General features: G+C 64.8%; 54 protein-coding genes (1 of these 54 only partly in view). 36 read left to right on the forward strand and 18 right to left on the reverse strand.

Annotated elements, in window-relative coordinates; genetic code table 11:
- Nucleotides 1-164 precede the first annotated feature (164 nt).
- The 4 genes from RN01_RS19250 (at nt 165) to RN01_RS19265 (ending at nt 5,471) form a co-directional block, all read left to right on the forward strand.
- A complete protein-coding gene (locus tag RN01_RS19250) occupies nt 165-503 on the forward strand; it encodes a DUF2917 domain-containing protein (RefSeq protein WP_017514975.1) in 339 nt (112 codons plus the stop codon).
- Nucleotides 504-751: 248 nt separating this feature from the next.
- A complete protein-coding gene (gene icmF / locus RN01_RS19255) occupies nt 752-4,033 on the forward strand; it encodes a fused isobutyryl-CoA mutase/GTPase IcmF (protein WP_024569294.1) in 3,282 nt (1,093 codons plus the stop codon).
- Between the two features lie 88 nt (nt 4,034-4,121).
- Entirely contained in the window at nt 4,122-4,559 is a 438-nt protein-coding gene (locus RN01_RS19260; protein WP_008641792.1) for an HIT family protein, read from the forward strand.
- 57 nt (nt 4,560-4,616) lie between these two features.
- Nucleotides 4,617-5,471, forward strand: a complete 855-nt coding sequence (locus RN01_RS19265; protein ID WP_008641790.1) for a 3-hydroxybutyryl-CoA dehydrogenase — start codon at nt 4,617-4,619, stop codon at nt 5,469-5,471.
- Nucleotides 5,472-5,578: 107 nt separating this feature from the next.
- Here the strand turns inward: RN01_RS19265 and RN01_RS19270 are convergent, their stop codons facing one another.
- Entirely contained in the window at nt 5,579-6,256 is a 678-nt protein-coding gene (locus RN01_RS19270; RefSeq protein WP_024569295.1) for a Crp/Fnr family transcriptional regulator, read from the reverse strand.
- 256 nt (nt 6,257-6,512) lie between these two features.
- On the opposite strand from RN01_RS19270, the gene RN01_RS19275 reads away from it, so the two are divergent.
- The 7 genes from RN01_RS19275 (at nt 6,513) to RN01_RS19305 (ending at nt 15,035) form a co-directional block, all read left to right on the forward strand.
- Complete coding sequence (locus RN01_RS19275; RefSeq protein ID WP_017514094.1) at nt 6,513-8,477, forward strand: AMP-binding protein; 1,965 nt, start codon at nt 6,513-6,515, stop codon at nt 8,475-8,477.
- 16 nt (nt 8,478-8,493) lie between these two features.
- Entirely contained in the window at nt 8,494-9,435 is a 942-nt protein-coding gene (locus tag RN01_RS19280; RefSeq protein ID WP_011515120.1) for an ABC transporter ATP-binding protein, read from the forward strand.
- A gap of 40 nt (nt 9,436-9,475) precedes the next feature.
- The gene (locus tag RN01_RS19285; protein WP_011515121.1) at nt 9,476-10,390 is read left to right on the forward strand and encodes a branched-chain amino acid ABC transporter permease; all 915 of its coding nucleotides are present in this window, start codon (nt 9,476-9,478) and stop codon (nt 10,388-10,390) included.
- A gap of 12 nt (nt 10,391-10,402) precedes the next feature.
- The gene (locus tag RN01_RS19290) at nt 10,403-11,479 is read left to right on the forward strand and encodes a branched-chain amino acid ABC transporter permease (protein WP_011515122.1); all 1,077 of its coding nucleotides are present in this window, start codon (nt 10,403-10,405) and stop codon (nt 11,477-11,479) included.
- A 63-nt stretch (nt 11,480-11,542) separates the two neighbouring features.
- Nucleotides 11,543-12,880 carry an ABC transporter substrate-binding protein gene (locus RN01_RS19295; RefSeq protein ID WP_024569296.1) on the forward strand — a complete coding sequence of 446 codons (1,338 nt, stop codon included), beginning with the start codon at nt 11,543-11,545 and terminating at the stop codon, nt 12,878-12,880.
- Between the two features lie 62 nt (nt 12,881-12,942).
- Complete coding sequence (locus RN01_RS19300; RefSeq protein ID WP_017513968.1) at nt 12,943-13,758, forward strand: ABC transporter ATP-binding protein; 816 nt, start codon at nt 12,943-12,945, stop codon at nt 13,756-13,758.
- Nucleotides 13,759-13,772: 14 nt separating this feature from the next.
- Nucleotides 13,773-15,035 (forward strand): phenylacetate--CoA ligase family protein, encoded by a 1,263-nt coding sequence (locus RN01_RS19305; protein ID WP_017513969.1) that lies wholly within the window; start codon nt 13,773-13,775, stop codon nt 15,033-15,035.
- Between the two features lie 50 nt (nt 15,036-15,085).
- Here the strand turns inward: RN01_RS19305 and RN01_RS19310 are convergent, their stop codons facing one another.
- The 7 genes from RN01_RS19310 to RN01_RS19340 form a co-directional block, all read right to left on the reverse strand.
- Entirely contained in the window at nt 15,086-15,538 is a 453-nt protein-coding gene (locus RN01_RS19310) for a YbaN family protein (protein WP_017513970.1), read from the reverse strand.
- Nucleotides 15,539-15,578: 40 nt separating this feature from the next.
- Nucleotides 15,579-16,556 carry a nitronate monooxygenase family protein gene (locus tag RN01_RS19315; protein WP_008641770.1) on the reverse strand — a complete coding sequence of 326 codons (978 nt, stop codon included), beginning with the start codon at nt 16,554-16,556 and terminating at the stop codon, nt 15,579-15,581.
- Between the two features lie 406 nt (nt 16,557-16,962).
- Nucleotides 16,963-18,156, reverse strand: a complete 1,194-nt coding sequence (locus tag RN01_RS19320) for a class I SAM-dependent rRNA methyltransferase (protein WP_017513971.1) — start codon at nt 18,154-18,156, stop codon at nt 16,963-16,965.
- A 4-nt stretch (nt 18,157-18,160) separates the two neighbouring features.
- A complete protein-coding gene (locus RN01_RS19325) occupies nt 18,161-18,469 on the reverse strand; it encodes a YbeD family protein (protein WP_008641766.1) in 309 nt (102 codons plus the stop codon).
- A gap of 17 nt (nt 18,470-18,486) precedes the next feature.
- A complete protein-coding gene (locus tag RN01_RS19330) occupies nt 18,487-19,680 on the reverse strand; it encodes a D-alanyl-D-alanine carboxypeptidase family protein (protein ID WP_008641765.1) in 1,194 nt (397 codons plus the stop codon).
- Nucleotides 19,681-19,723: 43 nt separating this feature from the next.
- Nucleotides 19,724-20,368, reverse strand: coding sequence for an alpha/beta hydrolase (locus tag RN01_RS19335; RefSeq protein WP_008641761.1), 645 nt, complete (start codon nt 20,366-20,368; stop codon nt 19,724-19,726).
- 134 nt (nt 20,369-20,502) lie between these two features.
- The gene (locus tag RN01_RS19340; RefSeq protein WP_008641760.1) at nt 20,503-20,823 is read right to left on the reverse strand and encodes a ferredoxin; all 321 of its coding nucleotides are present in this window, start codon (nt 20,821-20,823) and stop codon (nt 20,503-20,505) included.
- Between the two features lie 449 nt (nt 20,824-21,272).
- Here RN01_RS19340 and RN01_RS19345 point away from each other — a divergent pair, with 449 nt between their 5' ends.
- The 4 genes from RN01_RS19345 (at nt 21,273) to cmdF (ending at nt 27,806) form a co-directional block, all read left to right on the forward strand.
- Nucleotides 21,273-22,562: a dicarboxylate/amino acid:cation symporter gene (locus tag RN01_RS19345; protein WP_024569297.1), complete on the forward strand. Its 1,290-nt coding sequence runs from the start codon at nt 21,273-21,275 to the stop codon at nt 22,560-22,562.
- Nucleotides 22,563-22,680: 118 nt separating this feature from the next.
- The gene (locus RN01_RS19350) at nt 22,681-24,687 is read left to right on the forward strand and encodes an ATP-binding protein (RefSeq protein ID WP_017511801.1); all 2,007 of its coding nucleotides are present in this window, start codon (nt 22,681-22,683) and stop codon (nt 24,685-24,687) included.
- A gap of 45 nt (nt 24,688-24,732) precedes the next feature.
- Nucleotides 24,733-26,058, forward strand: coding sequence for a sigma-54 dependent transcriptional regulator (locus RN01_RS19355; protein ID WP_024569298.1), 1,326 nt, complete (start codon nt 24,733-24,735; stop codon nt 26,056-26,058).
- A gap of 146 nt (nt 26,059-26,204) precedes the next feature.
- Entirely contained in the window at nt 26,205-27,806 is a 1,602-nt protein-coding gene (cmdF, locus tag RN01_RS19360; RefSeq protein ID WP_017511803.1) for a tyrosine 2,3-aminomutase, read from the forward strand.
- Between the two features lie 37 nt (nt 27,807-27,843).
- Here the strand turns inward: cmdF and RN01_RS19365 are convergent, their stop codons facing one another.
- The 3 genes from RN01_RS19365 to RN01_RS19375 all read right to left on the reverse strand — a co-directional run bounded on the left by RN01_RS19365 (nt 27,844) and on the right by RN01_RS19375 (nt 31,268).
- Nucleotides 27,844-29,949 (reverse strand): ATP-dependent helicase, encoded by a 2,106-nt coding sequence (locus RN01_RS19365; protein ID WP_017511804.1) that lies wholly within the window; start codon nt 29,947-29,949, stop codon nt 27,844-27,846.
- Nucleotides 29,950-30,102: 153 nt separating this feature from the next.
- Nucleotides 30,103-30,642 (reverse strand): TlpA disulfide reductase family protein, encoded by a 540-nt coding sequence (locus RN01_RS19370; RefSeq protein WP_008652614.1) that lies wholly within the window; start codon nt 30,640-30,642, stop codon nt 30,103-30,105.
- Between the two features lie 128 nt (nt 30,643-30,770).
- Nucleotides 30,771-31,268, reverse strand: a complete 498-nt coding sequence (locus tag RN01_RS19375) for a thioredoxin family protein (RefSeq protein ID WP_017511805.1) — start codon at nt 31,266-31,268, stop codon at nt 30,771-30,773.
- Nucleotides 31,269-31,400: 132 nt separating this feature from the next.
- Between RN01_RS19375 and RN01_RS19380 the strand changes: the two genes are divergently transcribed.
- The 3 genes from RN01_RS19380 (at nt 31,401) to RN01_RS34000 (ending at nt 32,897) form a co-directional block, all read left to right on the forward strand.
- The gene (locus RN01_RS19380; RefSeq protein WP_029306767.1) at nt 31,401-31,988 is read left to right on the forward strand and encodes a hypothetical protein; all 588 of its coding nucleotides are present in this window, start codon (nt 31,401-31,403) and stop codon (nt 31,986-31,988) included.
- A gap of 42 nt (nt 31,989-32,030) precedes the next feature.
- Nucleotides 32,031-32,675, forward strand: a complete 645-nt coding sequence (locus tag RN01_RS19385; RefSeq protein WP_008652617.1) for a LysE family transporter — start codon at nt 32,031-32,033, stop codon at nt 32,673-32,675.
- 81 nt (nt 32,676-32,756) lie between these two features.
- Nucleotides 32,757-32,897: a hypothetical protein gene (locus RN01_RS34000; RefSeq protein ID WP_155877842.1), complete on the forward strand. Its 141-nt coding sequence runs from the start codon at nt 32,757-32,759 to the stop codon at nt 32,895-32,897.
- Nucleotides 32,898-32,948: 51 nt separating this feature from the next.
- On the opposite strand, the gene RN01_RS19390 is transcribed toward RN01_RS34000, so the two are convergent.
- Both RN01_RS19390 and RN01_RS19395 read right to left on the reverse strand, forming a co-directional pair.
- The gene (locus RN01_RS19390; RefSeq protein WP_024569299.1) at nt 32,949-34,487 is read right to left on the reverse strand and encodes a YifB family Mg chelatase-like AAA ATPase; all 1,539 of its coding nucleotides are present in this window, start codon (nt 34,485-34,487) and stop codon (nt 32,949-32,951) included.
- Nucleotides 34,488-34,569: 82 nt separating this feature from the next.
- Nucleotides 34,570-34,827, reverse strand: coding sequence for an accessory factor UbiK family protein (locus RN01_RS19395; RefSeq protein ID WP_008652257.1), 258 nt, complete (start codon nt 34,825-34,827; stop codon nt 34,570-34,572).
- Between the two features lie 552 nt (nt 34,828-35,379).
- Here RN01_RS19395 and RN01_RS19400 point away from each other — a divergent pair.
- The 10 genes from RN01_RS19400 to bfr all read left to right on the forward strand — a co-directional run bounded on the left by RN01_RS19400 (nt 35,380) and on the right by bfr (nt 44,683).
- Nucleotides 35,380-36,180 (forward strand): TorF family putative porin, encoded by an 801-nt coding sequence (locus RN01_RS19400; protein WP_017513634.1) that lies wholly within the window; start codon nt 35,380-35,382, stop codon nt 36,178-36,180.
- 52 nt (nt 36,181-36,232) lie between these two features.
- Nucleotides 36,233-36,571 (forward strand): P-II family nitrogen regulator, encoded by a 339-nt coding sequence (locus RN01_RS19405; RefSeq protein ID WP_008652254.1) that lies wholly within the window; start codon nt 36,233-36,235, stop codon nt 36,569-36,571.
- Nucleotides 36,572-36,602: 31 nt separating this feature from the next.
- Nucleotides 36,603-38,153, forward strand: coding sequence for an ammonium transporter (locus RN01_RS19410; protein ID WP_017513633.1), 1,551 nt, complete (start codon nt 36,603-36,605; stop codon nt 38,151-38,153).
- Nucleotides 38,154-38,615: 462 nt separating this feature from the next.
- Nucleotides 38,616-39,911: a glutamate--cysteine ligase gene (gshA, locus tag RN01_RS19415; protein WP_011515140.1), complete on the forward strand. Its 1,296-nt coding sequence runs from the start codon at nt 38,616-38,618 to the stop codon at nt 39,909-39,911.
- Between the two features lie 24 nt (nt 39,912-39,935).
- Nucleotides 39,936-40,889, forward strand: coding sequence for a glutathione synthase (gshB, locus tag RN01_RS19420; RefSeq protein WP_011515141.1), 954 nt, complete (start codon nt 39,936-39,938; stop codon nt 40,887-40,889).
- A gap of 125 nt (nt 40,890-41,014) precedes the next feature.
- A complete protein-coding gene (locus RN01_RS19425) occupies nt 41,015-41,470 on the forward strand; it encodes a PTS sugar transporter subunit IIA (protein ID WP_008645870.1) in 456 nt (151 codons plus the stop codon).
- The gene (locus RN01_RS19430) at nt 41,439-41,708 is read left to right on the forward strand and encodes an HPr family phosphocarrier protein (RefSeq protein ID WP_008645869.1); all 270 of its coding nucleotides are present in this window, start codon (nt 41,439-41,441) and stop codon (nt 41,706-41,708) included. Before RN01_RS19425 ends, RN01_RS19430 begins: the two co-directional genes overlap by 32 nt.
- A gap of 50 nt (nt 41,709-41,758) precedes the next feature.
- Entirely contained in the window at nt 41,759-43,516 is a 1,758-nt protein-coding gene (gene ptsP, locus RN01_RS19435; RefSeq protein WP_017512704.1) for a phosphoenolpyruvate--protein phosphotransferase, read from the forward strand.
- A gap of 236 nt (nt 43,517-43,752) precedes the next feature.
- Nucleotides 43,753-44,058 carry a bacterioferritin-associated ferredoxin gene (locus RN01_RS19440; RefSeq protein ID WP_011515143.1) on the forward strand — a complete coding sequence of 102 codons (306 nt, stop codon included), beginning with the start codon at nt 43,753-43,755 and terminating at the stop codon, nt 44,056-44,058.
- 145 nt (nt 44,059-44,203) lie between these two features.
- The gene (bfr, locus tag RN01_RS19445; RefSeq protein ID WP_008645854.1) at nt 44,204-44,683 is read left to right on the forward strand and encodes a bacterioferritin; all 480 of its coding nucleotides are present in this window, start codon (nt 44,204-44,206) and stop codon (nt 44,681-44,683) included.
- A 216-nt stretch (nt 44,684-44,899) separates the two neighbouring features.
- On the opposite strand, the gene RN01_RS19450 is transcribed toward bfr, so the two are convergent.
- From RN01_RS19450 to gpmA, 3 genes are all read right to left on the reverse strand, one after another.
- Entirely contained in the window at nt 44,900-45,652 is a 753-nt protein-coding gene (locus tag RN01_RS19450; RefSeq protein WP_017512705.1) for a molybdopterin-synthase adenylyltransferase MoeB, read from the reverse strand.
- A 123-nt stretch (nt 45,653-45,775) separates the two neighbouring features.
- Nucleotides 45,776-47,383, reverse strand: a complete 1,608-nt coding sequence (locus RN01_RS19455; RefSeq protein WP_017512706.1) for a S41 family peptidase — start codon at nt 47,381-47,383, stop codon at nt 45,776-45,778.
- Between the two features lie 197 nt (nt 47,384-47,580).
- Nucleotides 47,581-48,327 (reverse strand): 2,3-diphosphoglycerate-dependent phosphoglycerate mutase, encoded by a 747-nt coding sequence (gene gpmA / locus RN01_RS19460; protein ID WP_017512707.1) that lies wholly within the window; start codon nt 48,325-48,327, stop codon nt 47,581-47,583.
- Nucleotides 48,328-48,471: 144 nt separating this feature from the next.
- Between gpmA and RN01_RS19465 the strand changes: the two genes are divergently transcribed.
- From RN01_RS19465 to RN01_RS19485, 5 genes are all read left to right on the forward strand, one after another.
- Nucleotides 48,472-48,885, forward strand: coding sequence for a rhodanese-like domain-containing protein (locus RN01_RS19465; protein ID WP_011515147.1), 414 nt, complete (start codon nt 48,472-48,474; stop codon nt 48,883-48,885).
- A 79-nt stretch (nt 48,886-48,964) separates the two neighbouring features.
- Nucleotides 48,965-49,222: a glutaredoxin 3 gene (gene grxC / locus RN01_RS19470; RefSeq protein WP_008642652.1), complete on the forward strand. Its 258-nt coding sequence runs from the start codon at nt 48,965-48,967 to the stop codon at nt 49,220-49,222.
- Between the two features lie 177 nt (nt 49,223-49,399).
- Nucleotides 49,400-49,918 carry a protein-export chaperone SecB gene (secB, locus tag RN01_RS19475; RefSeq protein ID WP_008642655.1) on the forward strand — a complete coding sequence of 173 codons (519 nt, stop codon included), beginning with the start codon at nt 49,400-49,402 and terminating at the stop codon, nt 49,916-49,918.
- A gap of 118 nt (nt 49,919-50,036) precedes the next feature.
- Nucleotides 50,037-51,065 carry an NAD(P)H-dependent glycerol-3-phosphate dehydrogenase gene (locus RN01_RS19480; protein WP_017512708.1) on the forward strand — a complete coding sequence of 343 codons (1,029 nt, stop codon included), beginning with the start codon at nt 50,037-50,039 and terminating at the stop codon, nt 51,063-51,065.
- A gap of 6 nt (nt 51,066-51,071) precedes the next feature.
- Nucleotides 51,072-52,055, forward strand: a complete 984-nt coding sequence (locus tag RN01_RS19485) for a tripartite tricarboxylate transporter substrate binding protein (RefSeq protein ID WP_024569524.1) — start codon at nt 51,072-51,074, stop codon at nt 52,053-52,055.
- Nucleotides 52,056-52,068: 13 nt separating this feature from the next.
- Here RN01_RS19485 and trmL read toward each other — a convergent pair whose 3' ends face one another.
- Both trmL and RN01_RS34670 read right to left on the reverse strand, forming a co-directional pair.
- Complete coding sequence (trmL, locus tag RN01_RS19490) at nt 52,069-52,539, reverse strand: tRNA (uridine(34)/cytosine(34)/5-carboxymethylaminomethyluridine(34)-2'-O)-methyltransferase TrmL (RefSeq protein WP_008642659.1); 471 nt, start codon at nt 52,537-52,539, stop codon at nt 52,069-52,071.
- Between the two features lie 52 nt (nt 52,540-52,591).
- Nucleotides 52,592-53,128 carry a ComF family protein gene (locus RN01_RS34670; RefSeq protein WP_223277302.1) on the reverse strand — a complete coding sequence of 179 codons (537 nt, stop codon included), beginning with the start codon at nt 53,126-53,128 and terminating at the stop codon, nt 52,592-52,594.
- A 243-nt stretch (nt 53,129-53,371) separates the two neighbouring features.
- On the opposite strand from RN01_RS34670, the gene RN01_RS19500 reads away from it, so the two are divergent.
- The 3 genes from RN01_RS19500 to coxB all read left to right on the forward strand — a co-directional run.
- Nucleotides 53,372-54,358, forward strand: coding sequence for a methyltransferase domain-containing protein (locus RN01_RS19500; protein WP_017511748.1), 987 nt, complete (start codon nt 53,372-53,374; stop codon nt 54,356-54,358).
- A 263-nt stretch (nt 54,359-54,621) separates the two neighbouring features.
- Nucleotides 54,622-55,137: a DUF2244 domain-containing protein gene (locus RN01_RS19505; protein ID WP_017511747.1), complete on the forward strand. Its 516-nt coding sequence runs from the start codon at nt 54,622-54,624 to the stop codon at nt 55,135-55,137.
- Nucleotides 55,138-55,198: 61 nt separating this feature from the next.
- A protein-coding gene (gene coxB, locus RN01_RS19510; RefSeq protein ID WP_008642668.1) for a cytochrome c oxidase subunit II crosses the window boundary here: on the forward strand, nt 55,199-56,439 show its 5' portion. It continues 28 nt past the right edge of the window; the window shows 1,241 of its 1,269 coding nt (coding positions 1-1,241); it begins with the start codon at nt 55,199-55,201; its stop codon lies off the right edge, out of view.

Consider the following 56,439-nt stretch of genomic DNA (forward strand, 5'->3'; position numbering starts at 1 on the left):
CAAGAATGCAGGCTGTCAACAGCAATCTACGAAATCAAAATTGAAATGTAGATGCTGACCTACAACACCGAATCAACAGCCTTTTCCGAATACCCGAATAATGGAAGCGTGGCGCGGCGTCACCGGAATCCTCACCGTCGCGCCGGCAAGATCAGGAGACACCCATGCGCGAACTCAGGACATTTGAGCTTGAAGAACCCGACCAACCCGTGACGTGGCGTGCCCGGCACGGTCACAGCGTCACGGCGCTGGAAGGCCGGTTGTGGCTGACCATGGAAGGGCATCTGGCCGATATCTGGCTGCAGCCCGGCGACGTCATGACGCTGCCGGAAGGCGCGCGCGTCTGGCTGTCGGGCGACGCACCCGGATCGCGGTTCCTGCTGACCGAATCCCCGGCACCGTGGTCATTGCGGCGCGCGGTCTTCATCACCCGCCAGCTTGCCCGCCGCTGGGCCGAACACAAGACCGCCGCCTTCGGCGACTGCCCGCGGATCAGCGCCTGATTCGCCCCTGATTCGCTGCTACGGCCTTACTGTCTGGACCCGGACGCCCGCCTGACGGGCGTTCGAGGCCACCAGGCCGCTTCACCCAGTCCCTCCTCTGTGCGACGATGCCGCCATGGCGGCCGAGCTTACGCGCGCGCCTTGCCTTACGTTAACGTAAACGTCATATAATCGTCCGGCCCTCGTCAACGTGGTCGTCAGAACCACCGGCGTGCGGCAGCCAGCCACAAAACAGAGCGGTGGAGACAATGACTGATCTTTCTGATGTGAGCAGGACCGCGGCCGCCAAGCCGCTGGCAGTGCCTGGCCGGGGACCGGCTAACAAGGTGCGCTTTGTCACGGCGGCGTCGCTGTTCGACGGCCACGACGCGTCGATCAACATCATGCGGCGCATCCTTCAGTCGCAGGGGTGTGAAGTCATCCACCTCGGCCACAACCGCTCCGTGCAAGAGGTCGTCACGGCCGCGCTGCAGGAAGACGTGCAGGGCATCGCCATCTCCAGCTACCAGGGCGGGCACGTCGAATACTTCAAGTACATGATCGATCTGCTGCGCGAGCACGGCGGCGAGCACATCCAGGTGTTCGGCGGCGGCGGCGGCGTGATCGTGCCGGACGAGATCCGCGAGCTGCAGGCCTACGGCGTGGCCCGCATCTACAGTCCCGAGGACGGCCAGCGCATGGGTCTGGCCGGCATGATCACCGACATGGCGCAGCGTTGCGATATCGACCTGACGCGCTACGCACCCGCTACGCTCGACACCGTGGTCGCTGGCGACCGCCGCGCGCTGGCGCAACTGATTACCGCGCTCGAGAACGGCAAGGCGGACCCGGAACTGGTCAGCGCACTGCATGCCCAGGCGAAGGCCGCGGCCGTGCCGGTGCTGGGCATCACTGGCACGGGCGGCGCGGGCAAGTCATCGCTGACCGATGAACTGATTCGCCGCTTCCGGCTTGATCAGGACGACGCGCTTTCGATCGCCGTGATCTCGATCGACCCGTCGCGCCGCAAATCGGGTGGCGCATTGCTGGGCGACCGCATTCGCATGAATGCGATCAACCACCCGAACATCTTCATGCGGTCGCTGGCCACCCGCGAGGCTGGCTCGGAGATCTCCCAGGCGCTGCCCGACGTCATCGCCGCGTGCAAGGCGGCGCGTTTCGATCTCGTGATCGTGGAGACGTCCGGCATTGGCCAGGGCGACGCAGCCATCGTGCCGCACGTCGACCTGTCGCTCTACGTGATGACGCCGGAATTCGGCGCGGCCAGCCAGCTCGAGAAGATCGACATGCTCGACTTCGCCGACTTCGTGGCCATCAACAAGTTCGACCGCAAGGGTGCGCAGGACGCCTGGCGCGACGTGGCCAAGCAGGTGCAGCGCAACCGCGAGCAATGGCACAGCCGGGCCGAGGACATGCCGGTCTATGGCACGCAGGCATCGCGCTTCAATGACGATGGCGTGACCATGCTCTACCAGGGACTGGTGGGGGCGCTGGGCGCGCGTGGCATGAGCCTGAAGCCGGGCACACTGCCGAATCTGGAAGGCCGTATTTCGACCGGCCAGAATGTGATCGTGCCGCCCGCGCGCAGCCGCTATCTGGCGGAACTGGCCGATACGGTGCGCGCCTACCATCGCCGCGTGGTCGCCCAGAGCAAACTGGCGCGTGAGCGCCAGCAACTGCGCGCGGCGCATGACATGCTGCAGGGCGCTGGCCACGAAAATGCCGCGCTCGAGACGCTGGCCAGCGAACGCGACGTCTCGCTTGGCGCGGTGGAGCGCAAGCTGCTGGCGATGTGGCCGCAAATGCAGCAGGCCTACAGCGGCGACGAGTACGTCGTGAAGATTCGCGACAAGGAAATCCGCACCGGCCTGATCAGCACCACGCTGTCGGGCACCAAGATCCGCAAGGTGGTGCTGCCGCGCTTCGAGGACGAAGGCGAGATCCTGAAGTGGCTGATGCGCGAGAACGTGCCGGGCAGCTTCCCGTACACGGCCGGCGTGTTCGCGTTCAAGCGCGAGGGTGAGGACCCCACGCGCATGTTCGCGGGCGAGGGCGATGCTTTCCGCACCAATCGCCGCTTCAAGCTCGTTTCCGAAGGCATGGACGCCAAGCGGCTGTCCACGGCGTTCGACTCGGTCACGCTCTACGGTGAAGACCCGCACGAGCGGCCGGACATCTACGGCAAGGTGGGCAACTCCGGCGTGTCGATCGCCACGCTTGAGGACATGAAGGTTCTCTACGATGGCTTCGACCTGACCAACCCGTCCACGTCGGTCTCGATGACGATCAACGGCCCGGCGCCCACGATCCTGGCGATGTTCATGAACACTGCCATCGACCAGCAGATCGACCGTTTCCGCGCCGACAACGGACGCGATCCGACGGCCGACGAGGAAGCGAAGATCCGCGCGTGGGTGCTGCAGAACGTGCGTGGCACGGTACAGGCTGACATCCTGAAGGAAGACCAGGGCCAGAATACGTGCATCTTCTCGACCGAGTTCTCGCTCAAGGTGATGGGGGACATCCAGGAGTACTTCGTCCACCATCAGGTGCGCAACTTCTACTCCGTGTCGATCTCGGGTTATCACATCGCCGAAGCCGGCGCGAATCCGATTTCGCAACTGGCCTTCACGCTGGCCAACGGCTTCACGTATGTCGAGGCCTATCTGGCGCGCGGCATGCATATCGACGACTTCGCGCCCAACCTGTCGTTCTTCTTCTCGAACGGCATGGACCCGGAGTACAGCGTGCTGGGCCGCGTGGCACGCCGCATCTGGGCGGTGACGATGCGCGACAAGTACGGCGCCAACGACCGCAGCCAGAAGCTCAAGTACCACATCCAGACATCGGGCCGGTCACTGCACGCGCAGGAGATCGATTTCAACGACATCCGCACCACGCTGCAGGCCCTGATCGCGATCTACGACAACTGCAATTCGCTGCACACCAACGCCTATGACGAAGCCATCACCACCCCGACGGCCGAATCGGTGCGCCGGGCGCTGGCGATCCAGCTGATCATCAATCGCGAATGGGGCGTGGCCAAGTGCGAGAACCCGAATCAGGGCAGTTTCCTGATCGAGGAACTGACCGATCTCGTCGAGGAGGCGGTGCTGCAGGAGTTCGAGCGCATCGCCGAACGCGGCGGGGTGCTGGGCGCGATGGAAACCGGCTACCAGCGCGGCAAGATTCAGGAGGAATCGCTGTACTACGAACAGCTCAAGCACGACGGCACCTTGCCGATCATCGGCGTGAACACGTTCCGCAATCCGAACGGGGACCCGACGCCACAAACGCTGGAACTGGCCCGCTCCAGCGAGGACGAAAAGCAGAGCCAGTTGCACCGCCTGACGGAATTCCATGGGGCGCACCAGGCCGATGCGGAAGCGATGCTGGCAAGGCTGCGCCAGGCCGTGATCGACAACCGGAACGTCTTTGCCGTGCTGATGGACGCGGTGCGCGTGTGCTCGCTGGGGCAGATCACGCACGCGCTGTTCGAGGTCGGTGGGCAGTACCGGCGCAATATGTAATTGCGTCGATGGAAATAATGGGTGGGGCGGTTCACGGCGGCGGACGCTGGGGCTACACTCAGCGTTCCGCTTGAAAAACGAGACACCCATGCAGGCCGAGTACGACAGCAACAACATCTTCGCGCGCATCCTGCGCGGCGAACTCCCGTGCTTCAAGGTTTATGAAGACGCGGACACGATTGCGTTCATGGACATCATGCCGCAATCAGACGGTCACACACTCGTGGTGCCGAAGGAGCAGGCCGTCGACGTGTTCGGCCTGTCCGAGGCCGGCGCCGCCGCGGCGATCCGCGCGACGCAGATCGTCGCGCGTGGCGTGCGCGAGGCCTTCCAGCCTGATGGCGTGGTGATCAGCCAGTTCAATGGCGCAGCGGCCGGCCAGACCGTGCCGCACATCCACTTCCATATCGTGCCGCGCTACGTGGACCAGCCGCTGCGCGGCCATGCCCGCCAGCAACAAGACATGGCCGTGCTCAAGCAGCACGCCGAGCGCGTCATTGCCGCGCTGGCGAAGCTCAAGGGCTGAGCGCGCCCGGAATTACGAATCACCAAACAACTGGAAACTGAAGGAAGGAAGACAGACATGGCAATCAAGACAGTGGGCATCGTTGGTGCCGGCACGATGGGTAATGGCATTGCGCAGGCCTGCGCGGTGGTCGGCATCGACGTGGTGATGATCGACATCAGCGACGCCGCCGTCCAGAAGGGCATCGCCACCGTGGCGGGCAGCCTCGACCGCCTGATCAAGAAGGAAAAGGCCACCGAGGCGGACAAGGCCGCGGCGCTGGCACGTATCCACGGCAGCACGTCGTACGAGGATCTGAAGCGCGCCGACATCGTGATCGAGGCGGCCACCGAAAACTTCGACCTGAAGGTCAAGATCCTGAAGCAGATCGATGGCATCGTCGGCCCCGACGTGATCGTTGCATCGAACACCTCGTCGATCTCGATCACCAAGCTGGCCGCCGTGACGTCGCGCGCGGACCGCTTTATCGGCATGCACTTCTTCAACCCGGTGCCGATGATGGCGCTGGTCGAACTGATTCGTGGCCTGCAGACCAGCGATGCCGCGCACGCCGACGTCGAGGACCTCGCCAAGCGTCTCGGCAAGTACCCGATCACGGTCAAGAACAGCCCGGGCTTCGTGGTCAACCGCATCCTCTGCCCGATGATCAACGAAGCGTTCTGCGTGCTCGGTGAAGGCCTGGCCTCGCCAGAGGAAATCGACGAAGGCATGAAGCTCGGCTGCAATCATCCGATCGGCCCGCTGGCGCTGGCCGACATGATCGGCCTGGACACGATGCTTGCCGTCATGGAAGTGCTCTACACCGAGTTCGCCGATCCGAAGTACCGTCCGGCCATGCTGATGCGCGAAATGGTGGCCGCAGGCTATCTGGGCCGCAAGACGGGCCGTGGCGTGTACGTGTACAGCAAGTAAGTCTCACGCGCGCGTTGCGCGCTGATCCGGCCCCTTCCGCCACGGCGAGGAGGGGCCGAAGATGGCGAAAGGCCTACCGGAAATGGCTGCGCAGCGCTGGCAGATCGTCATTCCCCATACTGCCGCAGTCCCTCCAGATCGAGTGCTTCGATCACGCCATAATCCACACGCACCAACCCCTGTTGTTCCAGCACCTTGAGGGCCTGGTTCGCGCGCTGACGCGAGATGCCTGCGAGCAGTCCGATCTCCTCCTGCGAGATTTCGAGCGTGGTGCCAATGCCGGGATAGAGGCTCTCATTGAACAGCGACGACACGGCGCGCGCCACGCGTGAATCGATGTCGAGCAGCCGTTCATATTCGACCGCCGCGATGAACTGGCCAAGCCGGTCATTGAGCTGCATCAGCAGAAATCGCGTGAACGGCAGGCTGGTATCCAGCAACCACTGAAAAGTCTCGATGGGAATGAAGGCGATACGTGATCGGCGCAGCGCCATGACGTCGTACTTGCGGATCTCGTGCTTGAGCACCGCGCCTTCGCCAAACCATCCGCCCGTGGGCACGCCCGTGAACGTGACCGACTTGCCCGACGGCGAGACAGTTGTGATCTTGACCACGCCCTCCACGACGCCGAGCCAGTGCTCGGCCATCTCGCCCTTGTGACAGACATACTCGCCCTGGGTGTACTCGCGCACCGTAGTCACGCGTTTGACACGCGCGCGCTGTTCGGGGCTCAGGTTGGTGGCCCAGGCGCATCGGTCGATGAAGTCGTTGTTGGTGGCGGTCATCTCAATCGTAGGGATTAACCCGGAATTGTCATCGGCGTGACAACCCCGGGGGATGGCATCGGCTATCTTACGATCACGCGGAACCGGCCTTTGCCAGCACATTCAGATGCGATCGAACGAACAGGCAAGGCAGGCATGATGCAGTGCGGCAGCGCCGCATGTGACGTGCCCAGTATAACGACCGGTCTGGGGGCTTGATACCCGGCGTGGCCCGTAGGGAACCAACCCTGCGTCCGATGGTGGAGAGGAGACAGCGATGCAGGAATCGTCGGCAACGACCTTCCCGCGATGCCTGCTGGCGCACGCCACGCAGCGGCCCGATCATCCGGCCTATCGCGAGAAGGATCTCGGTATCTGGCAGACATATGGCTGGTCGCAGACCGCGAACGAGGTACGGGCACTTGCCTGTGGGCTCGCGGCGCTGGGCTTCCGGCGTGGCATGAACCTGGCCGTGGTCGGTGATAACCGTCCGCGTCTTTACTGGGCCATGACGGCCGCCCAGGCGTTGGGCGGCATTCCGGTGCCGCTGTACCAGGACGCGATCGCCAACGAGATGATCTACGTGCTCGACGATGCGGAGATCGAGTTCGCGATCGTCGAGGACCAGGAACAGGTCGACAAGCTGCTCGAAGTGGAATCGCAGCTCGCTGCGCGTGGCCGCGCGGTACGCCACCTGATCTACGAAGACCCACGCGGACTGCGCGACTACGATCACCCGTCGCTGCTTTCGTACGAACGCGTGCAGGAGATCGGCCGCGAGTTCGACCGCGCGAACCCCGGATTCTTTGACGCGGCAGTGCAGGCCGGCGCGCCGGAAGACACGGCCATCATCCTCTATACATCCGGCACCACTGGCAAACCGAAGGGCGTGTGCCACTCGCATGCGGGCCTGATTGGCTCGGCCCGTAACGGCTGCCAGTTCGATGGCCTTGGTGCCGATGACGACGTGCTGTCGTACCTGCCGATGGCCTGGGTAGGCGACAACCTGTTCTCTTACGCGCAGGCGCTGGTGGCAGGCTTCACCGTGAACTGCCCGGAGTCCCGCGAGACCGTGATGACAGATCTGCGCGAGATCGGCCCGACCTACTACTTCGCGCCGCCGCGCATCTATGAAGGATTGTTGACGCAGGTCATGATCCGCATGGAGGACGCGGGCTGGATCAAGCGCCGCCTCTTTCAATGGGCGATGAACGTGGCGCGCCGTTGCGGCGCGGACATCCTCGACAAGCGGCCGGTAGCGACGCTGGATCGGCTGCGCTACGCGCTGGGTGAAGCGCTGATCTACGGCCCGCTGCGCAACGTGCTTGGCATGAGCCGCATCCGCGTGGGCTACACGGCGGGCGAGGCGATTGGCCCGGACCTGTTCCGCTTCTATCGCTCGATCGGCATCAACCTGAAGCAGTTCTACGGCCAGACCGAAACCTGCGCGTACGTGTGCCTGCAGCCGGACGGCCAGGTCAAGTTCGATACGGTGGGACCGGCCGCTCCAGGCATGGAAATCCGCATCGCCGAGAACGGCGAGGTGCTGGTGCGCGGCGTGGGGTTGCTCAAGAACTACTACAAGCGCGACGACGCCACACGCGAAGCGATCAACGACGAAGGCTACTTCCTGACTGGCGACGCCGGCGTGATCGATGCCGACGGGCACCTCAAGATCATCGACCGGGCCAAGGACGTGGGCAAGCTGGCCGATGGCTCGATGTTCGCGCCCAAGTACATCGAGAACAAGCTCAAGTTCTTCCCGTACATCAAGGAAGCGGTGGCCTTCGGTACCGACCGCGACCGGGTCTGCGCGTTTATCAATATCGACTTCGACGCCGTGGGCAACTGGGCCGAGCGCCGCCATCTGCCCTATGCGGGCTACGTCGACCTGGCTGCCCAGCCCGACGTGATCGCGATGATCGCCGAATGCGTCGAGCAGGTGAACGCCGATCTGGCCGCCGATGCGATGCTGGCCGGGTCGCAGATCGCACGTTTCCTGATCCTGCATAAGGAACTCGATCCAGACGATGACGAACTCACGCGCACGCGCAAGGTGCGGCGCGGCTTCATCGCGGAGAAATACGGCGCGCTGGTCGAGGCGCTCTATGCGGGCAAGCCCGAGCAGTTCATCGAGACGCGCGTGAAGTTCGAGGATGGGCGCGAGGGCAGCGTGTCGGCCACGCTGAAGCTGGTGGATGTGAAGCGCTTCCCGCCCGTTGGCGGCGCGCGCGCGGCGTGAGCACGGAGGGTATGGCATGACGGTCACCCAGACAGCGTGGCAAGGCGGCATGGCCCGCGTGGACGCCACAGGCACGTTGGTGCCGCCGGGCGCGATTGCCCCGGCCGGGCACGTGGAGGGCACGCACGGCGACAGTCCGCGCCCCGGCAGCGCGCGTGAGCCAGAATCGACGTCCCACGTCCGCACGCGCGGCGACGTGATTCTCGATCTGCAGAACATCTCGCTGTCGTTCGGCGGCGTGAAGGCGCTGACCGATATCTCGTTCGACGTCTGCGAGCACGAGATCCGCGCAATCATCGGCCCGAACGGCGCGGGCAAGAGTTCGATGCTGAATGTGATCAACGGCGTCTATCACCCGCAGCAGGGCCGCATCGTGTTTCGTGGGCAGGAGCGTCGCCAGATGCATCCCACGGCCGCGGCGCGGCAGGGCATCGCCCGGACGTTCCAGAACATCGCGCTGTTCAAGGGCATGACCGTGCTGGACAACATCATGACCGGCCGCAACACGCAGTTCCGCACGGGCGTGTTCGCCCACGCGCTCTGGTGGGGGCCGGCTCGCGCCGAGGAGATGCGTCATCGCCGCAAGGTCGAGGAGGTGATCGACTTCCTCGAGATCCAGGCGATCCGCAAGACACCGGTCGGCAGGCTGCCCTACGGCCTGCAGAAGCGCGTGGAACTGGCGCGCGCGCTGGCCGCGGAACCGTCGATGCTGTTGCTCGATGAACCGATGGCGGGCATGAACGTGGAAGAGAAGCAGGACATGTGCCGTTTCATCCTGGACGTGAACCATCAGTTCGGCACCACCATCGTGCTGATCGAGCACGACATGGGCGTGGTGATGGATATCTCCGACCGCGTGGTGGTGCTCGACTACGGCAAGAAGATCGGCGATGGCACGCCCGATGAGGTCAAGTCGAACCCGGACGTGATTCGCGCATATCTCGGCACGGCGCACTGAGCGCCCCGGGGTCATAGAGAGCATTGAGAGGATAGCGGCGATGAGTTTCTTCTTCGAAATCCTGATCGGCGGTTTGCTGTCAGGACTGATGTACTCGCTCGTGGCACTGGGCTTCGTGCTGATCTACAAGGCGTCCGGCGTGTTCAACTTCGCGCAGGGCGCGATGGTCTACTTCGCCGCGCTTGCCGTGGTCGGGTTGATGGACAAGGGGCTGCCGATGTGGGCCGCCGTGATCGGCGCGTTCATCGTCATGATCATCGTCGGCATGAGCACCGAGCGCTTCGTGCTGCGCAAGCTGGTCAACCAACCGCCAATCACGCTGTTCATGGCCACGATCGGGCTGTCGTTCTTCCTGGAGGGGCTGGGGCCGCTGCTTTTCGGCAACGAGGTGCGTCCGATCCAGCTCGGCATCGTCGACGAGCCGATCGAATCGATCCTGACTCGCTTCAACATCGTCGTGTCGAAGTTCGACCTGGCCGCCGCGCTGATCGCGGCAGTGCTGGTGGCGGGGCTGGCACTGTTCTTCCAGTACACCAAGGTCGGCCGCGCGCTGCGCGCGGTGGCGGACGACCATCAGGCCGCGCTTTCGCTCGGGATTCCGCTGCAGAACATCTGGGCCATCGTCTGGGGCGTGGCCGGATTCGTGGCGCTGGTGGCCGGCATGTTGTGGGGCTCGCGCAATGGTGTGCAGTTCGCGCTGACGCTGACCGCGCTCAAGGCGCTGCCGGTGCTGATTCTCGGGGGTTTCACGTCGGTGCCCGGCGCGATCGTGGGCGGGCTGATCATCGGCGCATCGGAGAAGCTGGCCGAGATCTACATCCCGCCGGTGTTCCAGTCGGTGTTCGGCGGCAATTTCGGGGGGATCGAAGGCTGGTTCCCATATGTGTTCGCGTTGCTGTTTCTGCTCGTACGGCCAGAGGGGCTGTTCGGCGAGAAGCACATCGACCGCGTCTGACGGAGAGCCGACATGCTTTATCGCGAATCCGGACAGTTCAAGACCAGCTACGTTGCCGACAGCCAGATTTTCCCGATCCGGCAGGACCGCATCTTCTTTGCCTTGCTGATGGCGGTGGCGTTCGTGGCGATTCCGTTCGTCGGCACCGAATACTGGCTCAGCGCCATCCTGACGCCGTTCCTGATCTTCTCGCTGGCGGCGCTTGGACTCAACATTCTCACCGGCTACGCTGGCCAGCTCTCGCTCGGCACGGCCGCATTCATGGCGGTGGGCGCGTACGCGGCCTACAACTTCCAGCTTCGGATCGAAGGCATTCCGGTGCTGCTGACGTTCATCCTGGCCGGCGCGTCGGCGGCGGTGGTGGGTGTGGCGTTCGGGCTGCCGTCGCTGCGCATCAAGGGCTTCTACCTGGCGGTGGCCACGCTGGCCGCGCAGTTCTTCGTGGTGTGGGCGCTGACCAAGTTTCCCTGGTTGTCGAACAACAGTTCCTCGGGCGTGATCACGGCGCAGCGGCTCGACCTGTTTGGCGTGGCGATCGACACCCCGGTGAAGAAGTATCTGTTTGTGCTGGGCATCGTCACCGTGCTGGCGCTGATCGCCAAGAACCTGGTGCGCTCGGCCACGGGCCGCGCGTGGATGGCGGTGCGCGACATGGATGTGGCGGCCGAGGTGATTGGCATCCCGCTGATGCGCACCAAGCTGTTGGCGTTCGCAGTCAGTTCCTTCTATTGCGGCGTGGCCGGCGCGCTGTATGCGTTCTGCTATCTCGGCTCGGTGGAGCCAGACGGCTTCTCGCTCGATCTGTCGTTCCGCATCCTGTTCATGATCATCATCGGCGGCGTAGGCAGCATCCTGGGCTCGTTCCTGGGCGCCGCATTCATCCTGCTGCTGCCGATCTTTCTCGACAACGTGCTGCCCGCGCTGGCGTCGTCGCTGCACCTGCCGTTCACGAACGCCACGGTGTCGCATATCCAGCTTATGGTGTTCGGCGGGTTGATTATCTTCTTCCTGATCGTCGAGCCGCATGGCCTGGCTCGCCTCTGGCAGATCGCCAAGGAGAAACTGCGCCTGTGGCCGTTCCCGCACTAACCCTGTGACCCGTATTTCATGTCGTTCCCATAACAACGCCCGATCGAGGTGAAGGAGACTGTGATGACAACCGTGTTTCGCAACGTGCAGCGCGCCGCCCTTGTGGTCAGCGTCGCGGCTGCCATGCTGGCACCGGCATTGCCGGCGCTGGCGCAAACCAATGATCAGTTCGTCGCGCTGCCAAGCTACCGTGTTGGCCCGTACGGCGCCAACGGCCAGTCGTTCTATGGCGGCTTCGTTGACTACCTGAACTACGTCAATCTCAAGGAGGGTGGCGTCAACGGCGTCAAGCTGAGCTGGGAAGAGTGCGAGACCGAGTACAACAACGCCAAGGGCGTGGAGTGCTACGAGCGCCTGAAGGCCAAGAGCAGTGCGAGCAAGGGCACCGCCTATCACACGATGTCCACGGGTATCTCGTACGCGCTGGTCGACAAGACCGCCGCCGACAAGGTGCCCCTGGTGATGATGGGCTACGGGCGTACCGATGCCGTGGATGGCTCGGTCTTCCCGTACGCGTTTCCGCTGGTGACGACGTACCAGATGCAGGTATCGGCCATCGTCAAGTTCCTGGCGACGAAGAACGGCGGATCGCTGGCCGGCAAGAAGATCGTCTACCTGTATCACGATTCGGCCTATGGCAAGGAGCCGATCGTCGCGCTCGAGGCCGAAGCCAAGCTCGGCAAGTTCAACCTGGTCGAGATTCCCGTGGCGCACCCGGGCAACGAGCAGGGCGCGCAGTGGCTCAAGATCCGCCAGGAGAATCCTGACTACGTGATCTTCTGGGGCTGGGGCGTGATGAACCAGACCGCGCTGAAGGCCGCGCAGAAGGTCGGTTACTCGCGCGACAAGATGATCGGGTCGTGGTGGGCCGGGTCCGAGGAGGACACGGTGCCGGCCGGCGAGGCCGCCAAGGGCTACATGAGCGCCACCTGGAACGTGGCTGGCAAGAACGTGCCGTTGATCGCTGACATCGAGAAGGTGGTCTACGGCGCCGGCAAGGGCAACATGCAGGATCGCAACAAGGTTGGCTCGGTGCTCTATAACCGCGGCGTGTCGGCGGCTGTGGTGACTGTCGAAGCCATCCGCGGGGCGCAGGCGAAGTTCGGCAAGGGCAAGGTGATGAACGGCGACGAAATGCGCTGGGCCTTCGAGAACCTGAACCTGACCAGTGCGCGGCTGCAGCAGGTTGGCGCCACCGGCCTGCTGCCGGAGATCAAGACGAGCTGCGACAACCACGAGGGCTCCGGCAAGGTGAAGATCCAGCAGTGGGACGGCGCCAAGTGGGTGGTGGTGTCCGACTGGATCGAGGGCAACAAGGGCCTGATCCACCCGCTGTTCAAGGCCACGGCGGCGCAGTACGCGAAGGAAAAGGGCATCACGCCGGCTTGCATGAAGTCGTAGGCGTTGCCTTTTCCCCGCTCCCACTCGCGGGGGCGGGGAGCAAAACGATCTGGGATGCGGACATGACCCTTCTATCCGTCAACAACATCGAAGTCATCTACGACCACGTGATCCTCGTGCTCAAGGGCGTGTCGCTCGAAGTGCCTGAGGGTCGCATCGTGGCATTGCTGGGCGCCAATGGCGCGGGCAAGACCACCACGCTCAAGGCGATCTCGAATCTGCTGCATGCGGAGCGTGGCGATGTCACCAAGGGCTCGATCGAATATCGCGGGCAGCGCGTGGACCAGCTCACGCCAAACGATCTGGTCAAACGCGGCGTGATCCAGGTCATGGAGGGGCGCCACTGCTTCGCGCACCTGACGGTCGAGGAAAACCTGCTGACGGGCGCCTATACCCGTGGGCTGTCGCGCGGCCAGACGCGCGATGAACTCGAGAAGATCTACGCGTACTTTCCGCGCCTGAAGACGCGCCGCAAATCGCAGGCGGGCTATACGTCCGGCGGCGAGCAGCAGATGTGCGCGATCGGGCGGGCCATGATGGCCAAGCCGGCGATGATCCTGCTCGACGAGCCGTCGATGGGTCTGGCGCCGCAGATCGTCGAGGAGATCTTCGAGATCGTGCGTGACCTGAATACCCGCGAGCGCGTCAGCTTCCTGCTGGCCGAGCAGAACACGATGGTGGCGCTGCGCCATGCCGACTACGGTTACATCCTCGAAAACGGCCGCGTGGTGATGGATGGCGATGCGGAATCGCTGCGCACCAACGAGGACGTCAAGGAGTTCTACCTGGGCGTGGCCGCCAACGATGCGGATGGTGCCGCGCGCAAGTCGTTCCGCGATGTGAAGAGCTACCGCCGCCGCAAGCGCTGGCTGGCGTGAACACAAGACAGACCATGGCTGCTGATCCTGTTGAATACTTCGATGCACTCGAGACACGCAACCCGGCCGAACGCGAGGCGGCGCTGTTTGCCGCCCTGGTGCGGCAGATTGCCCATGCGCAGTCGCGCGCGGCTTACTTCGCGGAGATACTCTGCGACATCGACGCGCGCGACATCACGTCGCGAGCCGCGCTGGCGACGCTGCCGGTCACACGCAAGTCCGAAATGACCATGCAGCAGCGTATCGCGCCGCCGTTAGGCGGCCTGAACGCGACCCCGCTGCGCGATCTGCGGCATGTGTTCCAGTCGCCGGGCCCGATCCACGAGCCCGACGGTCATGGACCAGACTGGTGGCGCACGGCGCGCGCCATGTTCGCCGCCGGCTTCCGAGAGGGCGATCTGGTCTACAACACGTTCTCGTACCACTTCACGCCGGCCGGCATGATGATGGAGTCGGGTGCGCACCGGCTTGGGTGCTGCGTGTTTCCGGCCGGCGTCGGGCAGACCGAGTCCCAGGTGCAGGCGATGGCCAGCCTGCAGCCTTCCGCCTACGCGGGCACGCCGTCGTTCCTGAAGCTGCTGATCGAGCGGGGCGAGGAAATGGGCATGGCGTGCTCCAGCATTTCCAAGGCGCTGGTCAGTGGCGAGGCCTGTCCGCCCGCGCTGCGTGCCTGGCTGCAGGACCACGGCATCACCGCGCGGCAGATGTATGGCACCGCCGATCTCGGCCTGATCGCCTATGAGACCGCAGGCGGCGATGGCTGGGTGGTCGACGAGGGCGTGCTGGTCGAGATCGTCGAGCCGGGCGGCACGGAGCCGATGCCGGAAGGCGAAGTCGGCGAGGTCGTGGTGACGGTGCTTGGCAATAGCGACTATCCGTTGATCCGCTTTGGCACGGGTGACCTGTCGGCGATCGTGGCCGATTCATCGCATCGGGCGAGTCCCTGCGGCCGGACCAATATCCGGCTCAAGGGATGGCTCGGGCGTGCCGACCAGGCTACCAAGGTCAAGGGAATGTTCGTGCACCCAGGGCAGGTGGGCGATGTCGTTCGGCGTCATGCGGAGATTCGCGCGGCGCGGCTGGTCGTGACAGGCACGGTTGGGGCCGATGTGATGACGCTGCATTGCGACGTCACGCGCGAAGACGAGGCGCTGGCGGCGGCCATCCGTGAATCCATGCGCGAAGTCCTGCGGCTGCGTGGCGAAGTCCGCTTCGTGCCGGCAGGATCGCTGCCGCAGGATGGCAAGGTGATCGAGGATGCGCGTAGTTACGACTGACTACGACTGACGTGTGCCGACCCGCGCGGCCGCCTGATCCGCACGCCGGATCATTCCGGCTGCGCGTTGCTGCTCCGCGCATGGCCGCCGCGAGGCCGCGTGGGCAGGCGCACCATCCACACGGTGGTCCCCAGCGCGATCGCGATCAGGGTGATCGACGCCACAGGCCGTTCGCGCATCAGCCATGCCGTGATGATCATCGAAGGCCACATCATCGACAACGCCAGGCATTTGGCCCGGAACGGGATGCTGCGGTGGGTCTGCCAATCGTGCACGAGCGGACCGAAGCGGTGATGTGCGAGCAGCCAGCGATGAAAGCGCTCCGAGCCACGCGCAAAGCACGCGGCCGCCAGCAGGACGAATGGTGTGGTGGGGAGGACTGGCAGGAAGATGCCGATGACCCCGAGCGCGAGGCTCAGGGTGCCGCAAGTGACCCAGAACGCGCGAATGGCGCGTTCGCGGTGCGTCAGCGTGGTCTGGCGTTCGGGGTCGTCTGGTTGCAACTGGAGAAATGCGGCTAGCGCGCCAAGGGCGGAAACGCCCTTATGCTACCAGCCCCAGGCGGGCGCGCGCGGCGTCGTACTCGCTCTTCATGCGCGCCACGATCTCTCCGGCGGTGGGGATGTCTTCGATCTGGCCCACGCCCTGACCGGCGCCCCAGATGTCCTTCCATGCCTTGGCCTTCGAGCTGCCGCTGGAGAAGTCCATCTTGCTCTTGTCGGCCACGGGCAGGTTCTCCGGATCGAGCCCCGAATTGACGATGCTCTCGCGGATGTAGTTGCCGTGCACGCCCGTGAACAGGTTCGTGTAAATGATGTCCGACGCGGCCGAACTGGTGATCGACTGCTTGTACTCGAGCGCTGCGTGCGCCTCTTGCGATGCGATGAAGCGTGTGCCCACGTAGGCGAAATCCGCGCCCATGGCCTGCGCGGCCAGCACGGCTTCACCGGTGGCGATGGAGCCGGACAGCGCGATCGGGCCGTCGAAGAACTTGCGCACTTCGCCCACCAGCGCGAACGGCGATAGCGTGCCGGCATGGCCGCCTGCACCGGCCGCCACCAGGATCAGGCCGTCAACGCCGGCCTCGATCGCTTTTTCAGCGTGGCGAATGTTGATGACATCGTGCAGCACGATGCCGCCGTAGCTGTGCACGGCGTCGATCATTTCCTTGGGCGGGGCGCGCAGCGACGTGATGAAGATCGGCACCTTGTGTTCGACGCAGACCTTCACGTCATGCTCGAGGCGCGCGTTGGAGGCGTGCACGATCTGGTTGACCGCGATCGGGCCCACCGGCTTGCCGGGATTCGCCGCCTTGAAGTTGGCCAGTTCCGCCTGGATCTGGGTCAGCCATTCATCGAGCAGTTCGGCGGGGCGCGCGTTTAGCGCGGGGAACGAGCCGACGATGCCGGCCTTGCACTGCGCCAGCACCAGTTCCGGATAGCTGACGATGAACATTGGCGACGCGATAACGGGCAGGGCCAGGTTTTGCAGCACTGGCGGAATAAGCTTGGCGGCAGGCATGAAGTCTCCTCACATCCGTGTTATGGAACGATCGTTCGATTATAGGGAGTTTCGGGTAGCGTGGCGCCGGGCTAGAGGGCGCAGTCTATGCGCTTGCCTTGGGGTCTGGAATGGGAATCCTGCCAATCGTCCCCTGCGCGGTTGGGGCACGAAGACCTCGCCTGCTTGCTGAAAGCCACGACGAGTCGTGAGTTAGCGCAGAGCCAAAAAAAAAAGGCCCCGCTGGGTTAGCGGGGCGATTACCACGAAGACTGATAAGAAGAGACGGTCAGACACCTGCCAATGCCTTACCGTGAGACGAATCTTAGTAGCTGTTTGTGACCGCAAGAAGTCAGGCCGAGGACAATTCCGGAAAACCCTGAGTTTGGCCTTTCCGGACGATTTTCGGCCCATGCCCTGACTCCGGTCAGATCTTCTCGAGCAGCAGACCCTTCAGATATTCGCCTTCCGGGAAGGCCGCCGACATCGGATGGTCCGTGCCGGCCGACAGGCGGCGCAGGATCCGCGCATCCGAGCGCGCATCGGTGGCCGCGCCCGCCACGATCTTCTGGAACAGCTCCATGCTGATCGCACCCGAGCACGAGTACGTGAACAGCAGGCCGCCCGGACGCAGCAACTGCATCCCGACCAGGTTGATTTCCTTGTAAGCGCGGGCAGCACGGTCGATATGCTGTGCCGACGGCGCGAACTTGGGCGGGTCCAGCACGATCAGGTCGAACTGACGGCCCTCGGCGCGGAACTCGCGCAGCGTCTTGAAGACATCCGCGTCGAGCCACGTGGCGCGCGCCGGATCGAAACCGTTCAGCGTCACGTTGCTGGCCGCGATCTTGAGCGCCTCGCCCGACGAATCGATCGACGTCACCGACGTGGCGCCGCCACGCAGCGCCGCCAGCGAGAAGCCGCCGGTGTAGCAGAAGCAGTTCAGCACCTCGCGGCCCTCGGCGAGGTCGCCGACGAGCTTGCGGTTGTCGCGCTGGTCCACGTAGAAGCCGGTCTTGTGGCCGTTGCGCACGTCGACGTGGTAGCGCACGCCGTGCTCGGTCACCGACAGCTCCGGGTCGGGCTCGGCGCCGGCCAGCACGCCGGTCACCAGCGGCAGTCCTTCGCGCTGGCGCACCGCCGCGTCAGAACGTTCGTAGACGTTCGGGCAGCCGGTTTCCTTGATCAGCGCCTGCACCAGCGCGTCCTTCCATTGCTCCACGCCCGCGGCGTTGAACTGGCAGACGAGCTGGCCGCGTTCGCCCTGGCCGTAGTAGTCGACGATCAGACCTGGCAGGCGGTCGGACTCGCCGAAGATCAGGCGCACGGCGTCGGTGTCGCGCACCCATTGCTTGCGGTGTGTCAGGGCCGCCGACACGCGGCGCTTGAACATCGCGTGATCGACCGGCTCGTTCTCGTCGAACGTCCAGACACGCGCGCGGATCTGTGATTCGGGGCTGTACGCGCCGCGCGCCAGGAAGCGGCCGTCCGCGCTGCGGATGACCACGGTCGATCCCGGTTCGCAACGGCCTTCGGTAGCGGCGATGCCCGTGGCGTAGACCCACGGATGGCGCCGGAGCAGAGACTTTTCCTTGCCCGGCTTGAGGGTGATGACGTTCATGCGGTTACAGCACCACCTTGACCATCGGATGCCCGGTCAGCGCGCGATACAGCTCGTCGAGTTGCTCGCGGCTCGTGACCCACACGGTCACCGTCAGCCCCAGATAGTTGCCGTTGCGGGACGGACGCATCTCCATCTTGCCGGCGTGGAAGTTCGGGTCGAAGTCCTGGATCAGGGTCACGATCGCTTCGGCGAAGCCATCCTGCATCGCGCCCATGACCTTGATCGGGAAATCGCTCGGGTACTCGATCAGCGACTGTTCCGGCGGAATCTCCCCCGGAATCAGCGGACCGTTGTTCGAATCTGTAGACATCTCGAATCCTTGAACTCTTACTTGCGCTTGAACCAGAGGCGGATCGTATCCCACAGGCGGCCGAAGAAGCCGGCCTCCGGCACTTCCTCGAGCGCCACCACCGGGAATTCCGCCACCTTGTTGGCGCCGTCCATCAGCTTGACGGTGCCCACCTGCTGGCCGGCCGTGATTGGCGCGATCAGCAGTTCCTGGCGCTCCAGCACCGGCTTGAGGCGCGAGCCCGTGCCCTTGGGCACCGTGACGAACGTCTCGTTGGCCACGCCGATCTTGATCGTGCCGGTCTTGCCCTTGTAGATGTCGGGCGTGGCCAGCACCTGGCCCTTGTCGTACAGGCGCAGGGTGTCGAAGAACTGGAAGCCGTAGTTCAGGATCTTCAGGCTTTCCTGTGTGCGGATCTGCTCGGTGGCCGTGCCGATCACGATCGACACCAGTCGGCGCGAGCCGTTGGGCACATTGGCCAGCGGACGCTTTGCCGACGAAATCAGGCAGTAGCCTGCGGACTTCGTATGGCCGGTCTTCACGCCGTCCACGGTCGGGTCGATGTACAGCAGGCGGTTGCGGTTCGGCTGCCTGATCTTGTTATAGGTGAACTCCTTCTGCGAGTACATCGAGTAGTACTCGGGAAAGTCCTTGATCAGGCGCGTGGTCAGGATCGCCAGGTCCACCGCCGTGGTGTAGTGGTTCGGATCGGGCACACCGTCGGTGTTCGTGAAGTGCGTGTTCTTCATGCCCATGCGCTGGGCTTCACGGTTCATCATCACGACGAAGCCTTCTTCCGAGCCGCCCACGGCTTCGGCCAGCGCCAGCGAGGCGTCGTTGCCCGACTGGACGATCAGGCCCAGCAGCAGGTCCTGCACGCTGACCGGCTTGCCGGCTTCGATGAACATGCGCGATTCATCGCTTTTCACCTTGCGCACGATGTCGGTCGGCGTGACGGTCTGATCCAGCGTCAGGCGCTTTTCCTTGAGCGCCTCGAACGCCAGGTAGGCCGTCATCAGCTTGGTCAGCGACGCCGGCTCGATGCGCATATCTGCATTCTGTGACGCCAGCGCCTGGCCGCTCGTCACGTCGTACAGCATCCAGGACTTGGCGGCGACCTGTGGCACCGGCACGCCTTGCGCCATCACGGCTGCGGGCGCGGCGGCGAGTGTTGCCGCAACGATTACGGGAGCAATGGCGGATGCGACGTACGGCGTGACTCTGTTCAGCATGTGTAGGTTTCCAACAAGAAAGGATTGGCGCGGGCGGGGCGATTCACCGGTCCCACGCGTTGACGACGAGCTGCTTGATCAGGTGCAGCTTGCGATGAAAGAAATGGTCGGCGCCAGGAATGACGATGACCGGCAGGTCCTGCGGGCGTGCCCAGTCGAACACGCTGGCGAGCGGCACGGTGTCGTCCTGCTCGCCGTGGATCACGATTGTGTCGGCCGGCACGTTGGCCACGTCCCAGCGGCTCGTGGCGGTACCCACCACCACCAGGCGTTGCGCGGGCGTGCCCGCTTCGGCCAGACGGCGCGCCACGTGCGTCTGCACGAAGCTGCCGAACGAGAAACCGCCCAGCGCCAGCGGCAGCGTGGCCACGTCGGGCGACCACGCGGTCTGCGTGCGCATCCAGTCGATCACGGCGAGCAGATCGTCCTGCTCGCCAATGCCCTTGTCGTGCTCACCGGCCGTGCCGCCAACGCCACGGAAGTTGGGGCGCACCGTGGCGTACCCCAGCGCAACGAAGGTACGCGCCAGCGTCTGCGCGACCTTGTTGTCCTTGGTGCCCGCGAACAGCGGGTGCGGATGCGCGACGAGAGCCAGACCGCGCACGGGCGCGTTCTGCGGCAGATCGATGGAGATGTCGATGGCGCCGACAGGGCCGGCGACGGTGGTGACCTGGGTATGCGCGTTCATGGTGGCAGGCGGCTCTCGCACAACGGGGCAACTACTGGGCTACTACTGGGTAACTACAGCGCAGCTACGGAACTACAACAGCGGCACAACAAAAAACCGGGCTGGACCCGGCATGGCTCGGCGGGTAACGCGTTTCAGCGATCGACCATCAGACGCTGCACGGGCTTTCCGTTGATCAGATGGCTTTCGATGATTTCGTCGATGTCCTGCTCGTCGACGAAGGTGTACCAGACGGCCTCGGGGTAGACCACGAGCACCGGTCCAAGTTCACAGCGGTTCAGGCAGCCGGCCTTGTTGATGCGCACGCGGCCTTCGCCACCGGCGATACCAAGCTCCTTGCAGCGTTTCTTGGCGTATTCCTGCATGGCCTTCGCATTGTGGTCGGCGCAGCAGGCAGAGCCATCGTCGCGCTGGTTCAGGCAGAAGAAGACGTGGTGTTGGTAGTAGCTGCTCATGACGGCTGACTTGGGGCGCGGTGTGGCGAGGCGTCGTGGCCTGCCATCGCCCGTAATTGGAAGCTCGGAATTATACGTGTTCACGGCCTCCACTCCGCGTAACACGTGGTGCACGGAATTCCGGAATCCGGGCCCTGGCCGGGGCCGTCGGGCCGCTCTCCCGCCATGATGGGCGCCCGAATGCGACGGCGGCTCCACAAATATCGAGGTTTGGGGCCATCTGGCCTTCCGAATCTCCGGAGCTGCGAATTCCGGATTTCCGGAATTCCAGAACCCGGTGCCACTGGATTTCTCCTCTTTTCTTTGAAATCAATGACTTGCGTCTGGGTGCCCAGATGGCACGCCTGTTGCAAATAGTTACTTCCAGACGCGCCGCCGTTCAGGTCGAGGCGCGCAACGCGCCACGCCATCGTGCGCCGGGGCACCGGTCAAACACCGAGGACGACATCATGAGGAAACCCTTCTACAAGATCCTGTACGTGCAGGTCCTGTTCGCGATATTCGTGGGCATCCTGCTGGGCCACTACTGGCCCGACACCGGCGTGGCCATGAAGCCGCTCGGTGACGCCTTCATCAAGCTGATCAAGATGATCATTGGTCCGATCATCTTCTGTACCGTGGTGTCCGGCATTGCCGGCATGCGCGACATGAAGAAGGTGGGCCGCGTGGGTGGCAAGGCGCTGCTTTACTTCGAGATCGTGTCAACGTTCGCGCTGCTGCTCGGCCTGATCGCCACGCACGTACTCAAACCGGGCGTGGGCTTCAACATCGATCCGGCCACGCTGGACACGAAGTCGATCGCGCAGTACGTGTCGAAGGCACACGGTCAGAGCACCGTCGAATTCTTCATGCACATCATCCCGGACACGATCTTCAGCGCGTTCGCCAACGGCGACATCCTGCAGATCCTGATGGTCTCGATGTTCTTCGGATCGGCGCTGGCCGTGGTGGGTGAGCGCGCGCGCATCATCCACGACATGGTGGACCAGGTGTCGAAGGTGTTCTTCCACATCGTGCACGTGATCACGAAGGTGGCCCCGATCGGCGCGTTCGGCGCGATGGCCTTCACCATCGGCAAGTACGGCCTGGGCTCGCTGATTCCGCTGCTCAAGCTGATCGGCACGTTCTACCTCACGGCGATCGTGTTCGTGCTGGTGGTGCTGGGTACCGTGGCGCGCCTGACCGGTTTCTCGATCATCCGCTTTGTCGCGTATATCAAGGAAGAACTGCTGATCGTGCTCGGCACCAGCTCCTCCGAGGCCGCGCTGCCGCACCTGATGGAGAAGATGGAGAAGCTCGGCTGCTCGAAGTCGGTGGTGGGCCTTGTTGTGCCGACCGGTTACTCGTTCAACCTGGACGGCACCAACATCTACATGACGATGGCGGTGATCTTTATCGCGCAGGCCACCAACATCGAGCTGACGCTGATGCAGCAGCTCACGATCCTGGCCGTGGCGATGGTGACCTCGAAGGGCGCCAGCGGCGTGACCGGCTCGGGCTTCATCACGCTGGCAGCCACGCTGGCCGTGGTGCCGACGATTCCGGTGGCCGGCATGGTGCTGATCCTCGGTATCGACCGCTTCATGAGCGAATGCCGCGCGCTGACGAACATCGTCGGCAACGGCGTGGCCACGGTGGTGGTCTCGGCGTGGGAGCACGAGCTCGACCGCGCCCGCCTGACCCGCGTGCTGCGGGGCGAAGATGAGGCGAGCAGCCTCGCCGACGCCAGCGCCCGCTGACGTGACCCGGGCAGCGACCGGCGCCCCGCAGGAAGGGGGCGCCGGCGCTGTCCCGGATGAACCTGCCGGCCATCCCCGCCAGCGGGTATCATCGGCGCGAGAGCTTCCGCGCGCGCCGATGCCCCATTCCGACGACTTCCTTGCCGTGCATGACCCTGCCGCGCCCGGCCCGGTGCACGCGCCGGAGTCGAGCACGCGCTGGTGGGGGTTTGCCGCCGCGCTGATGGTGGGGCTTCTGGCGCTGTGCTCGCTGACCTGGCTGTTTTCGGTCCAGCGCGGCATCGCCGCATTGCAGCAGTCCACGGCCATGCGTGCCGACCGTTATGCGGCCACGCTCGAATCGACGCTGGACCGCTACGAATTCCTTCCCGCGCTGGTATCGCTGCACCCTTCGGTGCGCGCGCTGCTGGCCAATCCTGAAGACCCGGCCCGTATTGCCGTGGCCAACAACTACCTGGCCGAGGTCAATACCCGGGCCCGCGCGTCGGCCACCTACGTCATCGCAGCCAGCGGGCTGGCACTGGCCGCCAGCAATCATGGCGAGCCGGGCAGCTTCGTCGGTACCGACTACCGCTTCCGCCCGTACTTCCAGATGGCATCGCGCGGCCAGATTGGCCGCTTCTACGCGATCGGCATCACCAGCGACGAGCCCGGCTACTACATCGCCCAGCCGATCGAGTCGGGCGGCAAGGTCATCGGCGTGACGGTGGTGAAGCTGAACCTCGAATGGTTCCAGCGCGCGGGCTCCGGTAGCACCGAGCCGCTGATGGTGTCCGACGACCACGGCGTGATCTTCCTGTCGTCGGTGCCGGGCTGGCAGTACCGCACGCTTCGGCCCCTGCCGCCCACGCTTCAGGCCGAGCTGCACAACACGCGCCAGTATCACGACGTCGATGTCACGCCGCTGCCGATCCAGCCGCTGGATTCCCCGGTCTCGCGCTGGCTGGCCAGCACCACGCTCAACGATGGCGAACGGCTGGTGAGGGTTGGCGGCGCGGGCAGCACGGGGGCCACGGCACGAGATGGCGATGACGGTCAGGGCGCGCACTTCGGTCTGTCCAGCGATGGCGCGGACCGCTACCTGGAAATCAATCGCGCCGTCGGGCCCGCCGGCTGGAACATGCAGGTGATGGCGCAACTGGACCCGGTGCTGGCCAGCGCGCGCACCGCGACGATTGGCGCGGCGCTGGCCTATGCGTGCATCTGCCTGCTGCTGGTGAACCTGCGCCAGCGCCGCCAGCGCGCGCGTGACATGCAATACAGCCGCCGGCTGCTGGAAGCGGCCTACGATCAACTGGAACGGCGCGTGGAGGCTCGTACGGCCGACCTGATGGCGATCAACGAGCAACTCGAAGCCGAAGTGACCGAGCGCGCGCGGACCGAAGGTGAACTGCGCGCGACGCAGGATGAACTGGTGCAGGCCAGCAAGCTGGCGGCGCTGGGGCAGATGGCAGCCGGCATCACCCATGAACTGAACCAGCCGCTGGCGGCCCTGCGCACGTTCTCGGACAACACGCGCGTGTTGCTGGAGCGTGGCCAGCTCGATGCAGCCACCGGCAATCTCTCCGCCATCGCCGATCTGACCGAGCGGATGGGCAAGATCACGGGCCAGCTCAAGCTGTTCGCGGGCAAGGCGCGTCAGCGCCGCAATGCCGTGCGCGTGCGCGCCGCCATCGACCATGTGCTGCAACTGATCGCGCCACGGCTGGGTCGGGTGATGCTACGGGTGCGGGGGCTCGACGGCGACACGGCGGACCTGGCCGTATGGGCCGACGAACTCAAGCTCGAGCAGGTGCTGCTGAATCTCGTCGGCAATGCGCTCGATGCCATTGCGGCGGCCGGCGCCGAGGATGGCCGCGTCGATATCGCCGTCAGCGCGACGGACGAGACCGTGACGCTGGTCGTGCGCGACAATGGGCCCGGCATCGCGCCGGAAGCGCTGCCACGCCTGTTCGAGCCGTTCTTCACGACCAAGGAGATCGGTCAGGGGCTCGGCCTGGGGCTGGCGATTTCGACGTCGATCGTGCGCGAGTTCGGCGGGCAGCTGACGGCCGGCAATGTCGAAGGTGGCGGCGCGGAATTCGTCGTGACACTGCGGCGCTCGCGCCAGACGGCCACGGCGTGAGGTGCCTGAACGGCGTCAAGGATGACAGGTAAAGACATGATTGCGATGCGGGACGGATTGCGTGTGCTGTTTGTCGAGGACGAACCACTGGTGCGTCAGGCGACGGCGCAGAGCCTGGAACTGGCTGGTTTCTCGGTGCTGGCGCTGCCTTCGGCTGAAGCGGCGATGCCGCATCTTGGCGCGGATTTTCCCGGGGTGCTGGTTACCGATGTGCGTCTGTCCGGCGCGAGCGGGCTGGACCTGTTGCAGCACTGCCGCAATGCCGCGCCGGGCGTGCCGGTGATCCTGGTCACGGGGCACGGCGATATCACGATGGCGGTGCAGGCGATGCGCGAGGGCGCCTATGACTTCATCGAGAAGCCGTTCGGCGCGGATCGCCTGACCGAAACGGTGCGCCGCGCGCTGGAGCGCCGCGCGCTTGAGCTGGAGAACCACGCGCTGCGCCGCGAGCTGGCTGGCCCGGCTGCCGGCACGCGGATCATCGGCCGGTCGCCGGCGATCGCGCAGGTGCGCGACCTGATCGCCAATGTGGCGGCCACCGATGTGCCGGTGATGATCAACGGCGAGACCGGTACGGGCAAGGAACTCGTGGCGCGGAGCCTGCACGCGCTCTCCACGCGGCGTGACCAGCCCTTCATCGCGCTGAATTGTGGTGCCGTGCCAGAGTCGATTTTCGAGAGCGAGATGTTCGGCCATGAGGCCGGCGCATTTACCGGCGCGGGCAAGCGGCGCGTGGGCAAGCTCGAACATGCGTCGGGCGGCACGCTGTTCCTCGACGAGATCGAGAGCATGCCGCTGGCCTTGCAGGTGAAGCTGCTGCGCGTGCTGCAGGAGGGCACGCTGGAGCGGCTCGGCTCGAATACGTCGATACCCATCGACGTGCGCATCATCGCGGCTTCGAAGGGGGATATGGAAGCACTGGTGGCGCAGGGCATGTTCCGGCAGGATCTGCTGTACCGGCTCAACGTGGTGACGATTCCGCTACCGCCGCTGCGCGAGCGGCGCGAGGACATCGTGCCGCTGTTCGAGCACTTCATGCTCGTTGCCGCCGTGCGCTATCAGCGGCCGGCGCCGATCCTGTCCGAGATGCAGCGCCAGCAACTGATGCAGCGGCCCTGGCCCGGCAATGTGCGGGAACTGCGCAACGCGGCAGATCGACTGGTGCTGGGCGTGCCGGAAGGTGGGCACGCCGGCGGCAAGGCGGATCCCGTTGACGAATCGACGCCGCTGCGCGAGCGGATGGAGCGCTACGAGCGCGCCGTGATCGCCGATACGCTGGCCCGCACGGGCGGTGCGGTCAGCCAGGCGGCGGACCTGCTGCAAGTGGGCAAGGCGACGCTTTACGACAAGATCAAACGCTACGGACTGTAACGGCCGTACTCGGGGAAGGCGGGGGTCGGTACACTCTGGCCCGGCTCTCTTCCCCGGTTTCCTATCCCGCGATATCCCGCGATACCCCGCGAGCGGAATAACGGTAGGGCAGAGGGCAAGCGCCTCCATTGCTAACGCCCCGACCCATGCCCCACGCCCATCCCGCCGACATCGACGGCCACCACCTGACCCCCGACACCGTCGCCGCCATCGCACGCGGCGAGCGCGCCGCCATCGTCCCGGAGCCCGTCCTTGGCAAGGTTGCCGATGCCCGCGCCCGCTTCGAGCAGGTGGCTGCGGCCAATGTGCCGATCTACGGCGTCTCCACGGGCTTTGGCGAACTGGTACACAACTGGGTCGACATCGAACATGGCCGTGCGCTGCAGGAGAACCTGCTGCGCAGCCATTGCGCCGGTGTGGGTCCGCTGTTTTCGCGCGACGAGGTCCGCGCGATGATGGTCGCGCGTGCCAATGCGTTGGCACGCGGATATTCGGCGGTGCGGCCGGCCGTTATCGAACAACTGCTGAAGTATCTGGAAGCCGGTATCACGCCGGCCGTGCCGCAGGTGGGTTCGCTCGGGGCCAGCGGTGATCTGGCGCCTCTGTCGCACGTCGCCATCACGCTGATCGGCGAAGGCAAGGTGCTGACCGACGATGGCGGTACGGCACCCACGGCCGAAGTCCTGCGCGAGCGTGGCATCACGCCGCTCGCGCTGGCGCACAAGGAAGGGCTGGCGCTGATCAACGGGACATCGGCCATGACCGGGGTGTCGTGCCTGTTGCTGGAGACGCTGCGCGCGCAGGTCCGGCAGGCCGAGATCATCGCGGCGCTGGCGCTCGAAGGACTGTCCGCCTCGGCCGATGCCTTCATGGCCCATGGGCACGACATCGCCAAACCGCATCCGGGACAGATCCGCTCGGCGGCGAACATGCGCGCGCTGCTGGCCGATTCGGCGCGGCTTTCCGGGCATGGCGAACTGTCCGCCGAGATGAAGACACGCGCGGGCGAGGCCAAGAACACCGGCACTGGCGTGTTTATCCAGAAGGCCTACACGCTGCGCTGCATTCCGCAGGTGCTTGGCGCGGTGCGCGATACGCTTGACCATTGCGCCACCGTGGTCGAGCGCGAGCTCAATTCATCGAATGACAATCCGCTGTTCTTCGAAGACGGCGAGCTGTTCCACGGCGGCAACTTCCACGGCCAGCAAGTGGCATTCGCAATGGACTTCCTGGCCATCGCCGCCACGCAACTGGGCGTGGTGTCGGAGCGCCGCCTGAACCGCCTGCTGAGCCCGCATCTGAACAACAATCTGCCGGCGTTCCTGGCGGCGGCGAACGAGGGGCTGTCGTGCGGGTTTGCCGGGGCACAGTATCCGGCCACGGCGCTGATCGCCGAGAACCGCACGATCTGCAGCCCGGCGAGCATCCAGAGCGTGCCGTCGAACGGCGACAACCAGGATGTGGTCAGCATGGGGCTGATCGCCGCTCGCAATGCCCGCCGCATTCTCGACAATAACCAGTACATCCTCGCGCTGGAGTTGCTGGCGTCATGCCAGGCTGCCGAACTCGCGGGCGCGGTCGAGCAACTGGCGCCGGCAGGCCGCGCCGTGTTCGCGTTCGTGCGGGAGCGCGTGCCGTTCCTGTCGATCGATCGCTATATGACCGACGACATCGAGGCTATGGCGGCGCTGCTCCGTCAGGGCGCGCTGGTTGAGGTCGTGCGTGGCGCAGGCATCGAACTGGCCTGACGAACTCTGGCGGTAACTTTCGGTAACTAGCGGTTTCCTACTTCCACATGCCGCGCATTCGGCTGGCGAGGTCTACCTGCGGTAGCGTGGCCTTCGCCTGGCCTTCCCCCGGCATCGGCGCGGGCGGCCACGAGCGGCTGTAGAAATTCGGCATCACGCGGTTCGGCAGGAAGCGCGTGCGCGATGCGTAGACGTGGCGATCGCCAAAGCCGACCTGGTTGTGCACGTAGAAGCGCTGTGGCACGACGATGTCGAGGTGGTCGCGCGCGCGCGTCATCGCCACGTACAGCAGGCGGCGCTCTTCCTCGATTTCCTCGGTGGTGCCGGTGGCAAGATCGGATGGCATGCAGCCATCGACTGCATTGAGCACGTACACGGCCTTCCACTCCTGCCCCTTGGCCGAGTGGATCGTCGACAGAATCAGGTAGTCCTCGTCGCGCGAGGGCACGCCCGATTCGTCGCTCGACGCGCTGGGCGGGTCGAGCGTGAGTTCGGTGAGGAAGCGTTCCCGCGACGCATAGGTGGCCGCGATGTGTTCGATCTGCTGCAGGTCCGCCTGCCGCGCGGCGGCATCGTCGTGCATCCGTTCGAGGTGCGGCATGTACCAGGCGATCACCTGCTCGAATTCAGATGGCCAGGGCGAAGTCGGCGCCATCAGCGCACGCGCCAGCGTCACCAGTTCATCCCAGGCGGGCGCGGCGGCGGGGGGCGGCTCGAAGGCTTCGAGCGCGATCAACGGTTCGGTGGCGGCTTCCAGTCCTTCGAGCACGCGCGCGGCCGTTTTCGGGCCGACGCCGGGCAGCAACTGCAGCGTGCGGAATCCGGCCATGCGGTCGCGTGGATTTTCCAGCCAGCGCACCACGGCCATCACGTCCTTGACGTGCGTCGACTCCAGAAACTTCAGTCCGCCGAACTTCACGAACGGGATATTGCGCCGGGCCAATTCGATCTCGACCTGGGCGCTGTGGTCGGCCGCGCGGAACAGCACCGCCTGCTGCATCAGCGACAAGCCAGCCTCGCGCCGCGCCAGTACCTGCTCGACGACGAAGCGCGCCTGCTCGGCCTCGTCGTTGACCACCACCACGCCGGGCTTCTCCGCCGATTCGCGCAGGGACCAGAGATCCTTGGTGAAGCGTTCGGCCGCGAGGCCAATCACGGCATTGGCGGCACCGAGGATCGGCTGCGTCGAGCGATAGTTCTGCGACAGCGTGACCTGCTCGGCCGGCGGCGAGAACTGTGTCGGGAAATCGAGGATATTGCGCACGGTGGCGCCGCGGAATGCGTAGATCGACTGCGCGTCATCGCCCACCACGGTCAGGCCGCGCCCTTGCGGCTTGAGCGCCAGCAGGATCGACGCCTGCAACGCGTTGGTGTCCTGGTACTCGTCGACCAGCACATGGTCGAAGCGCGCGCCCATGTCCTGCGCCAGTGCGGGCTCGGTCATCGCCTGCGCCCAGTAGAGCAGCAGGTCGTCGTAGTCGAGCACCTGCTGCTTCTGCTTGGCTTCCACGTAGGCGGCGAACAGGCCCTTGAGCGCGTCCGCCCACATCGCGTAGCGCGGGAACTGCGTCTTCAGCACAACCTCGAGCGGCAACTGTGTGTTGACCACACGCGAATAGATTGCGAGGCAGGTTTCCTTGCGCGGGAAGCGTGAGGTCTGCTCGGATAGTCCGAGGTCATGGCGTACCACGTGCATCAGGTCGGCCGCATCGCCGCGGTCGCTGATGGTGAAGGTCGGAGCAAGCCCGAGCGTTTCGGCGTACTCGCGCAGCAGGCGGGCGCCGATGGCGTGGAACGTGCCTGACCACTGCAGCGCGGCGCGCCCCGCGCCGGTCTGGATGCCGAGTGCCTGGTCGACTATGCGCTCGACACGGCGGCCCATTTCGGACGCGGCGCGGCGCGAGAACGTCAGCAGCAGGATGCGGCGCGGATCGGCGCCGTTCACGACCAGATGCGCCACCCGATGCGCGAGCGTGTTGGTCTTGCCAGAGCCCGCGCCGGCGATGATCAGCAGCGGCGCGTCACCGTCGTACTCCACCGCCGCGCGCTGTTCCGGATTCAGCCGGGAAAGATAGACGGGGGCGTCGGCGACCTCGGTGTCGGGCGACTCGGCAGCGGCTTCAGGGGCAAGTTCCGGTAACACGTCAGGGCAGGCAGTCGGATGGATGCGATGAGAAAAATCTGGCACTCACTGTATATCCATACAGCCCTGACAGGCAAGCCGGATGCCCGACGATGTGAGCCGGGCAACAAAAAAGGTGCCGCATGGGCACCTTTTCGTTGGGTTTGGCGTTGTTCAGGCCGCGTTGGCCAGTGCGCCGTCGAGCAGCTTGTGCAGGGCGTCCCACTCGGGCTCGCCCACGTAGCGCTTGAGAATCTTGCCGTTCTTGTCCACCACGAAGGTCGTCGGCGTGAGCTGGACGTTGCCGAAGGCCTTGGCCGCCGCGCCGTCGGCGTCCATCGCCACCTTGAATGGCAGTTCACGGGTCTTGGCGTAGTTCATCACGTACATCGGCGGGTCGTAGTTCATCGCCACCGCCACGAAGTCCAGCCCCTTGTCCTTGAACTGCTTGTAGGTGCTGACCATCTGAGGCATTTCCTTGACGCACGTGGCGCAGCTTGTGGCCCAGAAGTTGATCAGGTAGACCTTGCCCTTCAGGTCGCCAGTGCTGAGCTTTTCGCCCGAAAGCAGCGTGAATGTGGCGTCGGGGACCGTATTCGCGGGCGTCATGGCGCGGTAGCCGAAGAAGCCGAGCAGCGCGACGATGACAACGGCTACAGCGATCGGCCAGCGCTTCTTGCTCGAAGGTGTGGCAGGGGTGGCGGAATTCGACATGGGGTTACGGTCCCGAGGGGAGGCCATCTACAGACAGCGGCTATTCTACTGCCGCTGTTAGCCGGCAGTGGCAAGCCGGATCAAATGCGCACTATCTGCGGCATTCCGCCGCATTTCCTGGTGATTGACTACTTGGACGCCGCCAGCCCTTCGGCGAGCTTGGCGCGTGCCGTATCCACGGCTTGTTCGAGGTAGGCGCCGTAGAAGTCCGGCTGCAGGCCGCGCAGCGGGCTGGCCAGGTTGCGGCCGTTACGATCCAGGAACAGGACGGTCGGGGCCACCGTGATGTTGTGGGCGCGTGCCCATTGCTTTGCGGTGGTCATGGTGCCGTCGGCGTCGCGCAGCGGCGTGTCGGCCGTCATGTCGAGCTCGCGCGCGGTGATCTCGCCGGCGGCTGCCTGTGGCGCCAGATAGTTGCGGCGGGCGGTCTCGCAATACGTGCAGCCGGGCAAGCTGACCAGCACGACCAGCGGCCCGCCCTGTTTCGCGGCGTCGGCGGACTGGGCGGCAATATCGGTGACGGGCGGCAGATGGCTTGCCGCCATCGACACGGCCGGGCCCACCAGCAGCAACAGCGCGGCGAGACCATGCAGAACGGAGCGAAGCAGGGGCGTGCGGGGCGTCATGCTGGGGCGTCGGTGGGTATTCGTGAGAACCTGGTGAAGACGTCGCCGCATTTGATTTCGTGCGCATCTGGTGCGAACGTGCGCGGCTTCCCGGATAATACCGGCTTGCGCCAGATTGCGCCGACATCCCCCATGCGCCGCCCCAGCCCCCGACCTGCCCCTCGCGTTCCCCTGCTGATTGCCATCGTGCTGCTGGCTCTGGCCGGCTGCTCGCCGCGCTATGACTGGCGCACCATCGTCTCGAACGAAGGGCAGTATGCGGCGCTATATCCGGACAAGCCGACCAGCGCCGCACGCGATGTGGCGATCGCCGGGCGCCAGTTGCCGATGCGCATGGAGGCCGCCCGGATCGACAACACGTTGTTCGCCGTCGGCGTGGTTTCCCTTCCCGCCGACGATGCGGGGCTACGGCGTGAGGCGCTGGCGTCGATGCAGGCCGGCCTGGTAGGCAACCTCGGTGCGCATCCCGACAGCCCCGCGCGCTCGCGTCCGGTCACGGTCATGTCGGCGGGGCAGCCACCCGTCGCGCTGGACGGCGTGGAGGTGACTGTCGCTGGCATATCGCCCCAGGACAAATCACCGCGCCGACTGACCGCGCGGCTGGTGGCGTCCGGCTCGCGCGTCTATCAGGCAGTGGTGCTCGAGGCCGGCGATGCGGCGAAGGATGCGCGCCAGGCCGAGCAGGTCGAGCAGTTCCTCACCGGTTTTCACCCGTTCTAAATCCGTTCCAAGTCTTTCAGGTAGTCAATCAAGGAGTTCGTCATGCGTTGGGAAGTCTGGCTGGCCTATTTTGCCGCGTGCTGGGTGATCGCTGTCTCGCCCGGTTCGGGCGCCGTGCTGTCGATGAGTCACGGCCTGTCATACGGCCTGAAGAAGACGTCGACGACGATTCTGGGCCTGCAGACCGGCCTGGTGATCATCCTGCTGATCGCAGGCGGTGGACTTGGCGCACTGCTGCTGGCGTCCGAAGAAGCATTCCTGGTGGTCAAGACGATTGGCGCGATGTATCTGATCTACCTGGGTATCCAGCAGTGGCGTGCCAAGGTTGAGACGAACCCGCAGAACAGCGAGGACAAGACGGTGCGTGTGGCCACCATGAGCCGGCGCCGGCGCTTCGCCACGGGGCTGCTGACGAACGTCACCAACCCCAAGGGCATCATCTTCATGGTGGCCGTGCTGCCGCAATTCATCGACCCGACGCATGCGCTCGGGCTGCAACTGGCTATCCTGGCGGCGACGATGTGCTTTGTGGACCTGATCGTGATGCACGGCTATGCGCTACTGGCGTCGCGCATGCAGGGCCTGTTCCGCAACGCGCGTGCCGTGCGCTGGCAAAACCGTTTCTTCGGCAGCGTGCTGGTGGCCGTGGGCACCGCGCTGTTCTTTGTCCGGCGTCATCACGCCTGAGCGTTGATGGCGAGGGCGGGTGGCGCACGGTCGACAGGTTTGCTTCAATAGGGAGTGATCAGGAATCTATGGAGAACCCCGATGCCTGCCGTCGCCCACCTGCAAACCACGTATCGCGCCCATCGGGAGCCTCCACCGGGTGAGCCGACGCCGCCCGGCTTCCCCGCCGACCAGCCGCCGATCGAGGAGCCGCCACCGCCACCGGTGGAGCCACCGGTTTGAGTGGAAGCTGAAAATGACGAGGCCCGCGTTTGCGGGCCTCGTCATTTTTTCTTAGGCGGTTCGCAGCACGCGCCGGTACTGAATCGCCTCGGCCACGTGGCCGGCTGTCAGAACCTCCGCGCCATCCAGGTCCGCGATCGTTCTGGCTACCTTGAGCACCCGGAAGTACGCGCGCGCCGACCATCCCAGCTTCTGCATCGCGTCGCGCAGCAGCGTTCGGGCCTCGTCGTCGAGTGGGCAGTGTGTCTCGATCGCGCGACCGGCTAGTTCGCTGTTCGGCGTGCCTTGTCGTGTCATTTGACGTTCGCGTGCGGCGACGGCGCGGGCGCGCACGGTCTGGCTCGGTTCGCCCGGCTGTCCATCGAACATTTCCTGCTGGCTCTGGGCGGGCACTTCGATTTGCAGGTCCACGCGGTCGAGCAACGGGCCCGACAGGCGTGACTGGTAACGCTGCACCTGATCCGGCGTGCAGCGGCACATGCGGGTGGGATGCCCGAGGTAGCCGCAAGGGCAGGGATTCATCGCCGCCACGAACTGGAAGCGCGCCGGGAAATCGGCCTGCCCGGCGGCACGCGAGATCGTGATGCGGCCGGTTTCGAGCGGCTCGCGCAGGACTTCGAGCACGCGCCGCTCGAACTCGGGCAGTTCGTCGAGAAAGAGCACGCCGTGATGCGCCAGCGATATTTCCCCAGGGCGTGGCGAGGCGCCCCCGCCGACCAGGGCAGGCGCGCTGGCCGTATGGTGCGGACTGCGGAACGGGCGATGGCCCCAGCGGGACGGGTGGAAGCCGCCCGAGGTCAGGCTCTGCACGGCCGCTGCCTCGAGCGCTTCGGCCTCGGTCATCGGCGGCAGCAGGGCAGGGAAGCGCTGGGCCAGCATCGATTTGCCAGTGCCGGGCGGGCCGACCAGCAGTACGGAGTGCTGGCCCGCGGCGGCGATCTCCATGGCGCGTCGGGCTTGTGCCTGGCCGCGAACGTCGCGCATATCGGGACCATCGGCGGATACCTCAACCCGGGCTGGCGGCCGGGCGCGCGGCAGCGGCCGCTCGGGAAGCAGCCCGATGTGATGGCAGACGTCGCGCAGCGTCGCGCCGGCATGCACGATCACGGCTTCGACCAGGGCCGCTTCCGCGCCATTCTCGCTGGCGACGACGAAGGCGCGCGGCGGGCGATCCTCCGCCACGCGTCGGGCGTTATCGCGAGCCAGTCCCATTGCCATCGCGAGCGCGCCGCGTACCGGGCGCAGATCCCCCGCCAGCGAAAGCTCGCCGGCGAACTCGAAGGCGTCGAGCGTATCGGCCTGCAACTGCCCGCTGGCCGCCAGGATGCCCAGTGCAATCGCCAGGTCGAAACGGCCGGACTCCTTGGGCAGATCGGCGGGCGCCAGGTTGACCGTGATGCGCCGGTTGGGAAATTCGAACTCGCTGTTGAGCAGTGCCGCGCGTACGCGCTCGCGGCTCTCGCGGACTTCGGTATCGGCCAGCCCGACGATATTGAAGGCGGGCAACCCGTTCGCGAGGTGGATTTCGACGGAGACGGGCGGTGCCTCGATTCCAGTCAGGGCGCGGCTGCGCAGGACGGCCAGGCTCATATCTTTGCGGAAGTGTTAACGAAAAAGGCCACCGGGATCCGGTGGCCTTTCTGGCATTGAACGGGGTGCCGTGGGCGCGGCGTCATGCTCCGCCGGTTGGCGTGCCGCCAACGCGGCGCTCGAGTTCTGCCACGCGGGCTTCAAGTTCTTCCAGTCGGGCGCGGGTGCGGGCCAGCACCTGCGACTGGACGTCGAATTCCTCGCGCGTGACCAGGTCAAGGCGCGCGAAGCCCTGCGTCATCATGCTGCGCACGTTTTTTTCGATGTCCTTGGCCGGCGAGTTGCGCAGCGCTTCGCTGACCTTGCTTTGCAGGTCGTTGAAGAGATCGGTCGGTTTCATGGTGGAACTCCTGTGGTGACCAATTTCGAATGATTCGGGTCAGGCCGGCGTGCGCATGGCGGGCGGCTGCGCCCCATTCACCATGTCTGCACCGTGGTGGGGCGTCGCATCGCGGCGCTCGGCGGGCATGCCTGTCGCGCAGATGCACTGCTCTGGGGCGTAGCGCCCCGGCGGGTGTCTGACACGCCGTGCCATGCCAGCCGTCGGGTGCTCGTACGCCAAGCACGCGGCACTTGACCTTGCATGACGCGGATTATGGCGCTTCGGCGGCCGCCATGAAAGCTCCGGCAACGCCAGCGCACATTTTTTAGCGGTTTTTCGATCCTTCGGGCGGCAAATACCTGTCGCCCGGCATTGTCGTCAAAGTGGTTCGGACACCGCTTGACGACGATTTCTGACTGGGCAATCAACGGTGTCGCAGGGCGATGGCCATGAGCTGGCACGGGTGTTGCAGTACAGCAACCGGGAGCGTCAACACCATAACGCTGTGCACAAACAGCAGCCTCTCACCCTCGAGCCAGCGAAGAACCTAAAGGAAAAGGAGAAAAACCGATGAAGAAGTCGAGCCTCGCAGTCAGCGCCGCTGCGGCCCTGTTCTGCCTTGCCACCTCCGTTGCGTTCGCACAGAGCGCGCCGGAGGCGGCAGCGCCGGCAGCCGCACCCGCCGCCGAGCCGGCATCGCCCCACACGATCACGGCCAACGTGTCGCTGGTCTCTGACTACCGCTATCGCGGTCTCAGCCAGACCAACCGCCGTCCGGCCATCCAGGGCGGGTTCGACTATGCCCATGAGAGCGGCTTCTACATCGGCAACTGGAACTCCACCATCAGCTGGATCTCGGACGCCGACAAGAGCGTGTCGGCGCCGGTCGAGATGGACTTCTATGGTGGTTTCAAGAACACGTTCAAGATGAGCGATCTGGAGTTCAACTATGACGTCGGCGTGCTGCAGTACTTCTACCCGGGCGGCTACTCCAACCCGCGCCCGTACACCACCGAGCTGTACGCGGGCATCGGCTATGGCCCGGTGTTCCTGAAGTACTCGCAGGCCGTGACCAACCTGTTCGGGATCGCCAACAGCCAGTACAGCAGCTACATCGACCTCGCCTTCAACTATCCGCTGAACGTGTGGGACCTGACGCTGAACGCGCACCTTGGCTACCAGAACGTCCAGCACAACAGCGCCGCTTCCTATCTGGACTGGAAGGTCGGCCTGACGAAGGACCTGGGCAAGGGCTTCGCGCTGGCGGTTGCCTACATCGGCACCAATGCGAAGGAGTCGTTCTACACGAACAGCTATAACCACAACGTGGGCAACAACACCGCGTGGGTCTCGCTTTCCAAGACTTTCTAATTGCGCGTCAGTCAGGGTGGGCCGAAGCTGGCCCGTCCAGAGGAGATAACCGATGAAACTCATTATTGCAGTCATCAAGCCGTTCAAGCTCGACGAGGTGCGCGAGGCGCTCTCCGATGTGGGCGTGTCCGGGATCACCGTGACCGAGGTCAAGGGCTTCGGCCGGCAGAAGGGCCACACGGAGCTGTATCGCGGCGCCGAGTACATCGTCGACTTCCTGCCCAAGGTGAAGATCGAGGTGGCGGTGCCCGACGAAGTGGTGGAGCGAGCCATCGAGGCCGTGGAGAAGTCGGCCCGCACCGGCAAGATCGGCGACGGCAAGATCTTCGTCGCACCCATAGAACAAGTCATTCGCATCCGCACCGGCGAGACCGGCGGCGATGCCCTGTGACACGAGACACCCCCGGAAAGAGGTTAAGCAAATGAAAACCTGGTTCAAGCGAATCCTGACGGCCGGCGCGATGACGCTGGCGCTCGGCACGGCCGGCCTCGGCCTCTCCACCCACGCCGTGGCGCAGGACAAGCCCGCCGCGGAAGCATCGGCCGCGACGGCGTCCGCAACCCCGGCAGCCGCCGTGGCAGCACCGGCTGCGGCTGCGGCCGCACCGGCGGCCGCGCCTGCCGCGGCGCCCGCCGAAGCTGCCGCCGCGCCGGCTGCCCCGGTGCCTAACAAGGGCGACACGGCCTGGCTGCTGGTCTCCACCGCATTCGTGATCCTGATGACGCTGCCGGGCCTGGCGCTGTTCTACGGCGGCCTGGTCCGCTCGAAGAACATGCTGTCGGTGCTGATGCAGTGCCTGATGATCTTCTCGGTGATCTCGATCCTGTGGGCCATCTACGGCTATAGCTTCGCGTTCACGGAGGGCAACGCCTTCTTCGGTGGCACGGACCGTCTGTTCATGAAGGGCCTGACGGTCGATGCCGTGGCCGCCACGTTCAGCAAGGGCGTGGTGGTGCCGGAACTGGGCTACTTCGCGTTCCAGTGCGCGTTCGCGGCGATCACTTGCAGCCTGATCATCGGCGCCTTCGCCGAGCGGGCCAAGTTCTCGGCGGTGCTGGTCTTCGTGGTCCTCTGGTTCACGTTCGCCTACATCCCGATGGCACACATGGTCTGGTTCTGGCCCGGCCCGGATGCGTACACCGACGCCGCCGCAGGCACCGCCGCCACCGCCAAGGCCGGCTGGCTGTTCCAGAAGGGCGCGCTCGATTTCGCGGGTGGCACGGTGGTGCACATCAACGCCGCCGTGGCCGGTCTGGTGGGCGCGTTCATGTTCGGCAAGCGCATCGGCTTCGGTCGTGAAGCGATCCGCCCGCACAGCCTGACCTTCACGATGGTGGGCGCCTCGCTGTTGTGGTTCGGCTGGTTCGGCTTCAACGCCGGTTCGGCCCTGGAAGCCAACGGCAGCGCCGCGCTGGCCTTCGTCAACACGCTGCTGGCCACGGCCGCCGCGGTGGTTTCCTGGACCTTCGGTGAGTGGATCGGCAAGGGCAAGCCGTCGATGCTCGGTGGCGCCTCGGGTGCTGTCGCCGGCCTGGTGGCGATCACCCCGGCTGCCGGCTTCGTCGGCCCGATGGGCTCGATCGCGATGGGCCTGATCGCCGGCCTGCTGTGCCTGTGGGGCGTGACCGGTCTGAAGCGCCTGCTGGGCATGGACGATTCGCTGGACGTGTTCGGTGTGCACGGCGTGGGCGGTATTCTCGGCGCGCTGCTGACCGGTGTGTTCGCCGCGCCGAGCCTGGGCGGTACGGGCATCTATGACTACGTTGCCAACAAGGTGGCCGACGACTACTCGATCGCCGGTCAGGTCTGGATCCAGTTCGAAGGTGTGCTGACCACGATCGTCTGGTCCGGCGTGGTAGCGCTGGTGGCCTACAAGCTGGTCGATATGTTGATTGGCCTGCGCGTGCCGGAAGAGGAAGAGCGCGAAGGTCTGGATATCACCTCGCACGGTGAAACCGCGTATGAAGTCTGATATCTGCCAAGGTGTTGTGCTGGAGAGCTGATTGGGAATCTTCTCTCAGGAGTTTCGCCCCGGCCATGTGCCGGGGCTTTTTTATTTTCGGGCTCGCCCCTCAAACGGGTGTCAGTATTCGCAGGGTGCTTAAATCGGATCTTAAAAAGTCTCAATTGTCTTTAATGCCTGCGGGGCATAGAGTGCCAGTGAGGCAGTTTCCTCCACCTGCAGAACGCTCCCCGTATCTGTCAGGCCATTTGAAAGCGCGACGCCATGTCGCGCTTTTTTTTGCCCATGGAGCACGCATGTAGCACCCATGGGGCGGCGCATGGTCTCCGGGCCTTTGAAATGCGTCAAACATCCCCATATTCAGATCCCTTATGCTGGGCTCCGCATATGCTTATTCAGGGCGGGCCTGCAGCCTCGTGGCCGTTCCACTACAATCGGGGCGGACAATAAAGCTGATTCATTAGGATGGATATGGTCCCGCATCTCATCACCGCGCTGAACGGTCCGCTGCTCGAACTCGAGAAGAAGATCCTGGACGCCACACCGTCCATCGAGCGCTGGTTCAGGCTGGAATGGCAGGAGCATACTCCGCCGTTCTATTGTTCCGTGGACCTGCGCAACGCCGGCTTCAAGCTGGCGCCGGTCGACACCAACCTGTTCCCGGGCGGTTTCAACAACCTCGCGCCCGAAATGCTGCCGCTGGCGGTCCAGGCCGCCATGGCCGCGATCGAGAAGATCTGCCCGGACGCCAAGAACCTGCTGCTGATTCCCGAGCGCCACACCCGCAACATGTTCTATCTGCAGAACGTGGCGCGGCTGTCGCTGATCATGCGCCAGGCGGGCCTCAATGTGCGCCTGGGCTCGCTGTCCGAGGAAATCACCGAACCCACGCCGATCGAGCTGCCCGACGGCCAGACGCTGGTGGTGGAGCCGCTCGCGCGCCTTGGCGCCAAGGGCCGCCGGCTGGGCCTGAAGGATTTCGATCCCTGCTCGATCCTGCTGAATAACGACCTGTCGGCCGGGATTCCGCCGATCCTGGAGAACATCAACGAGCAGTACCTGCTGCCGCCGTTGCATGCCGGCTGGTCCACCCGCCGCAAGAGCAGCCACTTCGCCGCCTATGACGAGGTGGCCAAGAAGTTCGCCAAGCTGATCGACATCGACCCGTGGATGGTGAATCCGTATTTCGCGCGGCAGACTGGCGTGAACTTCCATGAGCGCATCGGCGAGGAAGAGTTGGCTGACGCGGTGGAAGGCGTGCTCAAGAAGATCGCGAAAAAGTACCGCGAGTACGGCATCAAGGAAACGCCCTACGTGGTGGTCAAGGCCGACGCCGGCACCTACGGCATGGGCATCATGACCGTGCGCGACCCGTCCGAGGTGAAGGGCCTGAATCGCAAGGAGCGCAACAAGATGAGTGTCGTGAAGGAGGGCCTCGAGGTCTCCGACGTCATCATCCAGGAAGGCGTGCACACCTTCGAAAAGGTCAACGACGCGGTGGCGGAGCCGGTGGTCTACATGATCGACCGCTACGTGGTGGGCGGCTTCTACCGCGTGCACACGGGCCGTGGCATCGACGAGAACCTGAACGCGCCGGGCATGCACTTCGTGCCGCTGGCCTTCGCGCCGAACGGTATGCCGGACAGCCACGCCAAGCCGGGCGCGGCCGTGCCGAACCGCTTCTACATGTATGGCGTGGTGGCGCGCCTGGCCCTGCTGGCCGCGTCGCTGGAACTCGAGAAGACCGACCCGAATCCGATCCTCTGATTCGTAACGCCCCTGCAATCCACCATGCGCATTCTGTTCATTACCGACCCGCTGGAGACCTTCAAGACCTACAAGGACTCCACCTTCGCCATGATGACCGAGGCGGCGGCGCGCGGGCACGAGCTGTTCTTCTGCCTGCAATCGCAGCTTTCGCTGTCGGCCAACGTCGTGGAGGCAATGGTGCGGCCGCTGGAGCTGACCGACGACGCCCAGGCCTGGTACCGGCTGGGCGATGCCGCGCTGATGCCGTTGTCCGCGTTCGATGCGGTGCTGATGCGCAAGGATCCGCCGTTCGACATGGAGTACGTGACCAGCACCTGGTTGCTGGAACTGGCCGAGGCGCAGGGCGCGCGCGTCTTCAACAAGCCGCGCGCGATTCGGGACCACTCGGAGAAACTGGCGATCGGCCAGCATCCGCAGTTCATCACGCCGACGCTGGTGACGCGCGATGCCGGCCGGATCCGCGAATTCCATGCCGAGCATAAGGACATCATCGTCAAGCCGCTGGACGGCATGGGCGGCATGGGTGTGTTCCGGGTAGGCGCCGACGCCATGAACCTGGGTGCGATCGTCGAGACGCTTGGCGACAACGGCGCGCGCACGCTGATGGTCCAGCGCTATATCCCGGCGATCAAGGACGGCGACAAGCGCATTCTGCTGATCGGCGGCAAGCCGGTGCCGTATTCGCTGGCGCGGATTCCGCAGGGCACCGAGATTCGCGGCAACCTGGCCGCCGGCGGGGTGGGGCGGGCGCAGGAGTTGAGCGCGCGCGATCGCGAGATCGCCGAAACCCTGGCGCCCGGACTTTGGAAGCAGGGCTTGCTGCTGGTAGGGCTGGACGTGATCGGCGACTACCTGACCGAAGTAAATGTGACGAGTCCGACCTGCTTTCAGGAGATCGCCCAGCAGACCGGTTTCAATGTCGCAGGCATGTTCATCGACGCGCTGGAGCAGGCTGTAGCCGCCGACCGTCGCTGACGGTCTCCAACCGCAAGCCGGTCGCCGCCGATGTTCAGGCGCCACAGTTGGCGCGGCGGGCGGGGCCGCGGATTGGGCGGTCAGGCTGCCTGCTACAATTCGGGCAGTCCAACGGATTCACCATCATGGCAGGAATTCTGATCATCGCTCATGCGCCACTGGCTTCGGCGCTGCGCGATTGCGCTGGCCACGTCTACTGCGGCCAGCCGCAGCGGGTGGAGGCGATCGACGTTATCGCCGATGCCGACCCTGCGGCGGTGCTGGCCGAGGCGCGGAAGCGTCTCGCAGACGTTTGCGAAGAGAACGGCGCCCTGGTGCTGACCGATATCTTCGGCGCCACACCTGCCAATATCGCCGCGCGGCTTGCCGAGCCGGGTCGGGTCAAGGTGCTGGCCGGTGTCAACCTGCCGATGCTCGTGCGCGCTATCTGCTATCGGACGGAGAAGCTCGACCAGCTTGCCACCAAGGCCTTGGCCGGTGGCGCCCAGGGCGTGCTGCAAATCGGCACGACCGCCGTCCAGAACCAAACCGCAAATCATCCCGACAAATATGCTGCAGAGGGACACCACCATCATCAATAAGCTCGGGCTTCATGCCCGCGCATCCGCCAAGCTCACGCAGTTGGCGGGTAGCTTCAACAGCCAGGTCAAGATGTCCCGTAACGGCCGCCAGGTCGACGCCAAGAGCATCATGGGCGTGATGATGCTGGCAGCCGGGATTGGATCGACGGTCTCGATCGAGACTGACGGCCCTGACGAGCAGGAGGCGATGGATGCGCTGCTGGCGCTGATCGCCAACCGCTTCGGCGAAGGCGAGTGAAGTTCGACGGTAATCCAGGCTTTTTCTAAACGTTCCTGACGGAGCGGTTCATGCCCTTTGCCTTGCACGGCATTCCGGTTTCTCGTGGGGTCGCCATCGGGCGAGCCCATATTCTTGCGCCGGCTGCGCTGGATGTGTCGCACTACCTGGTCGATGAAGACCGGCTCGAAGCCGAGGTGGAGCGATTGCGCTCGGCACGCGCCGCGGTGCGGGCCGAACTGATCACACTCAAGCGTGACCTGCCGCGCGACGCGCCGGAGGAAATGGGGGCATTTCTCGATGTCCACGCGATGATCCTCGACGACGAGGCCCTGTCGCGCGAACCCGAGGCGCTGATTCTCCAACGCCGCTATAACGCAGAGTGGGCCCTGACCACGAGACTCGAAGAATTGATGCGTCAGTTCGACGAGATCGAGGACGAGTATCTGCGAGAGCGCAAGGCCGACATCGAGCAGGTGGTGGAGCGGATCCTGAAGGTGCTGGCCGGGGCGCCCGTGCTGGCGCCGGCACCCGTGCCGACGCTCGCGCCGGATGGCGAGGCCACGCCGGGGGTAATCGTGGTGGCCCACGACATCGGCCCGGCCGACATGCTCCAGTTCAAGCACACCGTGTTCCACGGTTTCGTGACGGACCTGGGCGGCCGTACATCGCACACGGCTATCGTCGCGCGCAGTCTCGACATCCCCGCCGCGGTGGGCGTCAAGAACGCGAGCGAACTGATCCGTCAGGACGACTGGATCATCATCGATGGCGATGCCGGCCTGGTGATCGTCGATCCGTCGGCCATCATTCTTGAAGAGTATCGGCACCGCCAGAGCGAGCGCGCGCTCGAGAAGAAGCGCCTGCAGCGGCTGCGCCACATGCCGGCGGTGACGCTGGACGGGCTCGAGATCGAACTGCTGGCCAATATCGAGATGGCGGAGGATGCCGGTGCGGCGCTGTCCGCCGGCGCCGTCGGGGTGGGGCTGTTCCGGTCCGAATTCCTGTTCATGAACCGGCGTGACGAGCTGCCGGATGAAGACGAGCAATTCCACGCGTATCGCAACGCCGTGGAAGCGATGCACGGGCTGCCGGTCACGATTCGGACCATCGACATCGGCGCCGACAAGCCGCTCGACGGCCGTGGCGACGACTTCGAGACCGCGCTGAACCCCGCACTGGGTTTGCGCGCGATCCGCTGGTCATTGTCAGAGCCGGGGATGTTCCTGACCCAGTTGCGGGCGTTACTGCGCGCTTCCGCGTTCGGCCCGGTCCGGATCCTGATCCCGATGCTGGCTCACGCCGGTGAGATCGACCAGACGCTGGACCTGATCGAGCAAGCCAAGCGCCAGCTCGACGAACGCGGCCTGCCGTACGACCCGGGTATCAAGGTCGGGGCGATGATTGAGATCCCGGCTGCTGTGCTGCTGCTGCCGCTGTTCCTCAAGCGCATGGACTTCCTGTCCATCGGCACCAATGACCTGATCCAGTACACGCTGGCGATCGACCGCGCCGACAATGCCGTGGCGCACCTCTACGACCCGCTTCACCCGGCCGTGCTGCAGCTGATTGCCCGGACGATCCGCGAAGCCAACCACGCGGGCGTGCCCGTCGCCGTGTGTGGCGAGATGGCGGGGGATCCGGCGATGACCCGGCTGCTGCTGGGCATGGGACTACGCGAGTTCTCGATGCACCCGGCGCAATTGCTGCGGGTGAAGCAGGAAGTCATCCATGCGGACTGCGAGCGCCTGAGCAAGGCGGTCGACCAGATCCTGAACTGCTATGAACCGGACGAGCTTACGGCCGCGTTGAAGCAACTGACAGCGTGACGCCACCCTGAAACCCTGAAGATTTCAGGGTTTTTGGGGTGCGGATGTGGCGTCGTTTGCGGCACTCGCGTGTCTGAAAGTGGCTTGTTAATCGCTTCAATTCCTTGATTTGTGATGTATGCGGGTAGTCCGTTACAAGTGCATTAATGGGAATTGTTATCATTTCTGATCTCTGATATTCTGCCTCTCATCGCGTGCGGCATGCCGGTGCCGACGCTGCCCCCAAGGAGGCTTTTGTGTACGTCTGCATCTGCAACCAGGTCACCGATCATGAAATCCATGGCGCCGCCCACCTCGGCGTGTCGACGATGGATGAGCTGGCGGAAACGCTCGGCGTTGGGACCTGCTGCGGCCGTTGCCGCGAATGCGCGCAGCAAGTGCTGTGCGAAGGCGTCGCTGCGGTGAAGACCGTGAGGTCTTCAAGTATGGCTACGATCAAAGTTGTCGAAATTTCATCCTGTTCGACGACTACGTCACATGCCATAATGGACGCTCGGGACCCGGCAGTCGCGAACGACCGGCGCACAGCGCTGGTTGCCTGATTCGAATACCGCAGAATTACCCAAAGAACGCGTGCATTGAGAGCGCGCCCACGGACGAAAGTCCGAGGCGCGCTTTCTTGTATTTGCGGTCTTTGTCATTCGTGCCGCTGCCTGGGTCCGTTGTCGTTTGCAACAGGAGCCCTGTATGAAAGGTGACAAGAAGGTCATCCAGCATTTGAACGCGCAGCTGAAGAACGAACTCACCGCGATCAACCAATATTTCCTGCACGCCCGCATGTATCGCCACTGGGGGCTGAAGAAGCTCGGCGACGTGGAGTACAAGGAATCCATCGGCGAAATGAAGCACGCCGATCGCCTGATCGAGCGCATTCTGATGCTCGACGGCCTACCCAACCTGCAGGACCTGCACAAGCTGCTCCTCGGCGAAGACACGCCCGAAATGCTCAAGTGCGACCTGAAGCTGGAGCAGGGTGCTCACGCCACCGTCAAGGAAGGCATTGCGTACTGCGAATCGGTTGGTGACTACGTCAGCCGCGAAATCCTGGTCGATATCCTCACGGACACCGAGGAGCACATCGAGTACCTGGAGACGCAGCTTGACCTGATCGACAAGGTCGGCCTGCCGAACTACCTGCAGTCTCAGATGGAGCCGGGCGAGCAGTAAGCGCGCAGGCAAAGGATTGGCCGCCGCGCGCGTCGCGATGACGCGCGGCGACGGCTGGTCAGAAGCGCGGCGTTTCGAGACGCCGCGCCCGAATGCGTGATCGGTTAGTAACCGTTCTCATTCGGATTCTTGTACTCATCCAGCTGTATCAGCATGGACGGTCCGCGCCGGTGGGCTCCAGCGCCGGATCGTCCATCGCCCCACAGTTCGGGGGACTCAGTGGTCCCCGCCGCAGACCTCGCAGCCTGGCGTGCGCACGAGGCGCATCGTGGTCCACTCCATCGACATGGCGTCGACCATCAGCAAGCGGCCCGCCAGCGTCTCTCCTACACCAGTCAGCAACTTCAGGGCCTCGGCGGCCTGTACCGTGCCGATCATGCCGACCAGCGGCGCGAATACGCCCATCGTGGCGCAGGCGGCCTCAGGCGCCGGTTCGGATGGCGGGAACAGGCAGGCGTAGCACGGCGCATCGGGATTGCGCAGGTCGAATACGCTGACCTGGCCGTCGAAACGTAGCGCGGCGCCGGATACCAACGGCTTGCGGTGACGCAGGCAGGCGCGATTCACCGCGTGGCGTGTGGCGAAGTTGTCGCAGCAATCGAGCACGACATCAGCCTGCGAAACGAGACCATCCAGTTCGGCGTCGCCCACCCGCATCGGCACCATGCGGATGTCGATGTCGGGGTTGATGCGCAGCATTCCCTCCCTGGCCGATTCGACCTTGGGGCGGCCCACATTGGCGGTGGTGTGCAGGATCTGGCGCTGCAGGTTGGTCAGGTCAACGTCATCGTCGTCGACGATCGTGAGCTTGCCCACGCCGGCCGAGGCCAGGTAGGGCAACGCCGCTGCGCCGAGTCCGCCTGCGCCGATCACCAGCGCATGGCCGGCCAGCAGGCGCTCCTGGCCTTCGATGCCGAGCTCGTCAAGCAGGATATGGCGCGAGTAGCGCAGAAGCTGATCGTCGTTCATGGTTCACGTGGAATCAGGAGATCAAACAAAAACGGCCCGTCGGTGCAATACCGCGGGCCGCAGGGCTGAAGGCGGGGAGCGCCACGCGCCAGTGTCGCGCGGCGGGCTTCTCGCGTCCTGCCGTTACTTCTTGCCGGTCGGCGTACCCAGCGGATCGCCGATCGGGGCACTTGCGGGCGGCGGGCTGGAAGGCTTGGCCGGGGCCGCCGGCTTGGCAGCCGGTTTGGCGGGCGCCTTGCTGGCCGGCTTCGGGCTGTCGGAGCTGTCCGGCTTGCCAGCCGTGCCGGTGGCTTCCAGGCGCGACTTCGAACGTTGCACCGGCTTGCCGTCGAGCTGTGCGATGGCCTGCTGCAGCATGAAGTCCTCGGGCGAACCGAATTCCACAGGCTTCTTCTTGCGTTCCTTCTCGCGCTCTTCCGGCGTCTTCTTGGCGTTCTCTTCTTCCAGGCGGCGCAGTTCTTCCACGCGGCGCTGCTCGCGTTCGGCCATTTCCGGCTCTTCCGACTCCTGCTTGTTGTGCAGGTGGCGTTCGGTGTCGATTTCACGCGTGATCAGCGCGTCGTCCGGATCGCCATCGGGGTTCTGGTCGACCGGGATATCCGGGCGGATGCCCTTGGCCTGGATCGACTTGCCCGACGGCGTGTAGTAGTACGCGATCGTCAGCTTGATGCCGGTGTCGTTGGTCAGCGGGCGAACGGTCTGGACCGAGCCCTTGCCGAACGTCGTCTTGCCCATGAGCGTCGCGCGCTTGTGGTCCTGCAGCGCGCCGGCCACGATTTCCGATGCTGACGCCGAGTAGGCGTTGGTCAGCACGACCATCGGCAGCTTCTTGAACTCTGCCGGCAGGTCCTTGAGCGGATCGTCCTCGAGCGACGACAGGCGGTAGTTGCTGAACGACGCCTTGTAGACGCGCTTGGCATCCGGCACCTGGCCGTTGGTCGATACCACGACCGAGTCCTCGGGCAGGAAGGCCGCGGCCACGCCTACCGCGCCTTGCAGCACGCCGCCACCGTTGTTGCGGAGGTCCAGCACGATACCGCGCAGGTTCGGATTCTTATCAGCCATCTCCTTGAGGCGACGGCCCAGATCGGTCACGGTGCGCTCCTGGAAGCTCGTCAGGCGCACCCAGCCGATGGTGTTGTTGTCGAGCATCTTGGTCTTGACCGACTGCACGCGGATTTCCGCGCGCGTGATCGACACCGGGAACGTGCGTTCCTCGCTCTTGCGGTAAATCGTCAGCGTGACCTTGGTGCCCGGCTCGCCGCGCATGCGCTTGACCGCCTGTTCCAGCGGCAGGCCGCGCACGGGCTTGTCGTCGATCCGCGTGATCAGGTCACCCGGCTGGATGCCTGCGCGGAACGCGGGCGTGTCCTCGATCGGGTTGATGACCTTGACCAGGCCCTCTTCCTGGGAAATCTCGATGCCCAGGCCGGCGAAGCGTCCGCGCGTGCCTTCCTGCAGTTCCTTGAAATCCTTCTCGTCCAGGTAGGCCGAGTGGGGGTCGAGGCTGGCGACCATGCCCTTGATGGCTTCGGTCAGCAGCTTCTTGTCGTCGACCGGCTCCACGTACTCGCGCTTGATCTGCCCGAAGATATCGGCCATCAGCCGTAACTGGTCCAGCGGCAGCGGCCCGGTCGTATTCTGGGCGGTCGCCGAAATCTGCAGCGTGGCGAGCACGCCGGCAACGACGCCTATTGAGACGAGGCTAATGTTCTTGAGCGTCTTACGCATGAGGGCAGCCTGAACGTGTGAGGATTTGTGCAAGGGTCAGGTCCGTGCCGGGATGACCCGGGGGGCGGATTTGACCGACAGTATAAGAGGGTGCGGAGAAAAAGACCTGCGGGCCGCCATTCCATGGTGGTGGCGGCCACACAACGCGGCGCGCCTACCCGGGTGCGACCCGGGCCGGCGCATCCGCGCGCCGGCTGTCAGCGGGCCTTGCCCTGGCTGGCCACGGCGGCCAGGGATGCCGCGATGGCTTCCTGGTCGCCCAGGTAGTAGTGGCGCAGGGGGCGCAGGTCGGCATCCAGCTCGTAGACGAGCGGGGTGCCGTTGGGGATATTGAGGCCGACGATATCGTCATCCGAAATCTGGTCCAGATACTTTACGAGGGCGCGGATGCTGTTGCCATGGGCGGCGATCACCACGCGCTTGCCGGATTTGATGTCGGGAGCAATGGATTCGTTCCACAGCGGCATCACGCGGGCCACCGTGTCTTTCAGGCACTCGGTCAGCGGGATCTCCGCGCGCGGCACATTGGCGTAGCGCGGGTCGCCGAAAGAGGCACGTTCGTCGGTCGGCTCCAGCGCGGGCGGCGGCGTATCGTAGCTGCGACGCCACACCAGCACCTGCTCGTCGCCGTACTTCTTGGCCGTTTCCGCCTTGTTCAGGCCGGCTAGCGCGCCGTAGTGACGTTCGTTCAGGCGCCATTCGTTGCGCACCGGAATCCACATCTGGTCCATTTCGTCCTGCACGTGCCAGAGCGTGCGGATGGCGCGCTTGAGCACGGAGGTGTAGGCCACGTCAAAGGCGAAGCCGGCTTCCTTGAGCAGCGTGCCGGCCTGTTTGGCCTGCGCGGCGCCCGTATCGGTCAGGTCGACGTCGACCCAGCCGGTGAAGCGGTTTTCGAGGTTCCACGTGGATTCGCCGTGGCGGATGAGAACGAGCTTGTACATGCTGCTTCCAGGGAGTAAATGACCTGCAGTGCGCACGATCCGTCGCAAGGCCGGCGGCGGCCGGGAGGCGACGGACAAATATCGGCGTGGGCACGAAACCGCGTATTTTATAATGCCGCCGACCCAACCCAACGGAATGCCAACGTGAATTTCTTCGCCGATTACAATAACCTGGCCCTGATCGCCATCGCCGTGGTCTCTGGCGGCCTGCTGGCCTGGCCGACGATCAAGAGCGGCACGGGCGGAAAACGCGTCAATGCGGCCGCCGCCACGCAGCTGATCAACAAGCGCAATGCGGTGGTGGTGGATATCCGCGACGCCGCCGAGTTCGCCAAGGGCCACATGCCGCAAGCGAAGAGCGCGCCACTCGACGACCTGCCCAACCGGGCCGGCGGTCTTGCAAAGGATAAGGCCATCCCCATCATCGTGGTATGCCAGAACGGCCAGCGCTCGAGCAAGGCTCAGGCAGCCTTGAAGGAAGCCGGGTACAGTGAGGTCTATGCGCTCGAAGGCGGCATGGCTGCCTGGCAGCAGGCCGGACTTCCGGTCATCAAGTAAGCCCATTTATCGAAGTATTCGCGGCGCGGACCGCCCCCGGGCGGTCCGCGCCGTTGTTTTGAATTCAAGGAGATTTCGCATGGCCCGCGTCGTCATGTACAGCACGGTGGTGTGCCCCTACTGCCAGATGGCAGAGCGTCTGCTCAAGCAGCGGGGCGTCGAGTCGATCGAGAAAATCCTGATCGACCGCGAACCCGGCAAGCGCGAGGAAATGATGACTCGCACCGGCCGTCGGACCGTGCCGCAGATCTATATCGACGAGACACACGTGGGTGGATTCGACGACTTGTCCGCGCTGGACCGTCAGGGCGGCCTGGTGCCGCTGCTGGCGGCCTGAGCCCCCGGGCCGGCGGTTTCCCAGCGAGATCAACGACCTATCCGATTGACGCCGGCCCCGGGTGAATTCGCCCACGGCGTCATGTACCATATGCGCTTTCCAACTGGCCGCCGGTGATCGACACCACCGGCGCCGCATGGCGCAGCGCGCCCAAACCGATCCATCCGGAAGCCTTTCATGAGCGACCAGCAACAAGCCAACCAGCAGGACGACCAGCCCTTCTTCAACATTCAGCGCGTGTACCTGAAGGACATGTCGCTGGAGCAGCCGAATTCGCCGGGCATCTTCCTCGAATCGGAAGCCCCCTCGGTGGAAGTCCAGGTCAACGTGGGCGCCTCGCAACTGCAGGAAGGCATCTTCGAAGTGGTCGTGACCGGTACCGTGACGACCAAGGTGCAAGACAAGGTGGCCTTCCTGGTGGAAGCGCACCAGGCCGGCATCTTCGACATCCGCAATGTGCCGGTGGAGCAACTGGACCCGCTGCTGGGCATCGCCTGCCCGACCATCCTGTACCCGTACCTGCGCGGCAACATCGCCGACGTGATCACGCGTGCCGGCTTCCAGGCGATCCACCTGTCGGAAATCAACTTCCAGGCGCTGTACGAGCAACGCCTGCAGGCCGCGATGGAAGAAGCGCAAGGCCAGGGCGGCGACTCGGGCATCGTGATGCCTGACGGCAGCCAGGCCCGCCACTGATCGGCGACTGCCTGTCGGACACCAGAACGGGGCTGCGGCCCCGTTTGGTGTTTCTGCGAGGCGTCAACGTTCATACTGTCGCGACGACAGTGCTTTTCGCTGACTTCACAGGCCTGCCATGAAACTGACCATTCTCGGCGCCGGCGCATGGGGTACCGCGCTTGCAAGCCACGCGGCCACGGCCGCCGCCGATCATGACGTGGTGCTCTGGGGGCGCGATCCGGCTCAGCTTGCCGGCATCGCCGCAACTGGCGTCAACGCCACCTATCTGCCGGGCGTGAGCCTGTCGCCCCGGCTTGTCTGCGAGCCCGATTTCGATCGCGCCGTCGATCACGCACTGAGCGATCCGGAGGGGCTGCTGATCATCGGCACGCCGGTATCCGGCCTGCGCGAGATGACGCGCAGGTTGGCCGCGCGCCGCAAGGGGCCGCTGGCGATGCTCTGGCTCTGCAAGGGCTTCGAGGCCGAGACCCATGCGATGCCGCACCAGATGGTGCACGATGAATTGAACGCGCTCGGCGTGGCGCCGGGCGAGATCGAATATGGCGTGCTGACGGGGCCGAGCTTTGCCAAGGAAGTGGCGCAGGGTTTGCCGTGCGCGCTGACCGTGGCCGGCACGGCGCACGTGCTGATCGATCGCGCGCAGGCGGCATTCCATCACCATGCCATGCGCATCTATGGCAGCGACGACCTGATCGGCGTCGAAGTCGGCGGCGCGGTGAAGAACGTGCTGGCAATCGCCACCGGTGCCAGCGATGGCCTGGGACTTGGGCTCAATGCGCGCGCGGCGCTGATCACGCGCGGGCTGGCCGAGATGACGCGCCTGGGCCTTGCGCTCGGCGGTCGCGTCGAGACCTTCATGGGTCTGGCCGGCATGGGTGACCTGATCCTGACCGCCACCGGCGATCTGTCTCGTAACCGCAAGGTCGGCCAGCAACTGGCGGGCGGGAAGACGCTCGACCAGATCCTGGCAGACCTTGGCCATGTGGCCGAAGGCGTGCGTTGCGCGCAGGCCGTTGCCGCGCTGGCGGCGCGCGTCGGTGTGGAAATGCCGATCACGCGCGCGGTATGTGCGGTGCTGTTCGAAGGGTTGCCTGTTGCCGATGCGGTCTCGCAGTTGCTGCAGCGTGACGCGCGCGACGAGTAACACTTGATGCTGAGTCGACGCCACACCCTCAAGGCCCTGATCGCCACCTTCGCAGCCGGCGCGGTTCCTGCCGTTGCCCATGCCGATACCTGGCCCGCCAAGCCGATCCGCATGATCGTGCCGTTCCCGCCGGGCTCTTCGCCGGACTTGATCGCGCGTATCGTGACCGAGAAGCTCGCCACAGTGCTCGGTCAGCCCGTCGTTGTCGAAAACCGCCCGGGCGCCGGCGGCAATATTGGCACCGGCATGGTTGCCAAGGCCGCGCCCGATGGCTACACGCTGCTGTTCACGATCAACGGTCCACTTGTCACCGCGCCGTCGCTGTATCGCCATCTGAGCTACGATCCGATGAAGCAGCTCGCGCCGGTCACGCTGGTGGCGACGTCGCCGAACGTGCTGGTCATCGACGCCCGCCTGCCGGTGCATACGTTGCGCGAGTTCGTCGCGCTGGCCAAGTCGAAGCCGGGCGCGCTGAACTATGGCTCGGTCGGCAACGGCAGCGCGGCGCATCTGGCGATGGAGCAGTTGAAAGCGATGGCTGGCATCGATCTGCAGCACGTGCCGTATCCGGGCTTTCCGCAGATCACCACGGCGATCGTCGGCGGGCAGGTGCAGGCCGGCTTCATGGTGCCGGCGATTGCCATGCCGATGGTCAACGCGGGCAAGTTGCGCATTCTGGCCGTGACCACCACGGGCCGGACGTCCCTGCTGCCATCGGTGCCGACCGTGGCCGAATCGGGCTACCCTGGATTCGAGGCGATTTCATGGCAGGCGATTCTGGCGCCGGCCGGCACGCCGGCGCCGGTCGTCGACCGGCTCTACCGCGAACTCGTTCGGATCATCGGCAGCGATGACATCCGCGAAAAGATGCGCACGCAGTATTTCGTCCCGGCCGGTACCGCGCCGGCATCGTTGCGCGAAACGATGGTTAGCGAGAAGGCACGCTGGGACAAGGTGATTCGCACGGCCGGCGTGCAGCCCGAGGGCTGACCGCGCTGTCGATTCAACTGCCGCCCGCGAAGCCGTTCTGACGCCATGCCTCGAAGACGACCACGGCCACCGTGTTCGACAGATTGAGGCTGCGGTTGTTGGGGCGCATCGGCAGGCGGATGCGCTGCGAGGACGGGAACCACTCGCGGCGCTCCGGTGCGAGCCCGCGGGTCTCCGAACCGAATACGAACCAGTCGCCCGGCGCGAAGCTGACCTGGCCGAACGGCGTGGAGCCGTGCGTGGTCAGCGCGAACATGCGCGTGGGGTCCGGCTGCTCGGCAGCCATCAACGCATCCCAGCTTTCATGCACGCGCATCGTCGCGTACTCGTGATAGTCGAGCCCCGCGCGGCGCATCCGGGCGTCTTCGAGCGGGAATCCCAACGGCTTGACCAAATGGAGTTGCGCGCCGGTGTTGGCGCACAGGCGGATCACATTGCCGGTGTTCGGCGGGATTTCGGGTTCGACAAGAACGACGTTGAACATGATGGGATAGGCGAAAAACCGGAGCGCAGCTTACCGCTAGTCGCAGCCGGTGTCACGGCGTGCGCAGTGCCGGCAGCGCCGTCACCCGCGCGGCGCCATGCGCCTTGAGCACCCGTGCCGCCTCACGTAGCGTGGCGCCCGTGGTCATCACATCGTCGACCAGTCCGATATGCAGCCCGTCTAGCCGGCGGGGCGGGTCCAGCACGAACGCATCCCGCAGATTCGCCTGCCGTGCCGACTGGTCGAGCACGCGCTGGCTGACCGTGTCGCGCCGGCGGGTCAGCAATGTTGCCGAGACCGCGATGCCAAGCTGCCTGCCCAGCGGCCGCGCGATTTCCCACGCCTGGTTGAAGCCGCGGCCCGCCAGCCGTTGTGGCGCAAGAGGAATCGGCGCCAGAACATCGGGCGCGATACCCGCCGCTTGCATCCGGGTCGCCATTTGCCGGGCGATCCATGCGGCGGCGGGGAGGCGCGCGGCGAACTTCAGGCGCAAAACCAGTCGATCGGCTGGCGTGATGTAGTCGCCCAGCGTCAATGTGGTGTCGATGGGGGCGTCGTCAGCGCAGGCGTCACATCGGCCCGCTTTCACACCGGGTATGGTGCCGGGCATCGCGCAACGCGAGCAGCGCGGAACGATTCTCAACAGCGCGTCGGCGCAACCCGCGCAGACCACGTCGCGCTGGACCTTCGCGCAGATCAGGCAAACCGACGGCAGCAGGGCTGACCAGAGCCCGGTGATCCCGCCGGCACGCCCGGCGAGCCGCGAAGAGGGCGCGTATACTCCAGTCCCTGTTGGCCGGCCATCCGGGTCCGGCCCATGCCGAGGCGCGACATGCTGTTGCGCCGCCCGCCGATTCCACTGATTCCGTTCCGTCTCTCCGTGTCCCTGCATGCTGCTGATTCCCCCGATGCCTGGTTGCCGCCCGCGCGCCTGACCCGGCTTGCCTTTGACCGCCGCAGTCCCAGCTTCGGCCAGCTCGATTTTCTGCTGGGCGAAATCGGCCAGCGGATGCACGAGCGCATGGACGTGGTCAAGCTAGCGCCGCGCCGGGCCATCGATATCGGCTGCGGCCACGGGCAGGGCCTGGCGGGATTGCGCGCGCGCTTTCCCGATGCGCAGATTGCCGGTCTCGATATTTCCGGCGCTATGCTGCAACAAGCCGGACAGCGCGATCCGCAGCGGCGCCCCGGCTGGATCGGACGCCTGCTCGGCAAGCGGCCGATGTTCGACCTGGTGCAGGGCGATCTTGCCACACTGCCATTCGGCGCGGCCAGCTTCGATCTGTTGTGGTCGAACCTCGCCTTGCACTGGCATCCGGAGCCGCATCGCGTGTTTCCGGAATGGCATCGCGTGACTGGCGACGAAGGGCTCGTGATGTTCTCGCTGTTCGGCCCCGACACGCTGAAGGAACTGCGCGCGGCGTTTGCCGATGTCGATCTCGACGCGCACACGATGCGCTTCGTCGACATGCACGATATCGGCGACATGCTCGTGCACAGCGGCTGGTCCACCCCGGTGATGGACATGGAAACGCTGACAGTCACCTACGAGTCGCCAGAGAACCTGTTGCGCGAAGTGCAATCGTTCGGCGGCTTCCGTCGTCCGGGGGCGGTCGGGCTGCGTGGCAGGCGGTGGTATCGGGCCGTGCTGGCCGCGCTCGATCGTCAACGTAACGCCGATGGCGTGATCCCATTGACGTTCGAAATTGTCTACGGCCATGCATGGAAGCTGGCGCCGCGTGGCAGGCAGGCAACCGACGATCAGGGCCGCGCAGTTGTGCCGGTCGACAGCATCGGACGCGCCAGGCCGCGACCGTGAAAGCGGCGTCGCGCATGGTTGCGCGACAATGCGCGCGCGCCGATTGTGTTGACTATCGGGGGCGATGCGGCCATGCACAAAAACTAGATGAGCGCAAGCACTTCGGTCAAATCCTACCTTGTTCAGGTATGCGAAGCGCCATATAATGCGCCAGTTTGTCGCAGTGGTCCCCTGGCACAAGAACGTCCCTGGAATGCACTTCGCATGTGCAAACCTCCGATGTGTTTCGTCCCGGGTGTGCATCCGATGCGGAGTGGTTGGCGATGCAAGACTTGCGTATCGCATTCCAGACGGCAGTTGGTGACTCCGGCGGAAATCTCGACGGACGCACCCCCTTGCCGAGTAACGACTGGCTGATGAAGCGAAATTGCTCGCTCACTCCGCGCCAGGCCGGCTGGTTCTACTTCTCCATCGTATGTTTCTCGACAGCTATCGCGGTGTTCTTCGCCGTGTGGCTGGGGGCCTGGCTCGTACTGCCGTTTGCTGGCCTGGAATTGCTCGGGCTGGGGATTGCCCTGCTGGCGTATGCGCGCCATGCGGCGGATTATGAACGCGTGAGTGTGACCGACGGAATGCTGGTCGTGGAGACAGCCAGCGCCAGCCGGATCACGCGGGAAGTATTCAACCCACGCTGGGTGCGGGTTGAACTGGGTGAATCGTTCCGGGCGCCGGTGGTACTGCGGTCGGACAAGCGCTCCGTGCAGGTGGGGTTGTATCTGGACCCGTATCGGCGGCGCAAGTTCGCGCAGGAACTCGCGGTGGCCTTGCAGCGTGTCTGAAAGGACAGGTTGCGGGGCAGGGCGGGGACAGATTTGAATCTGTAAATTGGGTAGATAAACAATGAAAATGTGGAAGAAGGCATCCGCAGCATGTCTGGCAGGCGCGTCCCTGCTTGTCAGCCAGGCGGCCTCCGCGGTCAGTGACATGCCAGGCGGCCCCGCCGTCCGACAGCTCAACCTGGCCGAACCCGTTACAAAAATCGCCGAACAGATTCACTGGCTGAACTGGATGATGCTGATCATCTGCACGGTGATCTTCGTCGCCGTGTTCGGCGTGATGTTCTATTCCATCTTCAAGCACCGGAAGAGCAAGGGCGCCCGCCCGGCCTCGTTCCACGAAAGCATCACGGTGGAAGTGGTCTGGACGATCGTGCCGTTCCTGATCGTGATCGCCATGGCGCTGCCGGCGACGAAGACCGTGGTGGCGATGAAGGACACCACGAACTCGGATATCACGATCAAGGCCACCGGCTATCAGTGGAAGTGGGGCTATGACTACCTCAAGGGCCAGGGCGAGGGCATCTCGTTCGTGTCCACGCTGACCACGCCGCGCGAGCAGATCAACAACCAGCAGGAAAAGTCGAACACCTACCTGATGGAGGTGGACAACGAACTGGTGGTGCCCGTCAACAAGAAGATCCGTATCGTCACCACTGCCAATGACGTGATCCACGCCTGGATGATTCCGGCGTTCGGCGTCAAGCAGGATGCGATCCCGGGCTTCGTGCGCGACACCTGGTTCCGTGCCGAGAAGACCGGCGTCTATCGTGGCCAGTGCGCCGAACTCTGCGGCAAGGAACACGCGTTCATGCCGATCGTGGTGCGCGTCGTGTCCGATGCCGAGTACACGAAGTGGGTCGACGACAAGAAGAAGGCGATGGCCGCGGCAGCGGACGATCCCAACAAGGTCTGGACCCTCGACGAAATCAAGGCGCGCGGCGAAAAGGTCTACGCGACCAACTGCGCGGTCTGCCACCAGCCGACCGGCAAGGGCGGTGGTCCGTTCCCGGCGCTGGACGGCTCCAAGGTCGTCAACGGTCCGAAGGCTGGCCAGATGCACGTGCTGCTGGAAGGCCGTAACGCCATGCCGTCGTGGAAGCAGCTTTCCGACACCGAGCTGGCCGCTGTCATGACGTACACGCGGAATAGCTGGGGCAACAAGACCGGCGAAGTGATTCAGCCGGCGGACTTCACGGGCGCCCGCACGGGCAAGTTCCCGGAAGGCGGCGGCGCACAGGCCGGCGCAGGCGATGCAGCCCCGAAGGCTGCCGCGCCGTCCAGCACCCCCGACAAGCAGGCCAG

It is taken from the genome of Cupriavidus sp. SHE (assembly GCF_000812445.1).
Lineage (GTDB): Bacteria > Pseudomonadota > Gammaproteobacteria > Burkholderiales > Burkholderiaceae > Cupriavidus > Cupriavidus metallidurans.

Bases quoted from the DNA above. Each gene is read 5' to 3' on its own strand.
- RN01_RS19250 (WP_017514975.1), top strand. From the start codon at position 165: ATGCGCGAACTCAGGACATTTGAGCTTGAAGAACCCGACCAACCCGTG.
- icmF (WP_024569294.1), top strand. From the start codon at position 752: ATGACTGATCTTTCTGATGTGAGCAGGACCGCGGCCGCCAAGCCGCTG.
- RN01_RS19260 (WP_008641792.1), top strand. From the start codon at position 4,122: ATGCAGGCCGAGTACGACAGCAACAACATCTTCGCGCGCATCCTGCGC.
- RN01_RS19265 (WP_008641790.1), top strand. From the start codon at position 4,617: ATGGCAATCAAGACAGTGGGCATCGTTGGTGCCGGCACGATGGGTAAT.
- RN01_RS19270 (WP_024569295.1), bottom strand. From the start codon at position 6,256: ATGACCGCCACCAACAACGACTTCATCGACCGATGCGCCTGGGCCACC.
- RN01_RS19275 (WP_017514094.1), top strand. From the start codon at position 6,513: ATGCAGGAATCGTCGGCAACGACCTTCCCGCGATGCCTGCTGGCGCAC.
- RN01_RS19280 (WP_011515120.1), top strand. From the start codon at position 8,494: ATGACGGTCACCCAGACAGCGTGGCAAGGCGGCATGGCCCGCGTGGAC.
- RN01_RS19285 (WP_011515121.1), top strand. From the start codon at position 9,476: ATGAGTTTCTTCTTCGAAATCCTGATCGGCGGTTTGCTGTCAGGACTG.
- RN01_RS19290 (WP_011515122.1), top strand. From the start codon at position 10,403: ATGCTTTATCGCGAATCCGGACAGTTCAAGACCAGCTACGTTGCCGAC.
- RN01_RS19295 (WP_024569296.1), top strand. From the start codon at position 11,543: ATGACAACCGTGTTTCGCAACGTGCAGCGCGCCGCCCTTGTGGTCAGC.
- RN01_RS19300 (WP_017513968.1), top strand. From the start codon at position 12,943: ATGACCCTTCTATCCGTCAACAACATCGAAGTCATCTACGACCACGTG.
- RN01_RS19305 (WP_017513969.1), top strand. From the start codon at position 13,773: ATGGCTGCTGATCCTGTTGAATACTTCGATGCACTCGAGACACGCAAC.
- RN01_RS19315 (WP_008641770.1), bottom strand. From the start codon at position 16,556: ATGCCTGCCGCCAAGCTTATTCCGCCAGTGCTGCAAAACCTGGCCCTG.
- RN01_RS19320 (WP_017513971.1), bottom strand. From the start codon at position 18,156: ATGAACGTCATCACCCTCAAGCCGGGCAAGGAAAAGTCTCTGCTCCGG.
- RN01_RS19325 (WP_008641766.1), bottom strand. From the start codon at position 18,469: ATGTCTACAGATTCGAACAACGGTCCGCTGATTCCGGGGGAGATTCCG.
- RN01_RS19330 (WP_008641765.1), bottom strand. From the start codon at position 19,680: ATGCTGAACAGAGTCACGCCGTACGTCGCATCCGCCATTGCTCCCGTA.
- RN01_RS19335 (WP_008641761.1), bottom strand. From the start codon at position 20,368: ATGAACGCGCATACCCAGGTCACCACCGTCGCCGGCCCTGTCGGCGCC.
- RN01_RS19340 (WP_008641760.1), bottom strand. From the start codon at position 20,823: ATGAGCAGCTACTACCAACACCACGTCTTCTTCTGCCTGAACCAGCGC.
- RN01_RS19345 (WP_024569297.1), top strand. From the start codon at position 21,273: ATGAGGAAACCCTTCTACAAGATCCTGTACGTGCAGGTCCTGTTCGCG.
- RN01_RS19350 (WP_017511801.1), top strand. From the start codon at position 22,681: ATGCCCCATTCCGACGACTTCCTTGCCGTGCATGACCCTGCCGCGCCC.
- RN01_RS19355 (WP_024569298.1), top strand. From the start codon at position 24,733: ATGCGGGACGGATTGCGTGTGCTGTTTGTCGAGGACGAACCACTGGTG.
- cmdF (WP_017511803.1), top strand. From the start codon at position 26,205: ATGCCCCACGCCCATCCCGCCGACATCGACGGCCACCACCTGACCCCC.
- RN01_RS19370 (WP_008652614.1), bottom strand. From the start codon at position 30,642: ATGTCGAATTCCGCCACCCCTGCCACACCTTCGAGCAAGAAGCGCTGG.
- RN01_RS19375 (WP_017511805.1), bottom strand. From the start codon at position 31,268: ATGACGCCCCGCACGCCCCTGCTTCGCTCCGTTCTGCATGGTCTCGCC.
- RN01_RS19380 (WP_029306767.1), top strand. From the start codon at position 31,401: ATGCGCCGCCCCAGCCCCCGACCTGCCCCTCGCGTTCCCCTGCTGATT.
- RN01_RS19385 (WP_008652617.1), top strand. From the start codon at position 32,031: ATGCGTTGGGAAGTCTGGCTGGCCTATTTTGCCGCGTGCTGGGTGATC.
- RN01_RS34000 (WP_155877842.1), top strand. From the start codon at position 32,757: ATGCCTGCCGTCGCCCACCTGCAAACCACGTATCGCGCCCATCGGGAG.
- RN01_RS19390 (WP_024569299.1), bottom strand. From the start codon at position 34,487: ATGAGCCTGGCCGTCCTGCGCAGCCGCGCCCTGACTGGAATCGAGGCA.
- RN01_RS19395 (WP_008652257.1), bottom strand. From the start codon at position 34,827: ATGAAACCGACCGATCTCTTCAACGACCTGCAAAGCAAGGTCAGCGAA.
- RN01_RS19400 (WP_017513634.1), top strand. From the start codon at position 35,380: ATGAAGAAGTCGAGCCTCGCAGTCAGCGCCGCTGCGGCCCTGTTCTGC.
- RN01_RS19405 (WP_008652254.1), top strand. From the start codon at position 36,233: ATGAAACTCATTATTGCAGTCATCAAGCCGTTCAAGCTCGACGAGGTG.
- RN01_RS19410 (WP_017513633.1), top strand. From the start codon at position 36,603: ATGAAAACCTGGTTCAAGCGAATCCTGACGGCCGGCGCGATGACGCTG.
- gshA (WP_011515140.1), top strand. From the start codon at position 38,616: ATGGTCCCGCATCTCATCACCGCGCTGAACGGTCCGCTGCTCGAACTC.
- gshB (WP_011515141.1), top strand. From the start codon at position 39,936: ATGCGCATTCTGTTCATTACCGACCCGCTGGAGACCTTCAAGACCTAC.
- RN01_RS19425 (WP_008645870.1), top strand. From the start codon at position 41,015: ATGGCAGGAATTCTGATCATCGCTCATGCGCCACTGGCTTCGGCGCTG.
- RN01_RS19430 (WP_008645869.1), top strand. From the start codon at position 41,439: ATGCTGCAGAGGGACACCACCATCATCAATAAGCTCGGGCTTCATGCC.
- ptsP (WP_017512704.1), top strand. From the start codon at position 41,759: ATGCCCTTTGCCTTGCACGGCATTCCGGTTTCTCGTGGGGTCGCCATC.
- bfr (WP_008645854.1), top strand. From the start codon at position 44,204: ATGAAAGGTGACAAGAAGGTCATCCAGCATTTGAACGCGCAGCTGAAG.
- RN01_RS19450 (WP_017512705.1), bottom strand. From the start codon at position 45,652: ATGAACGACGATCAGCTTCTGCGCTACTCGCGCCATATCCTGCTTGAC.
- RN01_RS19455 (WP_017512706.1), bottom strand. From the start codon at position 47,383: ATGCGTAAGACGCTCAAGAACATTAGCCTCGTCTCAATAGGCGTCGTT.
- gpmA (WP_017512707.1), bottom strand. From the start codon at position 48,327: ATGTACAAGCTCGTTCTCATCCGCCACGGCGAATCCACGTGGAACCTC.
- grxC (WP_008642652.1), top strand. From the start codon at position 48,965: ATGGCCCGCGTCGTCATGTACAGCACGGTGGTGTGCCCCTACTGCCAG.
- secB (WP_008642655.1), top strand. From the start codon at position 49,400: ATGAGCGACCAGCAACAAGCCAACCAGCAGGACGACCAGCCCTTCTTC.
- RN01_RS19480 (WP_017512708.1), top strand. From the start codon at position 50,037: ATGAAACTGACCATTCTCGGCGCCGGCGCATGGGGTACCGCGCTTGCA.
- RN01_RS19485 (WP_024569524.1), top strand. From the start codon at position 51,072: ATGCTGAGTCGACGCCACACCCTCAAGGCCCTGATCGCCACCTTCGCA.
- trmL (WP_008642659.1), bottom strand. From the start codon at position 52,539: ATGTTCAACGTCGTTCTTGTCGAACCCGAAATCCCGCCGAACACCGGC.
- RN01_RS19500 (WP_017511748.1), top strand. From the start codon at position 53,372: ATGCTGTTGCGCCGCCCGCCGATTCCACTGATTCCGTTCCGTCTCTCC.
- RN01_RS19505 (WP_017511747.1), top strand. From the start codon at position 54,622: ATGCAAGACTTGCGTATCGCATTCCAGACGGCAGTTGGTGACTCCGGC.